The organism is Xenorhabdus sp. SGI246, assembly GCF_040838225.1.
GTDB lineage: Bacteria > Pseudomonadota > Gammaproteobacteria > Enterobacterales > Enterobacteriaceae > Xenorhabdus > Xenorhabdus indica.
The window spans coordinates 1-57,671 of record NZ_JBFPEZ010000047.1 but is presented as its reverse complement, the minus strand read 5'-3'; the positions used below and the strand labels follow the sequence as shown (position 1 = coordinate 57,671).

Annotated in this window: 19 protein-coding genes; 9 read left to right on the top strand and 10 right to left on the bottom strand. The window is 47.5% G+C overall.

Features of this window, described 5'->3' with window-relative positions; genetic code table 11:
* Positions 1–167: 167 nt before the first annotated feature.
* On the top strand, positions 168–647 hold the full coding sequence (locus ABLA85_RS11610) for an Hcp family type VI secretion system effector (RefSeq protein ID WP_367964260.1): 480 nt from the start codon (positions 168–170) through the stop codon (positions 645–647).
* A gap of 73 nt (positions 648–720) precedes the next feature.
* Here the strand turns inward: ABLA85_RS11610 and mgtE are convergent, their stop codons facing one another.
* From mgtE to purM, 6 genes are all read right to left on the bottom strand, one after another.
* Positions 721–2,184 (bottom strand): magnesium transporter, encoded by a 1,464-nt coding sequence (gene mgtE / locus ABLA85_RS11605; RefSeq protein WP_367964258.1) that lies wholly within the window; start codon positions 2,182–2,184, stop codon positions 721–723.
* Positions 2,185–2,259: 75 nt separating this feature from the next.
* The gene (gene ppx / locus ABLA85_RS11600; protein ID WP_367964255.1) at positions 2,260–3,864 is read right to left on the bottom strand and encodes an exopolyphosphatase; all 1,605 of its coding nucleotides are present in this window, start codon (positions 3,862–3,864) and stop codon (positions 2,260–2,262) included.
* Positions 3,865–3,867: 3 nt separating this feature from the next.
* Positions 3,868–5,937, bottom strand: a complete 2,070-nt coding sequence (gene ppk1, locus ABLA85_RS11595) for a polyphosphate kinase 1 (RefSeq protein ID WP_340622185.1) — start codon at positions 5,935–5,937, stop codon at positions 3,868–3,870.
* A gap of 28 nt (positions 5,938–5,965) precedes the next feature.
* Positions 5,966–6,529 (bottom strand): spermidine N1-acetyltransferase, encoded by a 564-nt coding sequence (speG, locus tag ABLA85_RS11590; RefSeq protein WP_367964253.1) that lies wholly within the window; start codon positions 6,527–6,529, stop codon positions 5,966–5,968.
* Positions 6,530–6,880: 351 nt separating this feature from the next.
* On the bottom strand, positions 6,881–7,519 hold the full coding sequence (gene purN / locus ABLA85_RS11585; RefSeq protein WP_367964251.1) for a phosphoribosylglycinamide formyltransferase: 639 nt from the start codon (positions 7,517–7,519) through the stop codon (positions 6,881–6,883).
* Positions 7,520–7,579: 60 nt separating this feature from the next.
* Positions 7,580–8,620: a phosphoribosylformylglycinamidine cyclo-ligase gene (gene purM, locus ABLA85_RS11580; protein WP_367964249.1), complete on the bottom strand. Its 1,041-nt coding sequence runs from the start codon at positions 8,618–8,620 to the stop codon at positions 7,580–7,582.
* 229 nt (positions 8,621–8,849) lie between these two features.
* Here purM and upp point away from each other — a divergent pair, with 229 nt between their 5' ends.
* From upp to hda, 3 genes are all read left to right on the top strand, one after another.
* Positions 8,850–9,476, top strand: coding sequence for a uracil phosphoribosyltransferase (gene upp, locus ABLA85_RS11575; RefSeq protein WP_367964246.1), 627 nt, complete (start codon positions 8,850–8,852; stop codon positions 9,474–9,476).
* A gap of 202 nt (positions 9,477–9,678) precedes the next feature.
* Positions 9,679–10,026: a hypothetical protein gene (locus ABLA85_RS11570; RefSeq protein WP_367964244.1), complete on the top strand. Its 348-nt coding sequence runs from the start codon at positions 9,679–9,681 to the stop codon at positions 10,024–10,026.
* A 523-nt stretch (positions 10,027–10,549) separates the two neighbouring features.
* A complete protein-coding gene (gene hda / locus ABLA85_RS11565) occupies positions 10,550–11,257 on the top strand; it encodes a DnaA inactivator Hda (RefSeq protein WP_187649573.1) in 708 nt (235 codons plus the stop codon).
* Between the two features lie 76 nt (positions 11,258–11,333).
* On the opposite strand, the gene arsC is transcribed toward hda, so the two are convergent.
* Together arsC and ABLA85_RS11555 are read right to left on the bottom strand one after the other, a co-directional pair.
* The gene (gene arsC / locus ABLA85_RS11560; RefSeq protein ID WP_367964241.1) at positions 11,334–11,693 is read right to left on the bottom strand and encodes an arsenate reductase (glutaredoxin); all 360 of its coding nucleotides are present in this window, start codon (positions 11,691–11,693) and stop codon (positions 11,334–11,336) included.
* An 11-nt stretch (positions 11,694–11,704) separates the two neighbouring features.
* Positions 11,705–13,171, bottom strand: a complete 1,467-nt coding sequence (locus ABLA85_RS11555) for a M48 family metalloprotease (protein ID WP_367964239.1) — start codon at positions 13,169–13,171, stop codon at positions 11,705–11,707.
* A gap of 158 nt (positions 13,172–13,329) precedes the next feature.
* Between ABLA85_RS11555 and ABLA85_RS11550 the strand changes: the two genes are divergently transcribed.
* Positions 13,330–14,394, top strand: coding sequence for an AI-2E family transporter (locus ABLA85_RS11550; protein WP_367964237.1), 1,065 nt, complete (start codon positions 13,330–13,332; stop codon positions 14,392–14,394).
* 88 nt (positions 14,395–14,482) lie between these two features.
* Here ABLA85_RS11550 and bcp read toward each other — a convergent pair whose 3' ends face one another.
* Positions 14,483–14,956 carry a thioredoxin-dependent thiol peroxidase gene (gene bcp, locus ABLA85_RS11545; RefSeq protein ID WP_367964234.1) on the bottom strand — a complete coding sequence of 158 codons (474 nt, stop codon included), beginning with the start codon at positions 14,954–14,956 and terminating at the stop codon, positions 14,483–14,485.
* Positions 14,957–15,458: 502 nt separating this feature from the next.
* Here bcp and ABLA85_RS11540 point away from each other — a divergent pair.
* The 3 genes from ABLA85_RS11540 (at position 15,459) to ABLA85_RS11530 (ending at position 47,232) form a co-directional block, all read left to right on the top strand.
* Positions 15,459–23,084 carry a TcdA/TcdB pore-forming domain-containing protein gene (locus ABLA85_RS11540; RefSeq protein WP_367964232.1) on the top strand — a complete coding sequence of 2,542 codons (7,626 nt, stop codon included), beginning with the start codon at positions 15,459–15,461 and terminating at the stop codon, positions 23,082–23,084.
* A gap of 32 nt (positions 23,085–23,116) precedes the next feature.
* Entirely contained in the window at positions 23,117–23,311 is a 195-nt protein-coding gene (locus ABLA85_RS11535; RefSeq protein WP_367964231.1) for a hypothetical protein, read from the top strand.
* A 629-nt stretch (positions 23,312–23,940) separates the two neighbouring features.
* Positions 23,941–47,232 (top strand): non-ribosomal peptide synthase/polyketide synthase, encoded by a 23,292-nt coding sequence (locus ABLA85_RS11530; RefSeq protein WP_367964229.1) that lies wholly within the window; start codon positions 23,941–23,943, stop codon positions 47,230–47,232.
* A gap of 158 nt (positions 47,233–47,390) precedes the next feature.
* On the opposite strand, the gene ABLA85_RS11525 is transcribed toward ABLA85_RS11530, so the two are convergent.
* Entirely contained in the window at positions 47,391–48,632 is a 1,242-nt protein-coding gene (locus tag ABLA85_RS11525) for an MFS transporter (RefSeq protein WP_367964227.1), read from the bottom strand.
* A gap of 483 nt (positions 48,633–49,115) precedes the next feature.
* On the opposite strand from ABLA85_RS11525, the gene ABLA85_RS11520 reads away from it, so the two are divergent.
* Positions 49,116–57,671, top strand: an 8,556-nt coding sequence (locus tag ABLA85_RS11520; protein WP_367964225.1) for an amino acid adenylation domain-containing protein, incomplete at its 3' end; no start/stop codon positions are given.

Sequence of the window (57,671 nt, the reverse complement as noted above, 5' to 3'; positions counted from 1 at the left end):
TTGCTGGTAAAATGAATGGTTAAAGTTAACAGCAATAAATATGGTCTGGCTGTAAACGTTATTGCTTGGTGACTTTAATCACGTTTTTTCTTGGAAAACAATAGCTTTTCAAATATGCTAGACGCGATTAATAGTACTTTCAAACTTAATCAAAACAGGAAGTTATTATGGCTAATATGATCTATTTAACCTTGCAAGGAGACAAACAAGGGTTGATTTCGCAAGGTTGTTCTTCGATTGAGTCCATTGGAAATAAATATCAGACTGGTCATGAAGATGAAATTTTTGTATTGAATCTGCATCATTCTATTCATAGAGAACAAAATGTTAACCATAGTCCAATTGTGTTTGTAAAGCCACAAGATAAATCATCGCCGTTATTAATGATGGCAATTTCAAATAATGAAAATTTGAATCTGAAATTTGATTTTTATCGCACTTCACAATTAGGATCTCAGGAGCTCTATTATTCAATTGAATGTCGTGATGCGACAATCATTGAATTGTCACCAAACTATCCGCATAGTATTAACCATGCGGAATCGCAACCGGAGGAAATTGTCTCTATTAAATATAAAGATATTATCTGTCGTCATCATATGGCAGGAACATCTGGATATAGTGTCTGGGACGAAAGAGTGTATTGAGAATTTGCAAATACGCCGATTAAATAATCGGCGTATTCCTGAATACAGTGTTTCTTCTATATTGTTGAACTCATTAAACCAAAAACAGTGTTGCCAGTCCCAAAAAGATAAAGAAGCCACCAGTATCAGTAATTGCAGTAATCATAACACTGGAACCAATCGCAGGATCTCTGCCTAACTTCATCATAATAAAAGGTATCAAGACCCCCATCAATGCAGCCATCAGCAGGTTTAGTATCATTGCCATTGTCATTACGCCACCCATTGCAAGGTCGCTATAGAGCACATAAGTGACAATACCCATAATACCTCCCCAAATAATACCGTTTATCAGAGCAACACCCAGTTCCCTTAATAAAAGATAAGGGAAACTCCCTGTTTGGATCTGGTGGAGAGCCAGTGCCCGTACGATCATGGTGATAGTCTGATTACCGGTATTGCCCCCGATGCCTGCCACAATAGGCATTAAAGTGGCAAGAGCCACGAGTTGGGAAATAGTATGTTCAAACAGGCCGATAACACGTGAAGCGACAAACGCTGTGCACAAATTAATAGCAAGCCAAGTCCAGCGGGTTTTTACTGCCTGCCCAACTGGTGCGAAGACATCCTCTTCACGGCTCAAACCACCCATACGTCGGATATTGGTATCCGTTTCTTCGCTTAAAGTATCAACGATATCTTCGACAGTCAGACGACCCATCAAACGCCCGTTACTGTCCACTACCGCAGCAGAAATCAGGTCATAACGTTCGAACGCACTGGCAGCATCTTCGCCTTTTTGTTCAGGCAGAAAAGTGACGGTATCTATATTCATCACCTCAGCTACAAGTTTATCCGGTGCATTGATTAGTAAAGTCGTCAGTAGAAGTTCTCCTTGAAGGCGATTTTTACGATCAATGACAAAGATTTTATCTGTTGTTTCCGGAATAGCGCCGCGGGAGCGCAGGAAACGCTGAACAGTACCGAGTGTGACATTACCTCGTACTGTCACAAATTCAAAATCCATCATCTGGCCTATACTGTCCTTATGGTACTGCAATACTTCCCGGATACGATTACGTTGGCTAGGTTCCAGATAGGTCAGTAAACGGCGTGTTGTATCCCTGGGAAGGTGCTCAGCAATATAAGCCTGTTCATCTACGTGCAGTGTTCCAATTGCCCTGAGCAGTTCCAGATCAGACATGTCTTTGATTAGGTTATCCCAGACTGGGATAGAGGCTTCCACCAATACCTCACCACGCTGGTTATTATCAATGAGCCGCCATAAAGCAAGGCGTTCATCATAAGGTAATGCTTCCAGAATATCGGCAATATCTGCTGCATGCAGATTGGTCAGAAGGGATTTGACTTCTTCAATCTTTTCTAATAATTGGTCATCGCTGATTTTTGCATGTGCATCAGCTTGCCCCAATAACGAATCAACGAATAGTTTATCGTCAATGAGCAGCGAAAACAGGTTCTGGCGAATGAGAGCCAGCTTTTGGGAATGTTGGCTGGTGACATTCCCATTATCAGGTTTAAAGGTTGGTTGTAACATAGTCTACCTTTAAATTTGTGCAAATAGTTTTGCACAAATTTGTACAAAGTTACCCAGTTTAGGGGGGATATGGTGCTATTTTGTCTTAGAATTACCCTTTTGTTCCATCATATTTTGCTGTTTTTGCTGATAATGTTCCAACCCTGCAATTGATGATTCCTCTTGAATATGTAAGTGCCAACCCGTCACATCACTCCAGTAAACTTGTTCTTTCTCTAAGTCTAACTGCATCAGTACATTCTGAATTAAATAGTTTTTGGGAAGATAAAGTGTCCAGTGACCATGATCTGTTTCCAGCCTTAAAGATTCAGGTGTCGTCGTGGACTGGCGTTGATTGTTCAGCAAGGTTGCTAATCTCAATATTTGAAGCATCGGAAGATACTGTTTTTTCTTGAACAGATAGAAACGGGGATGTTCATGAATTTTAACTGCTTTGCGGTGATAGCGAACCAATGTTGCCAACAATAATTGCTGTTCTTGATTAAAACCGGGTAAGTCCGTGTGTTGCAGGATATAGGCAGAATGTCGCTGTAATCCACTCAGATTGATGCTTAATCCAACTTCATGGAGCATCGCTGCCCAGAGCAGAATGGCTTCCAATTGTGGTTGTACTCGTTTCGGATTTTGCGCCGCCCATTGGTCATAAAGTGTTTTGGCCGTGTTCCAGACACGGCTGGCTTGTTCCCGGTCAATATTATAGTGATCAGCAAGACTTTTGGCTGTTCTTTGACGAATATCCTGATGGCGGAAGCGATCTTCCATTTCATAAAGAACACCTTCACGTAATGCGCCGTCAGACAAACGTAATTCTTGAATATGCAGGGCATCAAATATACCGCATAGAATAGCCAGACCCGGAACGAAAGTTTGTTTGCGATCTTCGGGTAAACCGGGTAAATCCAGTGAGTTGAAGTTTTTGTATTTTAATACCTGTTTCACCAGCATATGGAGGCGATCTGGTGTAATCAAACCATCTTTTTCACCAAATTCAACCAGTGATTCATGGACCGCTTTAATAGTCCCTGATGCTCCCAAAGCAAAATCCCAGCCTTTTGTGCGGAATTGCCAAATGAGATTTTCTAGTTTTTGTTCTGCCTGAAGCCTTGCTTTGTGGAAATTATGCTCATTTACTACACCACCAGGAAAGAACTGTCGGGAAAAACTCACACATCCCATACGACGGCTTTCAATTAATAGAGGTTCGAAGTCCTCACCAATGACCAACTCGGTGGAGCCACCACCAATATCAATCACCAGCTTGCGGCCCTTTTCTGGTTGAGTATGTTCTACCCCCATGAAGATCAAACGAGCTTCTTCATGACCGGAAATAATTTCAATGGGATAAGGAATAACCTCTTTGGCTCGTTTCAAAAACTCTTCCGCATTGGTTGCTTCCCGTAGACTATGAGTACCTACAAGGCAGACATTTTCCGCAGAGAAACCCTGCAACCGCTCAGCGAATAGCGACAGGCAGTCAAGACCGCGACTAATAGATTCTTCACTTAACTCATTTTTATCATTGAGTCCATCAGCAAGGTAAACCCGTTTTTTTAGGCGCCCAATAACTTGTAATGCACCATTTACAATACGGGCGATAACCATATGAAAACTGTTAGAACCAAGATCAATGGTTGCAATTTCCAGCGGCTTAGGCGTTGGTTTATCGTGTTTCAACGGCATAAATTAGGCTCTTGGTTCAGGTTGTTCCAGGTTTTTCAGATAATCATAAATGGCCGTTTGTGCGCGGATTTTACGTTTATTTCCCCGTGGCACATAGCGATTGCTCAATTCTTTATCAATATAGCGCGCCTTGACCGTATCGTTAAACTGGAGTTCTAAGATATCCAACACTCGTTGTTTTAACAGGGGGTCTAACAAACAAACGGCGACTTCAATACGATAATCAATATTCCGGGTCATCCAGTCTGCGGAAGAGAGGAAAATTTTTTCATCCCCTTTATTGGTGAAAACATAAACCCGATCATGCTCAAGGAAGCGATCTACAATACTGGTAACCTGAATATTCTCACTAAAACCGGGTTGATTGGGAACCAGAGAACACATACCCCGGATCAGAAGACGCACTTTGACACCCGCTTCGGAGGCATCATACAGGCGATCTACTAATTCTCTATCTACCAGGTTATTTATTTTTAAGGTAATGCCTGCCACTTCTCCTGCTTTGGCATTTTCGATTTCTTGAGTAATTAACTTATTGAGCATCGCACGTGAATTTTGGGGCGATACCATTAAATTCTCAAATGTTACGGGGCGATAAGGGTTTTCAATAAAGTTAAATACACGACGTACTTCATTGGTGACTTCTGGCTTGGCTGTCAGCAGGGAATAATCGGTATATAAGCGAGCCGTTTTTTCATTGAAATTTCCTGTACCAATATGGGCATAGCGGATAATTTCACTTCCTTCAAGGCGTGAAATGATAAACAACTTCGCGTGAATTTTCAGGCCCGGAGCAGAGAAAATCACATGCACGCCTGCTTCAGTCAGGCGTTTTGCCCAGTGAATATTAGCCTCTTCATCAAATCGTGCCTGTAACTCCACGACTACCGTTACTTTTTTACCGTTGTGAGCCGCATGGATCATAGAATCAATAATGCGTGAGTCTTTAGCTACACGATAGATGTTAATTTTTATCGATAATACACTCGGATCGAATGATGCCTGCCGCAGTAACTCCAGCACATGCTCGAAAGTGTGATAAGGGTAATAGAGCAAAACATCTTGTTCACGGATAGCGTCAAAACCGTTGCGGAAATGATCGAACCAGGTATGGCGTAAGCGTGGCATTGGTTTATTCAGAAGGGTTCGATTTCCTTCATTGGGAAACTTAATAAAATCTTTGAAGTTGTGATAACGGCCACCAGCAATAACAGAGTCATCATTAGACAACCCTAACTTACTGCGTAGTAGTTCTACCATTTCATCCGGCATATCTCGTTGATAAACAAAGCGGACAGGTTCGGCCGTTAACCGTTGCTTCAGGGTTGAAGACATCAATTCCAGCAAACTGGACTCCATTTCCGTTGCTAAATCGTATTCAGCATCACGGGTCATTTTCATGGAGTAAACGTTCAGTGTATCGTAATCAAAAAAACCTTTGAAAATTTCATCCAGTGTATATCGCAAAATATTATCAAGTAAAATCATTGACTTGCGTTTTTTTGGCATTTCTGGCGGCAGATTAACGAAACGGGGAACTTTGTCTGCTGGAATTTCCAGCAGGGCATATTTTGTCTCTTGTCCCCGAATAATTTCCACAGCCAAATAGGTGTAATCATCTTTCAAAAATTCAACCAGATTGGTCTCTGGATTGATAACGATAGGTGTAATATGCGGACGTAAATGTTGCCGGAAATATTGTCGCAACCAGATTTGTTGATTGGGAGATATCTGCCGTTCATTGATTAAGAAAATCTGGTTGCGTGCCATTTCTAAGAGTAAGTCGTTATAGAGTTCATCAAACTCCTGATCGATTTTGGCTACTTTCGACTGGATCTTTTTGAATAATTGCCGGGCGCTGGTTGCAGAACCCCGTTCTTCGCTAATAAGAATACGACGTTTTACATCAGCAAAACGAACTTTATAAAACTCATCCAGATTATTGGAGTAGATCCCTAGAAACCTCATTCTTTCAATAAGTGGATTGCTTTTGTCAGCCGCTTCCTGAAGTACGCGTTCATTGAAAGAGAGCCAACTGAGTTCTTTTTCTGTATAGAGGCGGTCGTGGGACATTACTACTCCGTTTGGTCCATTTATTGGGTTAACGATCTTGCTTTTTACTCTGAGAATGACGAATTTTGTTAGCAAAATAGTGATGTTGGAAGGTACACATCCGAATAGCAGTATGATAAGAGCCGTTTACGAAAAATTCATCGATTAATTCACCTTCTGTATAAAATCCTAATTTATTGTATATATGAATTGCTTTTTCGTTCTCTTTATCAACGATTAAATAGAGTTTGTAGAGATTGAGTACAGAAAATGCGTACTCCATCGCAAGTTTAACTGCCTCAGTTGCATAGCCTTGCCCTTGATAAGCCGGTGCAATGATGATTTGAAATTCGGCACGGCGGTGAACATAATCAATTTCCATTAACTCAACCAAGCCGACTTTAGCGTTCATGCTCTCTATAATAAAACGGCGTTCACTTTGGTCGTGGATATGTTTGTCATAGAGATCGCATAATTCAACAAAAGCCTCATAAGGCTCTTCAAACCAATAGCGCATGACACTGGCATTGTTATCGAGCTGATGGACGAAAGGGAGATCTTCCCGTTCGAGGGGACGTAAGTTTACAGGTGGATTTTCAGAGCCACTGGACATTAGATACCTCAGTGTTTTTACGGTAAAGGCCGATTTAGTTTTGGTCTATACGAAATGATATACGGATAGTTAATTATTACTAGATATCCCCGTTGCCTTTCAAGTTACAGTTTTGGGTTAGCACTATAATGTCTAGAAAAATATAAATTATAGAAAAAGAACGAAATATAAAAAAAGAGCTTTCCGAAAGAACAACTTACAGCAATGTGTCTGGTTAATTTTCGTTATATTAACATGATTCACTTTAATACATTAACCTTAAAACGTATTAATCTCAATGCATTAACTTTACACGCTAACCTGAACACATTAATTCTGGACACAATGCTGTAATCGGTCTAATGATATTGGTTATTCTGAAGCATAACCTTGTGGTGGCAATATCTTGCCATCCATAATGGCGGTATTGTTATCCATTCTCAGACGCTGATCCAAGAACCAGCCGATGACCAGCGGGTAAATATTATGCTCCTGAGTTTGAACACGTCTGATAACATCCTCTTCCTGATCGCCTGTAAAGATTGGTACTTTAGCCTGCAAGATAATGGGACCACCATCAAGCTCTTCAGTCACAAAATGGACAGAAGTACCGTGCTCCTGATCGCCATTTTCTATTGCTTTACGATGGGTATGCAGACCGGGGTATTTCGGCAGCAGGGAAGGGTGAATATTAATCAGGCGTCCGCGATAATGCTGGACAAAACCGGGTGACAATATTCTCATATAACCCGCTAAAACGACCAAATCGGGCTGATATCGATCAAGAGCGGTGAGTAGGGCAAAATCATAATCTGTACGATTTGAATACTCTTTCGGATTGAGATAATGCGTGGGAATACCCGCGCATTCCGCCCGTTGCAGGCCATAAGCATTGGCATTGTTGCTGAATACTGCACAAACCCGTCCATTAATCCGGTTTTGTTGGCAGGCATCAATAATGGATTGTAGGTTACTGCCATTACCAGAAATTAATACCACAATTTTTTTCATAGGATGACTTTCTATTTACGGGCTTTTTTTTACGAGCTTTTTATTAACTGAAGCTTTTTATTAACTGATAGTAACTTGCTGTCCGTTGTGACCAAGTTCAGTAATGCTGCCGATTTGCCACGCTTTTTCACCCGCGGTGTTTAGGTATTCAATTGCCTGTTTTGTCTGAGATTGTGGTAAAGCAATTATCATACCGACGCCACAGTTGAATGTGCGGTACATTTCGTGATCGCTGACATTACCTGCCTGTTGCAACCATTTGAAAATTGCAGGCCACTGCCAGCTAGTCCCCTCGATTCTTGCCTGCATATTTTCTGGCAGAACACGGGGAATATTTTCCCAGAAGCCGCCACCCGTCAGATGAGAAATCGCGTGGATCTCAACATTCTCAATTAATTCAAGTAATGGTTTGACATAAATACGGGTTGGGGCAAGTAAATGATCAGCTAATAGCTTATCATCCAGTTTGGTTGTCTCAGGATTGGTCTGGCTGACTTCAAGGATTTTGCGAATTAATGAATAACCATTAGAATGTGGCCCGCTGGAAGCTAATGCAATCAGTGCATCGCCGACCTGAACTTGGCTGCCATCAATGATTTCTGATTTTTCAACCACGCCGACACAGAAACCAGCAACGTCGTAATCTTCTCCATGATACATGCCGGGCATTTCGGCTGTTTCTCCACCGACCAGTGCACAACCCGCTTGTTTACAGCCTGCTGCAATGCCGGTGATGACACTGGATGCTGTCTCAACATCCAATTTACCTGTCGCATAATAATCAAGGAAAAACAGCGGTTCAGCACCTTGAACAACCAGATCATTAACACACATGGCGACCAAATCAATGCCAATAGTATCGTGTCGTTTCAGATCCATCGCCAGACGCAGTTTAGTACCAACGCCATCTGTGCCGGAAACTAAAATAGGTTCACGATATTTTTGTGGCAGGGCACATAAAGCGCCGAATCCTCCCAATCCCCCCATCACTTCAGGGCGTCGGGTCTGTTTCACTACGCCTTTGATACGATTGACTAAGGCATTACCTGCGTCAATATCGACACCGGCATCTTTATAGCTAAGAGAGGTTTTGTTGGTCACTGCGTAGCTCCCAGGCGATTACATTTGAATGAATAAAACGGAACGGAGGTCATTCTAGCAGTCTAGGCAAACGTTTGCGATAGCTTTCTGTAGGTTATTGCGGATAAAAAATAGAAGAAAACTACTGGTAGTTGCTAAAAATCAATAGATGGATAGTGGCGTGATATCAAAAAGGAGGTATAATCCGGCGATTTTTTTATCTACCGGCTATATACAGTAGGAGAAACCCATGAAGATCGTTGAGGTTAAACATCCACTCGTTAAACATAAACTGGGCCTGATGCGCGACCATGATATAAGCACTAAGCGTTTTCGTGAGCTGGCCTCAGAAGTGGGAAGCCTTCTGACATATGAAGCAACTGCTGATTTAGAAACTGAGAAAGTGACCATTGATGGATGGTGTGGTCCGGTAGAAGTCGATCAGATCAAAGGGAAAAAAATCACAGTAGTGCCTATTTTGCGGGCAGGTTTGGGAATGATGGATGGTGTTTTGGAAAATATTCCAAGTGCCCGTATCAGCGTTGTCGGTGTTTATCGTGATGAGAAAACATTTGAGCCTGTGCCTTATTTCCAAAAACTGGTTTCTGACATTAATGAGCGTATGGCGCTGGTTGTTGATCCAATGTTGGCAACAGGTGGTTCTATGATTGCTACGATTGATCTACTGAAAAGAGCAGGTTGCCCTGTTATTAAGGTATTGGTTTTGGTTGCTGCACCAGAAGGCGTTGCAGCACTGGAGAAAGCTCATCCTGATGTTGAGTTATATACCGCGTCTATTGATGAACGTCTTAATGAACATGGATATATTGTTCCTGGCCTGGGGGATGCAGGCGATAAGATATTTGGGACAAAATAATATTTATAGAATAATAAAGTTATAAACTAATCTATATCTGCCTTTTGTTTCTTATGAGAAAGGATTTTGTGAAAAATCCTTTCTCATATTTTAGGCTTTGTGCCATAAAAACTGACGTTGCTAAAGGTATTAAGATGTTTTTTCTATATGATTCAGTTTCACTTATTTATTTAGTATTGCTAAAGATAAAGTGGGGAATAAAATGAAAGATACCAATATTATTACTTTATATATAGATGAATGTTTGATCGAAGAGTTTTATACTGAACTTGTTAAATTTCATATAGAAGTTGATCCAGTAATATCTCGTTCAGAGACATTCAACATTATTAAACCTACTCTCACTTTTTTTAAAGATAATTTAAGCTATCTTGATAGTATAAGAAGAGCATTAATAGCAATTTTGGGTGGTCGTAACTTAAAAATATCTATAGTTAAAAGTAATGGCAGCTCTATATCTATTGAGGGTGATTTAGATAAAAACGAAGTCACTGAACTTTTGAAAGAGGCTAATGCCTTGATAATTTCTACATCCGATAAAGAAAAATAAATCATTAGAGAAAACAATTCAGTGTAACTCATATTCATTTAGGATATGTCCTAATAATAGGATAATCATAGGGAGGAATCGCGCAACTTAAAATAATATAAGTTGGGTTTTATCTATTAAGATTTATTCTAAACTTATTAATAGTATAATACTCATAGTAAGAGCGAATATCCTTTCTTCGAAGTTTGTTGCGTATTCTTGCAAAATTATCATTGAGTATGTCAATAATCTTATCTAACTCTACCATGTGAGGATTCTGTTTATCTTCTCTTTCATCAAGATCTTTTGTGTGGAAAGGAATATGGCTCAATGAGTTTTGTGCAAATGTAGTCTGTGCCCGTCTGGTGACTTGTCTTAAGATGTTTTCAATTGCTTATTTTTTATTATATTAGAAATCATTGGCCGAAAAATAAAACATGACCAGAATGTATTGTCAACTATGTTTGTTATCGCTTTTTGTAGTAGACTTGGTTTTTATGGTAAACTCAGTACTGTTCGTTATCCGTTATCCATTCGGTTTGAGGTGCTTCTGAATACACCGGCGCAGCTTTCATTGCCTTTATACTTGCCTGATGATGAAACATTTGCCAGTTTTTTTGCAGGTGAGAATACGTCTTTATTAGCAGCAATAAAATTGGCTATTAGTCAGTCACATGGCAGTTATATCTATTTTTGGTCTCGCGATGGTGGGGGCAAGAGCCATTTACTCCACGCAGCCTGTGCTGAATTGTCCCAACAAGGGGAGGCTGTAGGGTATGTACCATTAGATAAACGTGCTTATTTTGTTCCAGAAGTTCTTGATGGTATGGAACATTTATCATTGGTGTGTATTGATAATGTGGAATGTATTGCAGGTGATCAGGTATGGGAAATGGCTATTTTCAATCTTTATAACCGAATTGTAGAGATCGGCCGAACCTGTCTTTTGATTACCGGAGATCGCCCTCCCCGGCAAATTAACTTAACATTGCCAGATTTGGCATCTCGCTTGGATTGGGGGCAGATCTACAAATTGCAGCCCTTGTCTGATGATGAAAAAATTCAGGCATTACAATTGCGGGCGAAGTTACGAGGGTTTGAATTACCTGAAGATGTGGGTCGTTTTGTGTTAAAACGACTTGATAGGGAAATGCAAACACTATTCAGGACGTTGGATGAGCTTGACCGTGCTTCTATTGTGGCTCAACGTAAGCTGACAATCCCATTTGTAAAAGATATCCTTGATCTTTAATCGTTGGGTCAGGAAGCAAAGGGTAAAAAAGTGATAGAGGTATTTCCCTATCACTTTTTTGTATATGCCAAAATAATTAATTGCCTAAAATTTCTTTAACTTGCTCTGGCGGACGTCCTAAGCGTGCTTTATCTCCTGCCACAACAATTGGACGCTCTATGAGCTTAGGGTTCTCGGACATTGCCTGGAGTAAGGATTCCTGTGATAATTCACTATTATCAAGTCCCAATTCTTTATAGAGCGTTTCTTTTGTTCGTATTAACTGGCGGGCATCGTTGAAACCTAGCTTTTTTAATAAAACAGCAAGTTGTTTTGCTGTTGGAGGTGTATCGAGATAATGAATAATTTCTGGTGTAATCCCAAGATCTTCAACTAACTTAAGCGTTTCCCGACTTTTTGAACAACGGGGATTATGGTAAAAAATAATATCTTGCATGTAAAAAAACCTCATTTCTCATATTGGCTATAACGTTGTTGCAGTTGGCGTAATTGATCAATGCGGGCATCATAACGGGCTTGATCATAACTATTTAATTTTACCAATGCACTGGCCTGGCTGAGATAATTGATAGCCATATCGAACTGTCCTTTTAATGCCATAATTTCTGCATAAGCTGCCAGTTCAGTATTACGTTTTCCTTGTTTACCCGCCGCTTCTGCCATTAATGACCAACCCGTTAAATCATCAGGATGGTTGAAGGTATATTGGAATAGCTGCTGTGAAGCTTTTGGATATTGTTTAGCCTGAATATAGACGTTAGCAAGATTAATTTGTAGCACCGGATCATTTTTATGTTTTTGAAGGGCTTGTTGTAAGCGGGTAATAGCTTGTGCATACTGTGATTGCTCAATATCAATATCTGTCATGGCATCAATAAACCATATATTATCTGGTTGCTCATCCAGTAATGGAGTCAGTATTGTTCTGGCTTCAGTATATTTTTTATTTTGGGTCAGGAAGAGAACCCGCCCGTAAGAGGCGGCAGTTTTTTCTTTTGCGGTTCCTTGGCTGTATTTGTTCAGAAGCTCCTCTGTATAGGGAGATTGTGTAGTCGAATTTATTGTCAGAATACGCACGCGGGCAAGCAGATAATCCTGTGATTCTGAGATAGATTTTTTGGAGTATTGATTGGCCCTGTTGCGGGCATCAGCTAAGCGGCTGTCGGGTAATGGATGAGTATATAACATTTCTGGCAGTTTAGAGCTGTACCGGGATTGATCCCCCAGAGTTTGCATGAAATTAGGCATCCCATAAGGATCAAACCCGGCCTGGCTCAATATCCGCATACCTATACGGTCTGCTTCTTGTTCGTTTTCACGAGTAAAGCTGATTATGCCTTGTGTAAAACCAGCCAGAGTACCACTTAATGCTGCCATTCCTGCTTGTGGATTAGCCATTAACAATAAGACAGCACCTAAGGTGCCAGCCCATGCCAGCGGCGATTTTCGTTGGATATCTTCCATCCGGCGGGCTAAATGACGCTGAGTGACGTGGGCGATTTCATGGGCCATGACAGACGCTAGTTCGCTTTCATTTCGGCTATAACGGAACAGGGCTGAGTGTAGTACAACATTGCCACCGAAAATAGCATACGCATTAATGTTAGGGTTATTGACGATATAAAAATGAAAAGGCGTTTTGACTGCATCTGCGTGATTTACTAACCGTTGACCTAGCTTATTGATGTATTTAGTTAATAGCGGATCGTAAATCAGTGGGGTTGCAGCACGTATTTGACGGATATAGAAATCACCTAATTCTATTTCTTGATTGATACTGAGCGTAGATCCTGCTGTTGTACCAATGTCTGGTAATGAATCTGCAACAGGTGCGGAAAGGGCCGGAATATTGCCAAAGAGTGTCAGACTAACCAATATCGCTATCAGGGGTTTTTTAGTAGATGTTTTTTTCATAAAGCGACTCTCATAAAACAGTGCTTATAAAAACACTATGTCCAGTTAGCTATCATTTTCAGGATACGTGTATGATAGCAAAGGGTAACTTAAAATCAGTCAGTCGTAAGCAATTTCAGTAAAATAATTGTTAAGTATTGTTATCAGGGAGTTTTTTTATGTTGGATATGATCATGCAATGGTATCGTCGCCGTTTTGCTGATCCACAAATTGCTGCATTATCATTCATTTTGTTAGCAGGGTTTGGCATCATTTATTTTTTTAATGGTATTTTGGCACCGGTTCTTGCTGCAATTGTACTGGCGTATTTACTGGAATGGCCAACAGTAAAACTGGAGAAATTAGGCTGTAGTCGTTCACTTTCTGTGACAATTGTATTAACTATTTTTATGGGGATTAGTGCATTGATTATCCTAATTGTTGCCCCAACAGTATGGCAACAGGGGGTGAATCTGTTTTCTGACCTGCCAAATATGATTAACCATTTTAATGAGTATGCTCATACTTTGCCTTCCCGTTATCCCGCTCTGGTTGATGCTGGTATTATTGAAATGTTTGCAGAAAACCTGCGTGGCAAGCTTTCCTTAGCAGGTGAATCTGTGGTTAAGTTTTCCGTGGCATCCTTGATTGGGCTGTTAACTTTTTCTATTTACCTGATTATTGTTCCTTTTATGGTGTTTTTCCTGCTGAAAGATAAAAATAAGATGGTTGCAGCATTACAAAGTATATTGCCACGTAACCACGGCTTAGCCGGGAAAGTATGGCATGAAATGAATCAACAGATTACCAATTATATCCGTGGAAAAGTGATGGAAATGGTTATCCTGACCATTTGTACTTACGCGGTATTTGCTTTCTTTAAATTGCATTATTCGATGCTACTTGCTGTACTTGTTGGCTTGTCCGTGTTAATTCCCTATGTAGGTACGGTGATTGTCACTCTTCCTGTCATTATCGTTGCATTATTCCAATGGGGTTTCGGAACAGATTTTTGGACACTATTTATCGCTTACTTAGTTGTACAAGGATTAGACGGAAACCTGCTTGTACCTATTCTGTTTTCAGAAGCAGTAAATCTGCATCCACTGGTTATTATTCTTTCTGTTATTATTTTTGGTGGATTATGGGGATTCTGGGGCGTTTTTTTTGCTATTCCATTGGCGACTTTGATCAAAGCAGTCATTAATGTCTGGCCAGAAGAAAAAGCAGAAGAGTGGTCATAGCGAACTTCGATAGTGTTGACAGTGCAGAAGTCCGCAAAAAATCCCCCATCTGGTTGGTGGGGGATTGTGTTATTAGCCCGTGAGTTTATCAAGATGAATGCTGTTTTAGATAATCCAGAACAATTTGGTGGTGGTCACTGGTTTTGAATTTATCAAAAACGTGTTCAATATTACCTTCTGGATCAATTAAAAAACTGATGCGATGAATACCATCATAGGTTTTTCCCATAAACTGCTTTTTACCCCAAACACCAAATTGCCCGGCAACCTGATGATCAACATCAGAAAGCAGAGTGAAATTCAGCATCTCTTTCTCGACAAAGCGGGATAATTTTTCGGGAGTATCTGTACTGATGCCTAATACTGTGACATTAATTTTTTCCAGCTCGCCCATCGTGTCGCGTAAGCCACACGCCTGAACAGTACAGCCTGGGGTCATTGCTTTGGGATAGAAATAAACTAAAACACGCTGACCGTTGAAGTCAGATAAGTTAATGTTTTCACCATCTTGGTCAGGAAGGCTGAATTGGGGGGCCTTATCTCCGGCTTTCAATGGACTCATCACGCATTCTCCGTTTAATCGTTTTTATTCAAATGGATTTTATACACTAATACTACTATATGTTCACTCATTAATACGTACTCTGCATCTTTCGAATAGCTGGCAACTGCTCCAATGGCTGGTACTGTGCATGGACCCATGAGAAATCGTTCTCTGCATCCTGTCAAGGACGAATAAAACATGCCCGCTTTGACCCCAGCACAAAGTGGATTTAGCAGATTAAAATTCATGGCAGAACGCAGACCGTATGAACCTTGCCAACTCTAATGTTAATAATGCTATTTTATTTTCAAGATATACCTGTCGTCTTTCAAGTTGCCTCTTTGTTGTCTTCACAAATAATCCAATTAATTTATATATGCAATTATTTGCTTAAATCGCAATTGATAATGGTTATTATTATTGATAATAATTATCAACACGGTTAGATATCTTTAGATATTTTGACTCACTTTCGCGATGCAAAGAGCTTCGCCCAAAAAACAGATAAAGGATTACTGTAATGGTTTATATGTCCAAAAACTTCAAAAAATTGCTCAATACTCTGATCGATCGGCAGATCAAGGCGGCGGGTCGCCAGACCGAATGGTTTAACATGAATGCCAACGAACGTGATGACTACATCAGGCAAGTAGGTGAGAAATTGCAAGAAATGCAGCAGAGCACCTTGAGTGTATTGGCTGCACAGTATTTTCAGATGCAGGATAACCCCGTTTCGATCGACGACCAGTTGCAGACGCTGCAACAAAGACGGCAGCAGATGAACAGCAAACCTGACACGCCGGCGATCAATGCCTACAAGCAACAACTAGATCGTGACATCCTGTTATACAGTCGCCAACAGACAGCCATGACGCACTTTGACAGCACTTGGGGCAAGGCTTTAGCCATCCTCAGTCCCGGTGGTGCCAAGACCCTGAATGCAGAGGCCTTGAAGGAGGATGCAGCGGGCAAGCAGGCCAGGTTGAATACCGAGATCAAGCGCCTGGAACAGAAACTGACCACACAGGTGGCCGACTCTACATTCAGCCAAAAATACGTGACGCTATTTTCCGAGCTGCAAGCTTACAAGGACGTCAATTCCCGCTACAACACCTTACTCAAGGCATCTTTTAAGGAAGAGGCTGCGGCCCTCGATGCGCTGACCAAGGTGCCCCAAGCTTCCGATGATCTGCCGGTAAATATTTCACTACTGATGATGGAGGAACGTCCTGGCTACATCCGCATGAACGTCGCTTTGGTCAATGCCAGTACTGATGGCCGCTTCAAGGACTTCTTTCTGGAGAACGGTAGGTTGGTCATTCCGACGAATGGGGTACTCAATTTCTCCTTCGGTACGGCCGCCCGCTCCCTGGCCTGGCAACAACAATACCGGCTTAAGAGTGAACCGCCATCTTTTCGCTCGCCGACCTATGCACCAATTCGTTCGGTGCTGGTCAAAACTGCATTCGTCGAGAAGTACTTCTCCAACTACCTGGTTTCGGAAAGTACCTTGCGCGAAGGTTTCAAGGCGCAGTTGCTGGATAATGGCCGCAAGATATTGCTGACCAACGTTGACCGTAAGGTGCCGAACCAGATTGGAATTCAGGTGTCTGGCCAGGCTTTGAATACCACGATCACCCGTGAGGTGCCATTGCCAGGCGCCTTGAGTGACCTGATTAACCAGAATGCTGATATCTCCAGCTTCCAGACTATCGGCCTGGAGGGGTTTCGCCAAAACAGTTACCATCCGGATCGTGACGGGCTTTTAGTCAATATCCATGAGCTGGAACGCTCGGTCGGTTTTGGCAATCGCCAGTACTTGCTGGAAATGCCACAGGGCAAAACCCCAAGCGAAACCTACCTGTCCGCAACGCCCTTTGTAGTGATGAGCGTTGACGGCGACAAGATCAGCAGTAGCCACTTGAGTAAGGCTCAGACCGCCGAATTGTATCAATACAACGCCGAATTTTTCAAAAAGCTGGATCAATTGCAAGACGATAGTGTGAAGGCCAGTCGTTTGTTTAAAGGCAGCAGCGAACGCACAGCGTTCGAGCAGCAACTGGTGCGTTTGCTCGAACGCAACCACATCACCCCAGCAGGGGTGTTGGAGTCGGAGTACACCTATGACAGAATGCGTGATATCAAGGGCAATAACTTGAACAAGGTGCTGTGGGAACAGGCGTTCGCTGCTTCGGTCTGGCAGAACGTCAATAACGACCCTCTGTTGTTCAGGTTGGCGGCGAGTTTGGTGAAGAACCCGGCTGTGATCAAGGTCCTGCAAAGTGGCTATGTGCAAAGTGACATTGCCCAGGCCAAGAAGCTGTTGGCGCCATTGTACGAACAGTGGCGCATTCAGGCTATCGAAGAGGAAACTCAGAGGGTCGCCAGCGCCAATGCAGCACAGCATCCAAGCAACCCGAAAATACAGGTTTTCGATCAGGTTGCGGTTGAGCGCCTGCTAGATGGCAAATTGCTCACCCTGTTATTGTCTGGTCCCAAAGGCCTTGAGAGCAGTGATATGCAACTGCGTCTGACGGTTAAAGAGGCACTGTTGAGTAATGAAGGTAGGAGCCTGCGCAAACAGGTCTTATTCCATGTTTTGCGTCCGGTAGCTGATGGCCTTTCCAAAGCCGCAGTCCCGTTCAATCGCCACGCCGAACTAGGTGCTGACAAGGTTATGATCAATAACCGATTGAATCAGCCTGACCCGTATCTGATCCTCAATACCAACCTTGAAGAGCTGGCGTATCACGATGGTTCGTACCTGATCAAGGACGATAAGTACCGCAGCTACAACCAGTTCCGTCCTGATCCTAATAATGACGCCACCCGTTACATGAATGATCTGGACACCCCGTTTGTAGGCGGGATTTCCGGGACCACCCAGACCGTCAGCAATGCCTTGCCGGAATTGTTCGGTGGCGCATTGAGTACCAAGGAATATTGGCAGTTCCAGATGGTCAACGCGGCCTTCATGATCCGTAATGGCTATCATTCGTTCTTTGAAACCTTTTATGTCGCTGCGCGTTACGAGCCGAAGAGTGCGGACAGTATCGGCAACGACATGTTACAGATGTTCGACAAGTACCGCGCTGAAGGTAAAAAAAAGGCGTTGCAGGGTGAACTGTATGACGGAGTGATGGCACGAGTCTTGCCGATCATCAATCAGGGTTTGCCAGAGGCTAATCAGTTCCATTCCCCGCGTTTTACCCGCTTTGGTCCAATGCTGGTGCCACTGGAACAAGAGGAAGGTCGCTACCATCATAAATCAGAGGGCATTGCTCCGTTCGATGAAAAACCTGTCAGTAATTGGGAAAAGCCTGTAGTTGAGCCTCTCCATGAGGGGGGAATGTCCCGCTTTGATGGTCAGCTAATTATTCAACTTGAAAACGATCCTGTAGTCAGAGAAGCGGCAGCAAAATTGGTGGGAAAACACCCTGATTCAGTACTGGTGCAGTTGGATGCTCAGGGCCAATACCAAGTGGTTCATGGTGATCTGGCTATCCTGAAGGATAAAGAAAAAATCCGCTGGCAACTGGTTGGTCATAGCCGCGATGGTGGGGATAAACTTAATCACCAGACGTTGGCCAAACGCACTCCGGCAGCGCTGGCGTCACAACTTAGCCAGTTCTGTACAGACTCCGGCGTTAAAATGCCCCCTGAACATATCAGTATGGTGAGTTGTTCACTGGCTGGTGAAGACCAGCAGAAAAGTTATGCGCTAAAGTTTGCTCAGTCACTTGATCAGCGTATTCGTCCACTTTCTGTTAAGGCTTATACCACTCAAATTACTGTTAGTCCTAAAGGCCGGAAACAACTCGTGGAAAACGGTAATAAAGTCACGCTTGTTTTTAATCAGGAGAATGGTGTATGGACGAAAACAGTAACGCCAGGTAAATCAGTCCTTACAGAGAATATGGTTAATCCGCCACTGGGAAACAAAACGGCTCCGCTTCCAGACAATGTGCAGATTGACATCCGGCTGCTGGAAATGCTTAACCGTGCAGAGGATTTTCAGCAGGCCACGCAGCATCTATATAGCAAAAATGCACTGTCCGCAGAAGAGTGGTTGCCAATACTGGGCAGTCTCAGGGAGAGTGAATCCCTGTCGGGAAGTTATTCTTTACAGTTTATTAATAGAGCACGGCCTGGGCTTCCTCCCCAGACATTCACGACGGATGACCGACGTATTATTGATTTTATTCATTCTTATGATAAAGATCTCGATACAGTCAGCAAAACTCACGAGTATACCAAAGGGAAACTAACCCTGCGCCCAGGTATCCCGGAAGCAGACGCTGTTCACGGACTGAATGCCGCTTTTATGATTAAGACTCTGATCCCTTGGTTTGCCGATAGAAACCGCACCACCGTAGCCAGTGATAAGGTGCCTAATGCGATGCCCAATACGTTAGAGAGCGCACTGCGGGTGCACACTTACGTTAACCTGACGCAGATGGCTCATGGTCTACTGGAGGACGGTGCTAAACTCGCCAATTTGTACAGGGCAGTGGTCAGTGAAGGCCGGGGAGTGACCAGCAGCCTGTTTTCATCGCTCTCCCATGTCAGCACTGGTGTCGGGGTGGGGTTAAATATCTTCAGTGTGGTACTGGATGGCATAGAACTGGCGCATGCGCAGAATGAATCCCAGAAGGCGGTTTATGGTACACAACTGGCATTTGACAGTGCTGGCCTGGTTACAACCGGCGTAGGTATTGGTGCCGGGATCTTCGGTGCCCCCATTGTTGCTGGTTTTGCCTCCTCGCTGGCAGTACCACTGGCTGGTTTAGGTATTGGTTTTACGGCTCTGGCCGAGGCGTTCGGCAGGGTAGCCAGTGATGCACAGGCGGTAGGCAATTATTTTGCCGATCTGGAAGCAGCTTATCAGCAGGGTGGATACCGACAGGCGGAAAAAGTGGCAAAAGATGGCAGCCGTTATAAGGTAATGGAGCCGATCCCCGGAGCAGTGATCCGTCAGCTCGATTTACGCCACGGTCACCTGACTTTTGACAGTCAATATCTCTATCGCAACGACCCGAAATATTCATGGGGCTCGGGTAGGAGTAATTACTTTTTCTGGTGGCCCGGCAGAGCGGCTGATACTAATAAAAATCATGCAATTAATATCCGCGAAGGCATCGGTCATAAACAGGCGCAGGTCAGCTTCCATCCTGGAAGCAGCGATATCCTGATTCTGCCATTTACCATAAAGTCCTACATTAATTACGAATATATGATCCTGCCCTTCGTCACTGCCCGCAACGATCGGGGATTTGATGTTCTGCGACGACTGGAAGAAGATGGACGATTTGATTTTGATTTTTATGCTTTTCCCGGAGAGCGCGTAGTACGCCGTATAAAGCCAGAATTTGTTGCGACGCCGGTTGACATCATTCTGGATGATGAAGACCGGGATATTGTCATTCAGCAGTTGCCGGAGGATGTTCACGGGTTCTTGTCCTACCGTCTGACCGGCGGGAAAGGCAAATACCGTATCAGCTTGCAGGAGGGGGTTTCTCTGTCCTTACAGGGAAATACTGATACCCACTGGATACTGGATGCCCGTCATATCGGCTCTAATGTTAACCCCCGTCTCAGCAAAGAAGATAACAGACAACGACTGCATATCGGCAATATAAAGATAACCCTGTCTGAAGAATCGGATAATATATCCCTGATAAATAATGCAGGGATATTTTCTGTCGAGCAGAATAAAAAGAATCAGTGGCAGATAACAGAGAGCGTAACGAATGCGGTGCAGTTTAACAGCCTGCAAGCGTTGCATGATCATCTCAGGCAGTTAAGCAATCATGAACATCACAACAGGCCATATTTAGTGGTGGAACACTACCGGCACTCACCGCAAAGCCGTCCTGTTGGCCGCGCATTCTATGAGACCGGTCGTGATCGTATGATTTACACCAACGTCCCTGACGCCGCCGATTTTCTCAGCGATGCCGAGCTGGCGAAAGTTGAGGGTAATAAGGCGTGGTTTTACCGGGATGCCACGCTCTGGCAAGTGGATATTGCCAGTGGCGAAGTTCTGCGACAGTATCTGCCGATAAAATTTCCGGGGAATGATCAGGAGAAAATCAGCAGTCATGTGATGCAGGGCAATGACCAGCTCTGGTTTGTGGTGGAACGGCAGCTAGATGAAGGCCGTATTTCGTATACTTATAAGGTGGCAGAGGAAACGTTGAAACTGGTAGCTGTTGACGGAAATACAGCCATGCTGGCTGGTCTGGATAAAATCAGTGAAAAAAACCTCGTCTCGCTGCCCGTTCTTCTCGATTCCAGTGACGGAGAGTTTAATGGCCTTCTGTCACCATTGGCGGCGAATCAGTGGTTCACCGGCGATCTCTGTGTGCCGGAACGTCAGGTTAAAGGCAGCCCGGCGGAGGTGATCAGCCTTTCTGGGCGAGTAGCTGGTATAGATAAACATTACTGGTTACAGACTGATGGAAAACAGCCGCAAAATGTGGTCAGAATGAATCGGATAAATCCGGATCAGGAGGATGCCAGCATCCTGGCTGAACTAAAAAAGAAAAATTCGGATTTACAGGCCCTGACGGCTGATTTCACCCTCGTTTTCACTACGACTGGTGATAAACCGGGTTATTATTTTTACAGCCATCAGAGACATAGTCTTTATTTTCAGCAGGATAATGGCTTGTCCGGCACTCCGGCCAGCAAGGTGGCTGTTGACGATATCAGATCCGTATCCATAGCGAACAAGCAGTTGGTTGTACTTTCCAGTGAGGGGATGCTGTGGCTGGCAGATGATCAGGGCAGTATCCGTCTGATCGGGGTGACGGCAGACTGGCTACAGTTTCAATCTCACCAGAAGGCTGATAAGGAGAGTCTGACAGCCGCACTGAGTCAGTTGGTGCGGGATAATCCAGATCGGTTAAGTACCCTGCTGCTGTTGGGGTTGCAGGATAGCAACGGAAAACCAATCAGTGCCTGGTATGACAGTACGGCAGGTCGGGTAGTGCAAGGTGGAGTTGGTCTCATTACAGAACACACTCTGACTTATCTTGGTTTAGCGGAGGATGGCAGTCAGGCATGGATTTTTGACACCGATAACCATCAGTTATATCGTCAACCACTGTCGGCGGAATCTGACCTTAAATTGAGTGAAAAGCGGGTGCTCTCTGAGGAACCTGCCGCAGCGGAACCCTGGCTCCGGGCCAGCCATCAATACCGCAGTGTGGTTCGTCAGGGCAATACACTCCGGCTGGAAACCCCGGACGGCGCGGTCTTACTGTTATCAGCGGATGCCAAGATGACAGACCGGCCAGTGCTGATTGCCTGGCATGTACAGGGTCGCCCGGACAGTCAAATTGCCTCAGCCATTATGGCGCTCAGGAATGAGGTTGAATTACCACAAGCCGTTAGACTATTTTCTGAACGTGGTTATCCTGCGTGGTTCTTACCAGAAGAAGGGAAACTGCTTCGTTCCAGTATACTTAACTCGAATCATATTCTGCATTACTTGGGGCAAGTCGCCGGGCAGGAGGCCAGTTATGTCCATGACCAGACTACCGGAGAATTGTGGCAAGTGAGCCAAGTCAGCGAAGGAAAGTCTACCCTGGTGGGGAATTACCGTTTTGTTAACCGAACACCGGAGAGTCTGGTGTTGCAGGTGGGGCAGGTTCCTTTGGAGGGAAAAATCCGGCTGCCGCAACTGGCAGGCACCGATCGGCTGCCGCAACTGGCAGGCACCGATCGGCTGGCTATCACTGGACGTTCAAAAGAATCGTATTACTGGCTGTCCCCTTCCGAGGCGCTGACTCATTACCGGCATATCACGATAGATGATCGGGGTCAGAGTTCAGCTATCCGGTTTTCTGATACTTGTATAGCCAACCTGTCACTCTGGCGCAGTGACGAAAATCTTGTGCTGCTTCATCAGGCATCAGAAGATACCAGTATATGCATTGTCAGTATTGAACAGGCAGCACAGCGCTACATGAGGCTTGAAAGCACCGGAGCTATGACGCTGAAGAAGATGAAGATAATTAACTTACTGAAAAGAATGTCCAAACTGACGGTATTAAACCCCGATGTTAGCTGTTTCGGATTGGTATCAGAGGAAGGTGAGCTCAGGATAAAACCCGCTGAGTGTACAGAGATGCTAGAGTAGTTTTCACATCTATTCCAGCGCATTCAGTACTTATGCCCCGGATGTCGTGCTCTACCGCAGTTACGATAGAACTGGAGTTGGTGAAAAAGGCTCTGGGGCGCAGTGTTAAGCAACTGGTCGATCTAATCGGCCAGTTGCCTAAATTGTTTTTGGAAGCAATCTATTTGTCAGTGATTGTTTTATTCATCTATCACATGATGCAGGTGGATCTTGGCAAACATCGATGACAGGATTGAACTTTGCAGACACCCTCGCACATTGCTGAATATCTTTTTACCCATTATGACCTTTGTCTCAGGCTGTAAGATATTTCTGAGCGTTTGAAATATTGCATCAAAGAATAAACTAACTGTAATACATCTTATTGTATTGATTGTTACTTTTTTCATGTTTTTATAATTAAATAACAAGAGGTGAAATTAATTTTTATTGATGATTTTTAATCATCACTATAAATGCAATTGTATTTATAAAATAATTTCAAATGGAATTATTCTTAAGATAAGATATTTTTTATTTATTAGGTTGTTAATTGTAGTCAATAAAAAATGAATAAGTTCATCTAAAAAAATAAAAGTGAAGACAGAATATTTCATTCTGATTTACCAAGTTAATTATTTATTCCATTGTTAGATAAATTGTTATGGCATTAATGTTTATTAATCAGAAATTAAACTATGGAATTTAAAAACCTGATAGAAAATACCAACTAAATATCCTGAACAACGTTTTATGCATGAGTTATATTTCTCTCCAGTCAAATGAATAAAACAAAAAGCAAGAAAAAATATTTTTGATGATCCAACAGATTGATCATTTTCAAACAACTAACAGATTCGTTGAGATGAGGTAATAAATGAAAGATAACATGGCTACAACGGGAAATAGTCTTAATGGTGAAGCACTTTCTGGAATAAATACCCTGCAATTACTCACACCCAGTGAATTATTTTGGTATCAGCGTCTTATCGCTTTACACCCCCTCCAGTTACCTTTCGACATTCCCCATAAGATTGTAGAACCCCGTTGGGCAATCAGCCATTGGCAGTCCCCGTCTCTCCAAAAGGGTCAAGAGGCACCATGGCGAATAGTGTTGCAGGCATTTGTTATCTATCTTGCGCGCCTGTCTCAGCAATCTGCATGCCAAATCGGCTGGAGTGCTGTATTAAATGATAACCGGACAAATCTGGCTTCAGTGGTGCCCATGAACATTGAAGTAGCACGGGATAAGCCATGGCGAAGGATAGCTGACGCGGTTGATGATGAACTTGCCCGACTGGCGCAACATCAGACATTCAGTCGTGACCACCTTTCCCATTTACTTTCACTGCATGCCATTCCTGAATTAAACACTTATTATCCGTGGCCTGTCACTGTTTCGGTAATACAGGATGGCAGACCGTGTGATCAACAGGCGTCGGGGGAATTGCTGACATTTCAGATAAATGAGCAAGGTGGTTTCCGTTGGATTTATGATGAAAATCGCCTGAGCGGGGAAGTGATTGCGCGCATGGATGATCATTTACAAATGTTGCTGTTATCAAAAGGAAGAAGTGATGATATCCCCCTTGGGCAGCTTAATTTGTTGCCGGAGGCGGAACGGACATTGTTATTAGAAACCTGGAACGCCACAGAAACTACCTATCCGGATCAGTCATGTATTCATCAGGTATTTGAGCAACAAGCGGAGAAGACTCCACAGGCAACAGCTCTGATAGTGGGTGATAAACACCTGAGTTATCAAGCGCTGAATACACGAGCGAATCAACTGGCTCACCAGCTTATCAAACAAGGCGTTTGTCCCGGCGATCATGTTGTGCTTCTGTTCGAACGCTCTATCATGCTGGTGGTGGCTCAACTGGCGGTGCTTAAAGCTGGTGCGGTTTACGTTCCCCTTGATCCTACTGTACCGGATAAACGGAAAAATTGGCTGATCAATGACTGTGCCGCCAAATTGTTACTCACTGATACACAGACAGCGATCCCGACTGACTTAGTTGTACCGCTGCTTCGTCTTTCCGATGGGAGCAATACAAGCAGTGAGCAACAGAGCGTTAATCCTGATTTGCCGCGTGCCAGCACCGAATTAGCCTATATCATGTACACCTCCGGCTCGACGGGCACCCCGAAAGGAGTACTGGTGCCACACCGTGCTGTGGTCCGGTTGGTTATCAATAATGGCTATGCGGCCATTGAACCGGATGATCGTGTGGCTTTTACCGCGAACCCGGCTTTTGATGCCAGCACCTTTGAAGTCTGGGCACCGTTGCTTAACGGAGGGGCGTTGGTAGTGATTGATCACACCACCTTATTGACGCCGGTAGAGTTAGTCCGGGTTTTACAGACCCACCATATCACAGTTCTTTGGTTGACCATCGGGCTGTTTAACCGGCTGGCGCTAGAGTTGTCCGTGGTGCTGCCGCAGATAAAAACAGTGATTTTCGGCGGTGATATCCCCGATTTATCGGTAATTGCTCAGGTTCTGAAACATCGTCCGCCGCAACAACTTTTGCAGGCTTATGGCCCGACGGAAGGCACTACCTTTACAACAATATATCCTATTGAGGTGCTGGAAGAAGGTATGATCCGGCTTCCCATTGGCCGGCCCATCGCCAATACACGGATTTACCTGCTGGATAGTGATGGTCAGCCCGTACCGTTGGGGGCGATTGGTGAGATTTATGTGGGGGGGGACGGGGTAGCCTGTGGCTATCTGAACCGACCTGAATTAACAGCGCAACGTTTCCTCATCGACCCGTTCAGTGATAACCCTGATGCGCGTTTGTACCGCACCGGGGATTTAGCGCGTTACCGCCCAGACGGTAATCTGGAGTTTCTGGGCCGTAACGACCAGCAGGTGAAAATTCGTGGTTTCCGTATTGAGCCGGGGGAAATTGAGGCCCGGTTGGCTGAGTATCCGGCAGTGCGTGAGGCGGCCGTACAGGCGCTGGGTGATGGAATGGACAAACGGCTGGTGGCCTATGTCGTGGCAGATATGGATGAAGAATTGGTTAACAGCCTGCGTACCCATCTGAGTGCGGTTTTACCGGATTATATGGTGCCGGTGGCCTTCGTGCGTCTGGACGCGTTTCCGTTGACGCCGAACGGTAAACTGGATCGTCGGGCACTGCCAGTACCGGACAGTGAGGCATTTGCCCGGCAGATCTATGAAACCCCGCAGGGGGAAACTGAAATAGCACTGGCAGCGATTTGGGGTGAATTACTGGGCATGGAACAGATCAGCCGCCATGACAACTTCTTCGCGTTGGGGGGGGATTCATTACTCGCTGTACATATGATTGGTCATCTGCATCAGCAGGGATTGGCACTGACAGCGAGTGATTTATTCCAGTCGCCGGTGTTATCCGAACTGGCGAAAAGGTTGGGGCAGCATCAGACCATCGAAATCCCGCCCAATGTGATTACTCCCGCAACACAGCAACTGACACCAGCCATGTTGCCGTTAGTGGATTTAACCCAGGCAGATATTGACCATATTGTTGAACAAGTACCGGGCGGCGTGGCGAATATTCAGGATATCTACGCCTTATCACCTTTGCAGGATGGTATTTTGTTCCACCATTTATTGGCACGGAAAGGCGATCCGTATCTGTTGACCGTCCAGATGATTTTTGCTGATCGGTCTTTATTGGATCGTTATCTGACAGCGATGCAACGGATCATTGAGCGACACGATATCTTACGTACCGCCTTTATCTGGCAAAACATATCCGTGCCAGTACAGGTCGTCTGGCGTCATGCTGCCTTATCAGTGACCGAGTTGACGCTGGATCCGGCTGATGGCCCAGTCATTGATCAGTTAAACCGGCATTTTGATCTGCGCCACTATCGTCTCGACTTGGGGCAAGCTCCGCTCCTGCATTTTGTCGTAGCGCAGGAAACGGATGGTCGCTGGTTCTTACTGGAATTGCACCATCACCTGATTGGTGACCATGAAGCACTGGAAATGATGCACCGTGAAGTACAGTTATACCTGACAGGGCAAGAGGAAAATCTGCCTGTACCGATGCCGTTTCGCAATCTGGTGGCCCAGTCATGGTTGAGAGAAAACCAGGCAGTCCATACCCGTTTCTTTTCTGAGATGTTAGCCGAGGTGAAAGAGCCGACACTGCCGTTTGGTTTGACAGAGGTACATCGCGATGGTTCACAGGTAACGGAATCTCACCAAATGTTAACGCCTGAACTGAATGACCGCCTGCGTAGTCAGGCCCGGCAATTAGGCGTCAGTCTGGCGGCCTTGTGTCATCTGGCGTGGGCTCAGGTGTTATCACGCACCAGCGGACAAGAAAAAGTGGTATTCGGCACGGTACTGTTTGGGCGCATGGCTGCGGGAGAAGGGGCAGACAGTGGGATGGGACTGTTTATCAATACCCTGCCGTTGCGGCTGGATATGGATAACACCCCGGTACGGGACAGTGTGCAAACCACCCATCACCGGCTGGCGGGATTATTAGCCCATGAGCATGCGTCACTGGTGCTGGCTCAACAGTGCAGCGGTGTTGACCGTGGTACGCCCCTCTTTAGTGCTTTGCTGAATTACCGCCATAATGTTTTATTGGGTATGTCTGGTGAACTGGTCAGCGGGATTGAGTTTGTTGGTGAACAGGAACGGACCAACTACCCTTTTGCACTGTCAGTGGAAGATTTTGGTGACGCTCTGGGCTTGACGGCGCAGGTCGTGCAACCGTTTGAGCCGGCGCGGATATGCGGCTATATGCAGCAGGCACTGGAAAGTCTGGTGGACGCGTTGGAACAGGCGCCGGAAACCCAGGTACGGCAGTTGGACATCTTACCGAAAACAGAACGCACGCTGTTATTAAAAACCTGGAACAGGACGGAAACCGCTTATCCTGCGGCGTTGTGTATCCACCAGTTGTTTGAACAGCAGGCGGCGAAAACGCCACAGGCCACCGCGCTGCTCTATGAAAACCAGACACTTAGTTATGCGGAATTAAATGCCCGGGCTAATCGGCTGGCGCATCAGTTAATGACATTAGGCGTAGCGCCTGAGCAACGGGTTGCCATTTGCGTGTCACGCTCATCAGCCATGGTGGTCGCATTGTTGGCTGTCTTAAAAGCCGGTGGAGCTTATGTACCGTTGGACCCGGCTTATCCGGGAGAGCGTCTGGCCCATATTCTGAAGGATGCGTCGCCGGTTCTTGTGCTGGCGGATAATACTGGCCGGACAGCATTGGGTGAGCCCGCACTGGCAGAACGGACAGTACTTGACCCGAATACTAGGTTTGACCAGCCGGATAGTAATCCGCAAATACCGGCATTGACTTCACATCATCTGGCCTATGTGATTTATACTTCCGGTTCGACCGGCACCCCAAAAGGGGTCATGGTAGAGCATAGGGGAGTAGTCAATCTGGCTTTGGCTCAAATCGCCCGATTTAAAGTTAATGGATCTAGCCGGATATTGCAGTTTGCTTCATTGGGTTTTGATGCCAGTGTTTGGGAAATAATGATAGCGCTGAGTAGTGGCGCCAGTCTGGCTCTTCCTGCCGACACGATTCGTCAGGATCTGCGTCGTCTCTGGTATTATCTGGAAGAGCAGGCGGTGACGCACGCCTGCCTCCCACCCGCCCTGCTAAGAGAAGGAACCGACTTACCGGAGATAGCAATAAGGCCAACATTGGTACTGGCTGGTGAAGCGCCTAATGCGGCTTTGCTCCAGGCACTCAGCAGCCGGACAATACTGTTCAATGCTTATGGCCCAACAGAAATCACAATATGTGCCACAGTCTGGCGTTGTCCGTCAGATTATACAGAGACAGTGGTTTCTATTGGGCGCCCTATTGCTAATACTTGCCTTTATCTCCTGGATATTCATGGTCAACCGGTCCCATTGGGAGCAGTGGGGGAGTTATACATCGGTGGTGCGGGTGTCGCGCGGGGTTACCTTAATCGCCCGGAACTGTCGGTTGAACGCTTCTTAGCTGATCCGTTCAGTGATAGCCCGGATGCACGCATGTACCGCACCGGGGATTTGGCGCGTTACCGACCGGACGGTCATCTGGAATTCCTCGGCCGTAATGACCAGCAGGTGAAAATTCGCGGCTTCCGCATTGAACCGGGGGAAATAGAAGCCCGGCTGGCTGGTCACCCCATGGTGCGTGAATCGGTGGTGTTGGTGCAGGGAGAAGGGCAGGATAAGCGCCTGGTGGCCTATGTTGTCACAGAAACGGGGGGCACAGAAACGAAGGCAGCGGGAACGGATGAGGGGCTGGCAAACAGCCTGAGAACGCATCTGAGCGCAGCTTTACCGGATTATATGGTGCCGGCGGCTTTTGTGCGTCTGGAGGCGTTTCCTTTGACACCCAACGGTAAGCTGGATCGCCGGGCGCTGCCGGCCCCGGACAGAGAGGCCTTTGCCCGGCAAATCTATGAAGCTCCGCAGGGAGAAACAGAAAACACGCTGGCAGCGATTTGGCGGGAAATCTTAGGCATTGAATCGATCAGCCGGCATGATAATTTCTTTGCCCTGGGCGGTCATTCACTGCTGGTGGTGCGGATGATGAACCGAATAGCGGTGCTAGGGGTCGAATTGCCGTTGCCTGTGCTGTTTAGCACGCCTTCTTTGGCGGCCCTGGCTGAGACGGTGCAGGCGCGAATTGATAAACAAGATCATGTCGTGCCGGCCATTATGCCCGTCTCCCGTGAGGGGATATTGCCATTGCCATTGTCATTTGCACAACAGCGTTTGTGGTTCCTGACTCAGTTTGAAGGCGTCAGTGAAACGTATCATATCCCCATGGCGTTACGTTTACGGGGTGAACTGAATATCGCAGTTTGGCAGCAGGCCCTGAATGCATTATTTGCCCGCCATGAAGCGCTGCGCTCGGTCTTTGTTTCCGTTGATGGTCAGCCTCAAATCCGCCTGCTGGCAGCGGATCACGGGTTACCCTGGGTTCAGCATGATCTGCGTGGACACCCGGATGCCGAAGCCGCACTGGAACGGCTGTGCGCGGAAGCAATGTCAGCACCCTTTGAGCTCAATCGGGGGCCGCTTATCCGGGCGATGCTTATCCAGCTTACCGATAGCGACTATCAGTTTTTGCTGACTCAACATCATATTGTATCCGATGGCTGGTCGGTCAATGTGTTGGTACATGAATTGAACACACTCTATACGGCTTTTCTGGCCGGGCAGCCGGATCCTTTGCCGCCACTGGCAATCCAGTATCCTGATTATGCGGTCTGGCAAGGGCAGTGGCTCTCCGCTGAGCGTATTCAGACGCAGTCTGACTATTGGCGTACAGTATTGGCTGACGCCCCGGTGCTGCTGGAGTTACCCACAGATCGTCCCCGTCCGCCTGAGCAGTCGTTTGCCGGGCAGGCTTTGCCCATCAATTTAGATGCGGAATTAACGGTGGCCCTGAAACGCCTGAGTGCGCAGCACGGTGTCACCTTATTTATGACGCTATTGTCCGCCTGGACGGTAGTCTTATCACGGTTATCCGGCCAAACGGATATTGTGATTGGGATCCCCAGTGCCGGCCGTAATCGTCAGGAAGTGGAACCCTTGATTGGCTTTTTTGTCAATACGCTGGCGTTGCGCATGGGCGTTTCGGGTGAGTTGACGGTAGCGGAATTACTGGCACAAGTCCGGCAAACTGCGTTAGCGGCACAGGCGCATCAGGATTTGCCGTTTGAGCAGGTGGTGGAAATTGTGCAACCGCCGCGTCAGTTGGCCCATACGCCGCTGTTTCAGGTCATGTTTGCCTGGCAGAACAATGAGTACACAGACTGGACATTGCCGGGGCTGGTCGTGTCACCGGCTGAGCAAGCATTCGATATTGTCAAATTTGATCTCGAACTGAACTTGTCAGAGGAAGCCGGCAGGATTGTGGGTTATCTCGGTTATTCAACCGTACTGTTTAATCAGCCGACTGTTGAACGACACATTGGTTACCTGCACGCGGTGCTGCAAGCGATGGTGACTGATTATCAACAACAGATCGGGAAAATTGAAATGCTGTCGCCGGCAGAGCGCCGATTATTGCTGGAAACCTGGAACGCGACGGAAATGCCATATCCTGACACCTTGTGTATTCATCAATGCTTTGAACAGCAGGTAGAGAAAACGCCACAGGCGACAGCCCTGATAGCGGGCGATAAGACCCTGAACTACAGTGAACTGAATACATGGGCAAATCAATTGGCTCATCAGCTAATCGAACGGGGTGTTTGCCCCGGCGATCCGATTGGGCTGATGTTCGAGCGTTCCATCATGCTGGTGGTGGCGCAACTGGCCGTGCTTAAAGCGGGGGCCGTTTACGTCCCTCTGGATCCCAGTGTGCCGGATGAGCGGAAAAACGGGTTGATCAATGACTGTGCCGCCAAATTGTTACTCACCGATACACAGGCAGATATTCCGGCTGATCTGGCGGTGCCGCTGCTGCGTCTTGCTGATGAGAGCAATACAAACAGTGAGCAACAGCGCGTTAACCCTGATTTGCCGCGTATCAGTACGGATTTAGCCTATATCATGTACACCTCTGGTTCGACCGGGATACCAAAAGGCGTGCTGGTGTCACACCGTGCCGTGGTTCGGCTGGTCATCAATAATGGTTATGCGGCCATCGAACCGGCTGACCGGGTGGCCTTTACCGCGAACCCGGCGTTTGATGCCAGCACCTTTGAAGTCTGGGCGCCGTTACTTAACGGCGGCGCGCTGGTGGTGATTGATCACACCACTTTATTGACGCCGGCAGAGTTAGTCCGGGTTTTACAGACCCACCGTATTACGATCTTGTGGCTGACCATCGGGCTGTTTAACCGGCTGGCGGCAGAGCTATCCCCGGCGCTGCCGCAGATAAAAACATTGATTTTTGGCGGCGATATCCCCGATTTATCAGTGATTGCCCAAATGCTGAAACATCGTCCACCGCAACAACTGTTGCAGGCCTATGGTCCGACGGAAGGCACCACCTTTACCACGATATATCCTATTGAGGTGCTGGAAGAAGGTATGATCCGGCTCCCCATTGGCCGGCCCATCGCCAATACGCGGGTTTATTTGCTGGATAGTCATGGTCAGCCCGTACCGTTGGGGGCGGTCGGTGAGATTTATGTGGGGGGAGACGGGGTAGCCTGTGGCTATCTGAACCGGCCTGAATTAACGGCAGAACGGTTCCTTATCGATCCGTTTAATGATACCCCGGATGCGCGCCTGTACCGGACCGGGGATTTGGCGCGTTACCGCCCGGACGGCAATCTGGAATTCCTCGGCCGTAACGACCAGCAGGTGAAAATTCGCGGTTTCCGTATTGAACCGGGGGAAATTGAAACCCGGCTGGCCGAGTATCCGGCAGTGCGTGAGGCGGCCGTACTGACACTGGGTGATGGCGCCGAAAAATGGCTGGTGGCTTATGTGATTGCGCAAGAGGAGAAGGAACTGGCAAACAGCCTGAGAACGCATTTGAGCGCGGTATTACCGGATTATATGGTGCCGGCCGCTTTTGTGCGTCTGGAGGCGTTTCCTTTGACACCCAACGGTAAGCTGGATCGCCGGGCATTGCCGGCCCCGGATGGAGAGGCCTTTGTCCGGCAGGCGTATGCAGCCCCGCAGGGAGAAACCGAAATGATACTGGCGGCGATTTGGGGTGAATTACTGGATATGCAGCGGGTCAGCCGCCATGACAGCTTCTTTGCGTTGGGGGGGCACTCTCTGCTGGCGGTGCGCATGATTGAGCGCCTGCGTCAGCAGGGATTGGCCCTGACTGCGCGAGAGTTGTTCCGGTCGCCGGTATTGTCCGATCTGGCACAAACAGTGGGGCAGCATCAGGCCATCGACATTCCGCCGAATGTCATTACCCCCGATACGCAACAACTGACCCCGGACATGTTGCCGCTGGCAGAGTTAACCCAGGCGGATATTGACCACATTGTCGGACAAGTGCCGGGCGGCGTGGCGAATATTCAGGATATTTATGCCTTATCGCCGTTACAGGATGGAATTTTGTTCCATCATTTACTGGCACACGAAGGGGATACGTACCTGTTGAATAGCCAGATGGCATTTGCTGACCGGACCTTGCTGGATTGTTATCTGGCGGCAATGCAACGAGTGGTTGACCGCCACGATATTTTACGTACCGCCTTTATCTGGCAAAACATATCCGCGCCCGTGCAGGTCGTCTGGCGTCATGCTGCCTTATCAGTCACTGAACTCACACTGGACCCGGCAGAGGGACCAGTGAGCCGCCAATTGGCGGCCCGTTTTAACATCAGTCATTATCGTCTTGACCTGAGCGGCGCGCCGTTATTGCGCTTTGTGGTGGCGCAGGAAGCGGATGGCCGTTGGATTGCCCTGCAACTACTGCATCACCTGATTGGCGACCATGAAACACTGGAAGTGATGCACCGTGAAGTGCAGGCTTACCTGACGGGGCAGGAAGAAAACCTGGCTGCCCCAGTGCCGTTCCGCAATCTGGTGGCGCAGGTTCGGTTGGGCGTCAGTCAGGCAGCCCATACGCGTTTTTTTACCGAGATGTTAGCCGAGGTAGAAGAGCCGACGCTGCCGTTTGGGCTGGCGGAGGTCCATCGTGATGGCACACAGGTGACGCAGTCCCACCGGCTGCTGACGCCGGAACTGAATGACCGCTTGCGTCATCAGGCCCGGCAGCAAGGGGTGAGTCTGGCGGCGTTGTGTCATCTGGCCTGGGCCCAGGTATTGTCGCGCACCAGTGGACAGGAAAAGGTGGTGTTCGGCACCGTGCTGTTTGGGCGCATGGCCGGCAGCGAAGGGACAGAGGGAGGAATGGGTTTGTTTATCAATACCCTGCCGTTACGGCTGGATATGGATGACACACCGGTACAAGACAGTGTACAGGCCACCCATCGCCGGCTGGCGGGATTGTTAATCCATGAACATGCGTCACTGGCGCTGGCGCAGCAGTGTAGCGGTGTTGAACGCGGTACGCCCCTTTTTAGTGCCCTGTTAAATTATCGGCACAATGATCAATCGAACCAGTTGGATAATACGCTGAAGGGGATTGAGTTATTAGATGGACAAGAGCGGACCAACTACCCCGTTGTGCTGTCAGTGGAGGATTTTGGCGAAGCTCTGGGCCTGACAGCACAAATAGTGCAGCCATTTGAGCCAGAACGGATATGCAGTTATATGCAGCAGGCACTGGAAAGTCTGGTGGAGGCGCTGGAACAGGCGCCGGAAACCCCGGTACGGGCATTGGATATCTTGCCACAAGCGGAGCGGACTTTATTATTAACTACCTGGAACACAACGGAAACGCCTTATCCTGCGGCCTTGTGTATTCATCAATTGTTTGAACAGCAGGTGGTAAAAACGCCGCAAGCGACAGCCCTGATAGCGGGCGATAAGGTCCTGAACTACAGTGAGCTGAATACACAGGCGAATCAGTTGGCTCATCAGTTAATCGAACGGGGCGTTTGCTCCGGCGATCATATTGTGCTGCTGTTTGAGCGCTCCATCATGCTGGTCGTGGCGCAACTGGCCGTGCTTAAAGCCGGGGCCGTTTACGTCCCTCTGGATCCCAGGATGCCAGATGAGCGCAAAAACTGGCTGATCAATGACTGTACTGCCAAATTGTTACTTACCGATAAACAGACAGCGATCCCGGCTAACCTGATTGTACCGCTGCTTCGTTTTTCCGATGAAGATAAGACGGTCAGTGAGCAAAATAGTATTAACCCTGATTTACCGTGTGCCAGCACCGAATTAGCCTATATCATGTACACCTCTGGCTCCACCGGCACACCCAAAGGGGTGCTGGTGCCACACCGTGCTGTGGTTCGGCTGGTCATCAATAATGGTTATGCGGCCATTGAGCAAGATGATCGGGTGGCTTTTACGGCGAACCCGGCGTTTGATGCCAGTACTTTTGAGGTCTGGGCGCCGTTGCTCAACGGAGGGGCATTAGTAGTCATTGATCACACTACTTTATTGACGTCGGCGGAGTTAGTCCGGGCTTTACAGACCCACCGTATTACGATCTTATGGCTGACTATCGGGCTGTTTAACCGGCTGGTAGTAGAGTTGTCTCCAGTGCTGCCGCAGATAAAGACGCTGATTTTTGGCGGTGATATCCCCGACTTACCGCTGATTGCTCAAGTGCTGAAATATCGTCCGCCGCAACAACTTTTGCAGGCTTATGGCCCGACAGAAGGCACCACCTTTACAACAATGTATCCTATTGAGTCTCTGGAAGAGGGTATGATCCGGCTCCCCATTGGCCGGCCCATCGCCAATACCCGTGTTTATCTGCTGGATAGTGAGGGCCGGCCCGTACCGTTAGGGGCGGTCGGTGAGATTTATGTGGGGGGAGACGGGGTAGCCTGTGGCTATCTGAACCGGCCTGAGTTAACGGCGGAACGGTTCCTTATCGATCCGTTTAATGATACCCCGGATGCGCGCCTGTACCGCACCGGGGATTTGGCGCGTTACCGCCCGGACGGCAATCTGGAATTCCTCGGCCGTAACGACCAGCAGATGAAAATTCGCGGTTTCCGCATTGAACCGGGGGAAATAGAAACCCGGCTGACAGAGCATCCGGCGGTGCGTGAGGCGGCCGTACTGGCACTGGGTGATGGCGACGAAAAATGGCTGGTGGCTTATGTGGTCGCGCAAGAGGAGAAGGAACTGGCAAACAGCCTGAGAACGCATCTGAGCGCGGTATTACCGGATTATATGGTGCCGGCGGCTTTTGTGCGTCTGGAGGCGTTTCCTTTAACGCTAAACGGTAAACTGGATCATCGGGCATTACCGATACCGGATGCAGACGCCTTTGCCCGGCAGGCGTATGCAGCCCCGCAGGGAGAAACCGAAATGACGCTGGCAGTGATTTGGCGTGAATTACTGGGCATTGAGCAGGTCAGCCGCCATGACAGCTTCTTTGCGTTGGGGGGGCATTCGTTGCTTGCGGTGCGCATGATTGAGCGCCTGCGTCAGCAGGAGTTGGCACTGACGGTACGGGAGTTGTTCCGGTCGCCGGTATTGTCCGAGCTGGCACAAACAGTGGGGCAGCATCAGGCCATCGAAATTCCGCCGAATGTGATTACCCCCGATACGCAGCAACTGACTCCGGCCATGTTACCACTGGTGGATTTAACCCAGGCGGATATTGACCACATTATCGGACAAGTGCCGGGCGGCGTGGCGAATATTCAGGATATTTATGCCTTATCGCCATTGCAGGACGGTATTTTGTTCCACCATTTACTGGCACATGAAGGGGATCCGTACCTGTTGAGTGGCCAGATGGCGTTTGCTGACCGGACCTTGCTGGATCGTTATCTGGCGGCGATGCAACGGATCGTCGACCGGCACGATATTTTACGCACCGCCTTTATCTGGCAAGGGGTGTCCGTGCCCGTGCAGGTCGTCTGGCGTCATGCTGCTTTATCAGTCACTGAACTCACACTGGACCCGGCAGAGGGGCCTGTCAGCAGTCAACTGGCGGCCCGTTTTAACGCCAGTCATTATCGTTTTGACTTGAGTGACGCGCCGTTATTGCGCTTTGTGGTGGCGCAGGAAATAGATGGCCGTTGGATTGTCCTGCAATTACTGCATCACCTGATTGGCGACCATGAAACGCTGGAAGTGATGTACCGTGAAGTGCAGGCCTGTCTGACGGGGCAAGAGGCGAGTCTGGCTGCGCCCGTGCCATTCCGTAATCTGGTGGCGCAGGTCCGGTTGGGCGTCAGTCAGGCAGCCCATACGCGTTTCTTTACCGAGATGTTAGCCGAGGTGGAAGAGCCGACACTGCCGTTTGGGCTGGCGGAGGTGTATCGTGATGGCACACAGGTGACGCAGTCCCACCGGCTGCTGACGCCGGAACTGAATGACCGCTTGCGTCATCAGGCCCGGCAGCAAGGGGTGAGTCTGGCGGCGTTGTGTCATCTGGCCTGGGCTCAGGTGTTGTCACGCACCAGTGGACAGGAAAAAGTGGTGTTCGGCACCGTGCTGTTTGGGCGCATGACCGGCGGTGAAGGAGCAGACAGTGGGATGGGGTTATTTATCAATACCCTGCCGTTGCGGCTGGATATGGATAACACTTCGGTACAGGACAGTGTACAGGCCACCCATCGCCGGCTGGCGGGATTGTTAACCCATGAGCACGCGTCACTGGCGCTGGCGCAGCAGTGTAGCGGTGTTGAGCGCGGTACGCCCCTTTTTAGTGCTCTGTTAAATTATCGGCACAATGATCAATCGAACCAGTTGGATAATACGCTGGAGGGGATTGAGTTATTAGACGGTCAGGAGCGGACCAACTACCCGTTAACATTATCAGTGGAGGATTTTGGCGAAGCATTGGGCCTGACAGCACAAATAGTGCAGCCATTTGAGCCAGAACGGATATGCAGTTATATGCAGCAGGCGCTGGAAAGTCTGATGGACGCCCTGGAACAAGCCCCGGAAACCCCGGTACGACAGTTGGACATCTTGCCACGAGCGGAACGTACACGGTTATTAAAAACCTGGAACAAGACGGAAACCGCTTATCCTGAGACATTGTGTATCCACCAGTTGTTTGAACAGCAGGCGGCGAAAACGCCACAAGCCATTGCTCTGGTCTATGAAAACCAGACGCTCAGTTATGCGGAATTAAATACCCAGGCTAACCGGCTGGCGCATCAGTTAATGGCTCTGGGTGTGGAGCCGGGGCAACGGGTTGCTATTTGCGTGGCACGTTCACCGGCCATGGTGGTTGGGTTGCTGGCTGTCTTAAAAACAGGAAGCGCTTATGTGCCGCTGGACCCGGCTTATCCGGGAGAACGCCTGGCTGATAATCTGAGGGATGCTGAGCCGGCGATAGTGCTGACCGATAATACTGGCCGGACAGCCTTGGGTGAGCAAGCATTGGCAGGACGAAGGGTACTTGATCCCAATATCTTATTTGAACAGCCAGATAGTAACCCACAGATACCGGTATTGTCTTCACGCTGTCTGGCGTATGTGATGTATACGTCCGGCTCGACGGGTCGGCCAAAAGGGGTGATGGTAGAACATGGTTCTTTGGTGAATTTATATGCAGCACTGACAAAGCGTGTTTTTACCAATTCATCTGCACCTTACCGGGTTAGTCTGAACGCCAGTATTTCATTTGATGCATCACTGCAAAATTTATTAAGTCTCTTGAATGGCTATACACTGGTCATTGTGCCACTAGACGTGCGAGTTGATGGAGCAGCCTTATTACAATTTCTCATTAAGGCTGACCTTGACGTATTGGATTGTACGCCAATGCAATTAGAGATGTTATTGGCTGCGGGCATATGTCAGCATAAAAAAGCTTTAGTACTACTGGTTGGTGGTGAAGCCATATCAACACAAACCTGGCAGACTGTAATCGGTATCCCACAACTGACTGCCTATAATGTCTATGGTCCAACGGAATGCACAGTGGATGCAACACTGGCACATATAGGCCCAGAGCATCCTTACCCAATAATTGGTCGCCCATTAGATAATACCCGGCTTTATTTACTGGATAATTTTGGTCAGCCTGTGCCATTAGGCGTCGTGGGAGAACTGTATATTGGTGGGGCAGGAGTAGCAAAGGGTTATCTGAACCGCCCTGAGTTAACCGCCGAACGTTTTCTGGCTGATCCGTTCAGTGATTCCCCGGATGCGCGGATGTACCGCACCGGCGATTTAGCGCGTTACCGGCTGGACGGCAATCTGGAATTTCTGGGCCGTAATGACCAGCAGGTGAAAATCCGCGGCTTCCGCATTGAACCGGGGGAAATTGAAGCTCGATTGGCAGAGCACCCGGCAGTGCTTGAATCAATCGTGTTGGCGCAGGGAGAAGGGCAGGATAAACGGCTGGTAGCTTATGTAGTTACAGAAACGGAAACGGATGCAGGGCTGGCAAACAGCCTGCGTACCCACCTGAGTGCAGTTTTACCGGATTACATGGTGCCGGCCGCCTTTGTGCGTCTGGACAGCATTCCACAAACCCCGAATGGTAAGTTAGATCGCCGCGCCCTGCCGGCCCCGGAGGAAGATGCTTTTGCCCGGCAAGCGTATGAAGCCCCGCAGGGGCCAATGGAAATCACATTGGCGGTAATTTGGGCAGAATTACTGGGTATTGAGCAAGTCAGCCGGCACGACAGTTTCTTTGCGTTGGGCGGGCATTCGTTGCTTGCGGTGCGTATGATTGAGCGCCTGCGTCAGCAGGGATTAACACTGACAGCAAGGGATTTATTCCGGGCGCCGGTGTTGTCTGATCTGGTGCAAATGTTGGGACGGCATCGGGCCGTCGCAGTCCCGCCGAATGTGATTACCTCCGATACGCAGCAACTGACTCCGGCGATGTTACCGCTGGCAGATTTAACCCAGGCGGATATTGACCACATTGTCGGACAGGTGCCGGGCGGAGTAGCGAATATTCAGGATATCTACGCCTTATCCCCGTTGCAGGATGGGATTTTATTCCACCATTTACTGGCACGGGAAGGGGATACCTACCTGTTGAGTGGCCAGATGGTGTTTGCTGATCGCGCGTTGCTGGATCGTTATCTGGCAGCGATACAACGTGTGGTTGATCGCCACGATATTTTACGCACCGCCTTTATCTGGCAAGGTGTATCCGCACCCGTGCAGGTCGTCTGGCGTCATGCCCCCTTGTCAGTGACGGAGCTTACACTGGACCCGGCCGATGGGCCTGTTGGCAGGCAACTGGATGAACGTTTTAACATTAATCAATATCGCCTTGATCTGAGTCATGCACCGTTATTGCGCTTTGTAGTGGTGCAGGAAGCGGATGACCGTTGGATTGTTCTGCAATTACAGCATCATCTGATTGGTGACCATGAAACACTGGAAGTGATGCACCGTGAAGTGCAGGCTTACCTGATGGGGCAGGAAGAGAGCCTGGCTGCCCCAGTGCCGTTCCGCAATCTGGTGGCGCAGGTCCGGTTGGGCGTGAGTCAGACAGCCCACACCCGTTTCTTTACTGAAATGTTAGCGGAAGTGACAGAACCGACCCTGCCATTTGGGCTGGCGGAGGTCCATCTTGATGGATCGCAGGAAAGGAAGTGTTACCGATTGCTAACGCCGGAACTGAATGACCGCTTGCGCCATCAGGCCCGACAGCATGGAGTGAGTCTGGCCGCCTTATGTCATCTGGCCTGGGCTCAGGTATTGTCGCGCACCAGTGGACAGGAAAAAGTGGTGTTCGGCACCGTGCTGTTTGGGCGTATGAGCGCGGGAGAAGGGGCAGACAATGGGATGGGCTTGTTTATTAATACCTTACCGTTGCGGCTGGATATGGATGATACCCCGGTTCGGAACAGCGTACAGGCCGCCCATCGCCGGCTGGCAGGATTATTAGCTCATGAACATGCGTCACTGGTGTTGGCACAACAGTGCAGTGGCATTGAACGCGGTACGCCCCTCTTTAGTGCTCTGCTCAATTACCGGCACAATAGTCCCTCAGCACCGTCAGATAATACATTGGCAGGCATTGAATTTTTAGATGGCAAAGAACGCACCAACTATCCCTTTGTATTGTCAGTGGAGGATTTTGGTGATGCACTGGGATTGACGGCGAGTGTGGTGCAACCGTTTGAGCCGGCGCGGGTATGCGGCTATATGCAGCAGGCACTGGAAAGTCTGGCAGACGCGCTGGAGCACACCCCGGATAGGCCAGTACGGACATTGGACATCCTGCCGCAAGCGGAACGTACACAGTTGTTAAGCACCTGGAACGCAACGGAAACGCCATATCCTGACACATTGTGTATTCATCAGTGGTTTGAACAGCAGGTGGCGAAAAACCCGGATGCTACTGCCCTAGTGTGTGAAGCTCAGACCCTCAGTTACGCTGAATTAAACGCCAAAGCCAACCAATTAGCCCATCAGTTAATTGAACTGGGTGTTAAACCGGAACAACGGGTCGCGATTTGTATGTCAAGGTCACCCGCAATGGTGATTGGGTTATTAGCTATACTGAAAGCAGGTGGGGCCTACGTTCCTCTGGATCCCGCTTATCCGACCGATCGGCTGGTGTATATGCTTGAAGATGCCGCCCCCATTGTAGTACTAACCCAAACCGAATGGGTTGACCGGCTAGCCAACATGGTGCCCACGGTGGTACTTGATGCTCAGACAGCATTCTTGATGTCACATTCCACCGATAACCCAGATGCTCAGGCGTTGGGACTGACATCACATCATCTGGCCTATGTGATCTACACCTCCGGCTCTACGGGCCTGCCCAAAGGCGTAATGAACAGTCATCGCGCCTTGTGTAACCGCTTATTATGGTTCGTTCGCGATATCGTAACGGTGCCATTGGTGGGGGCACTGAAAACCAACATCAGCTTTGTTGATTCCGTCACCGAGATGCTGAGCGTATTGTTGTCCGGTGGCAAACTGGTCATTTTCAGTGATCAGGTAGTGAAAGATCTCGATTATTTCTGTGATGGTTTACGCCGTTTTGACGTCAATTATCTGGTGCTGGTGCCCTCGTTACTAAAACACTTAATTCAAGTCCATGGCGATAAGTTAAAATCCATCAGGACGCTGGTTTGCAGCGGAGAACGGCTGGCGCCTGAACTGGCCCGACAAGTTGTGGCAGATTACCCCTGGCTGCGTCTGTTAAATTTTTATGGTTCATCCGAAATTAATGGTGATGCTACCTGGTATGAATACAAGGCTCAGACCGGGATACCGGAAGTATCAGTAATTGGCCGGCCAATCGCCAATACCCGCATCTATCTTCTCGATCCTGCTGGACAGCCTGTCCCTCTTGGCGTAATCGGAGAAATTTATATTGCCGGTGCCGGCGTGGCTCAGGGTTACCTAAATCGCCCTGAATTAACGGCTGAATGTTTCCTTCATGATCCATTTAGTGGTAGCCCGGATGCGAAGATGTACCGCACCGGGGACTTAGCCCGTTACCGGCTGGATGGTAATCTGGAGTTTCTGGGCCGTAATGACCAACAGGTGAAAATCCGCGGCTTTCGGATTGAACCGGGGGAAATTGAAGCCCGGTTGACAGAGTATCCGGCAGTGCGTGAGGCGGCAGTACTGGCGCTGGGAGATGGAACAGAGAAATGGTTAGTGGCTTATGTGGTTGCACAAGAAGAGGAGGGGTTGGCGAACAGCCTGAGAATACATCTGAGCGCGGTTTTACCGGATTATATGGTGCCGGCGGCCTTTGTACGTTTGGATGCGTTTCCACTGACGCCGAACGGTAAGCTGGATCGCCGGGCGCTGCCAGCCCCGGACGGTGACGCCTTTGCCCGGCAAACCTATGCAGCCCCGCAGGGAAAAACCGAAATGACGCTGGCAGCGATTTGGGGTGAATTACTGGGCATTGAGCCAATCAGCCGTCATGACGGCTTCTTTGCACTGGGCGGGCATTCGTTGCTTGCGGTACGTATGATTGAGCGCCTGCGTCAGCAGGGGTTAACATTGACAGCGCGGGAATTGTTCCGGTCGCCGGTGTTGTCCGAACTGGCGCAAACATTGGGGCAGCATCAGACCCTGGAAATCCCACCGAATATGATTACCCTCGAAACGCAGCAACTGACTCCGGCCATGTTGCCGCTGGCAGATTTAACCCAGATGGATATTGACCACATTGTCAGGCAAGTCCCAGGGGGGATAGCAAATATTCAGGATATCTACGCCTTATCGCCGTTGCAGGACGGTATTTTGTTCCATCATTTACTGGCACACGAAGGGGATCCGTACCTGTTAAGTGTCCAGATGGCATTTGCGAACCGCGCGTTGCTGGACCGTTATCTGGCGGCAACGCAACAGATAGTTGAGCGGCATGATATCTTACGCACCGCGTTTATCTGGCAAGGGATATCAGTTCCGGTGCAGGTCGTCTGGCGTCATGCCTCGTTGTCAGTGACAGAGCTGACGCTGGATCCGGCTGATGGCTCGGCGATTGACCAGTTAAGCCGTCGTTTTGATCCCAGCTATTATCGTCTTGATCTAGGCCAAGCCCCGTTATTGCACTTTGTAGTAGCGCAGGAAGCCGATGGTCGTTGGATTGTTCTGCAATTACTGCATCATTTGATTGGTGACCATGAAACGCTGGAGGTGATGCACCGTGAAGTGCAGACCTGCCTGACAGGACAGGAGCAGAGTCTGGCGGCGCCCGTACCGTTCCGCAATCTGGTAGCACAGGCCCGCTTGGGCGTGAGTCAGGCAACCCATACCCGTTTCTTTACCGACATGCTGGCTGACGTGGAAGAACCAACACTGCCGTTCGGGCTGGCGGCGGTCCATCTGGATGGATCGCAGGAAAGGGAATTTTACCGCTTGCTAACGCCGGAATTGAATGACCGTTTGCGTCGTCAGGCCCGGCAGCAGGGAGTGAGTCTGGCGGCGTTGTGTCATCTGGCCTGGGCCCAGGTATTGTCGCGCACCAGTGGACAGGAAAAAGTGGTATTCGGCACCGTATTGTTTGGGCGTATGACCGGAAGCGAAGGGACAGAAGGAGGAATGGGGTTATTTATCAATACATTGCCATTGCGGTTGGATATGGATGATACTCCAGTTCGGGACTGCGTACAGACCGCCCATCGCCGGCTGGCGGGATTATTAGTCCATGAACATGCGTCATTGGCGCTGGCGCAGCAATGTAGCGGGGTTGAACGTGGTACGCCGCTCTTTAGCGCACTGCTCAATTACCGGCACATCAATTATCAGCACATCAATTACCAACATAATAGTCTCTCAGCGCTGTCGGATGACACACTGGCAGGCATTGAATTTTTAGATGGCAAGGAACGCACCAATTACCCCTTTGGGCTGTCGGTGGAGGATTTTGGTGACGCATTGGGATTGACGGCAAGTGTGGTGCTGCCATTTGAGCCGGAGCGGATATGGGGCTATATGCGGCAGGCGCTGGAAAATCTGGCGGATGCGCTGGAGAACTCACCAACTAAGCCAGTGCGCGCATTGGATATTCTGCCGCAAGCCGAGCGGACTTTATTGTTAGGTAACTGGAACGCGGCAGAAACCACTTATCCTGAAATATTGTGTATCCACCAACTGTTTGAACAACAGGTAGCGAAAACCCCGCAGGCCACGGCACTGGAGTATCAGGGACAACGCTTGAGTTACGCTGAATTAAATGCCGGGGCTAACCGGCTGGCGCATCAGTTGATTGAGTTAGGGGTAGAGCCAGAGCAACGGGTCGCCATTTGTGTGTCACGCTCACCGGCCATGGTGGTGTCCCTCTTGGCCGTACTGAAAGCCGGTGGGGCTTATGTGCCACTGGATATCACCTATCCGGCAGAGCGTCTGGTTTATATTCTGAGTGACAGTACACCATCGGTAATATTAGCGGATAAGGCCGGGCAGTCCATATTGGGTGACAAGGTACTGGCTACCATTCTTGACCCGACAGTGCCACCGGATCAACCGGACTGCAACCCACAGGTTCCGGTGTTAACGCCGCAGCATCTGGCTTATGTGATTTATACATCGGGTTCTACCGGCAAGCCGAAAGGGGTGATGGTGGAGCATCAGGCGATTTATCAGCGTACTTTGGCAGTGAATGAATTGTATGGTGTGACGGAACAGGATCGGGTATTGCAGTTTGCGGCATTTGCCTTTGATGTCGCTGTCGAGGAATGTTTCTCGTCACTGTGTCACGGTGCCACGCTGGTGGTCCGCGATGATAGCTGGCTGGCTTCTATGCCGGAATTTATTGCATTAGTCCGGGAAAACCGTATCACGGTGCTGTTCTTGCCCACGTTATTCTGGTCTGAACTGGCGGGCAGGGACAAAGGATTACCACTGCCAGACGTGCTCAGGCTGATGATTATTGGTAGCGAGGCTGTCCAGAAAAAAGCCCTTCAGGATTGGTTTGCCCAGGCGGCTCACCGTCCCCGGTTATTAAATGCTTATGGTCCGACAGAAAATACCGTGACCGCCACCTGTCAAGAAATCTTCTCCCCCGACGATGACCGGGCTATCGGCTGGCCGCTCAGCAATACTCGTATTTACTTGCTGGACAGCCACGGACAACCAGTGCCATTAGGTGGTGTGGGGGAAATCTATATTGGAGGTGAGGGAGTGGCGCGGGGGTATCTGAATCAACCTGCCTTAAGTGAAGCCCGCTTTATTCCCGATCCCTTTAGCCCCGCACCGAAGGCACGGATGTACCGCACCGGTGATATGGCCCGTTACCGGCCAGACGGCAGCCTGGAATTCCTCGGCCGTAATGACCAGCAGGTAAAAATTCGCGGTTTCCGTATTGAACCGGGGGAAATTGAAACCCGCTTGCTGGAACACCCGGCGGTGCAAGAGGCGGTCGTGCTGGCACGGGATGACGGGCAGGGTAAACGGCTGGTAGCTTATATCGTGGCGGAAACGGGGATAGCAGAAGCCGATAAAACGCTGGTTAACAATCTGCGTACCCACCTGAGCACGGTGTTACCGGATTATATGGTGCCGGCGGCCTTTGTCTGTCTGGACAGTTTCCCGCAGACTCCGAATGGCAAACTGGATCGCCGGGCTTTGCCTGCCCCGGATGGCGACGCCTTTGTCCGGCAGATTTATGCAGCCCCACAGGGGGAAATGGAAATTGCGTTGGCAGCGATTTGGCGGGAAGTCTTAGGGATTGAACAGATCAGCCGACATGATAATTTCATTGCGTTGGGCGGCCATTCATTGCTGGTAATGCAGGTAATGAACCGAATAGCAGCTTTAGGGATAGCATTGCCACTGAGTGAACTGTTTAGCTCTCCTTCTTTGGCGGCTCTGGCTGAAAAACTTCATAGCCGGTTTGAACAACAAAACACATTGCCCCCCATTCTGCCTCTCTCCCGTGAAGGGGTGCTGCCACTGTCATTCGTTCAAGAGCGCTTGTGGCTCCTGACTCAATTTAAAGGTGTCAGTGAACGCTACCATATGCCGCTCGTGTGGCATTTGCGTGGGCAACTGGATATCGCAGCCTGGCAACAGGCACTGAATGTGTTATTTGCCCGTCATGAAGCCTTGCGCTCGATCTTTGTTTCTGTTGACGGTCAGCCTCAGGTCCGCCTGCTGGCGGCAGACCGCGGACTGCCGTTGGTTCATCATGACCTGCGTGAGTGCCCGGATGCCGAAACAGCATTGGAACGCTTGCGTATTGAGGAGGTATCTGCGCCATTTGATCTCAGCCGAGGCCCGCTTGTTCGAACGATGCTTATCCGGCTGGCGGATGACGATTATCAGTTTTTGCTGACACAGCACCATATTATTTCCGATGGCTGGTCAGTGAAAGAGGTGCTGATAGCTGAACTGAATACGCTCTATACGGCTTTTCTGTCCGGGCAACCGGATCCTTTACCCGCGCTGGCGATCCAGTACCCTGATTATGCAGCCTGGCAGCGGCAGTGGTTTTCCGCTGAACGTATGCAGGCACAAGCTGACTATTGGCGCACAGCGTTGGCTGATGCACCGGCTCTGCTGAATCTGCCGACAGATCGGCCACGCCCGTCTGAGCAGTCGTTTGTCGGGCAGGTTTTACCCATCAATTTAGATGCGCAATTAATAGCCGCCCTGAAACGCTTGAGTGCGCAGCACAATGTCACGTTATTTATGACATTATTGTCTGCCTGGACAGTGGTCTTATCGCGTTTGTCCGGTCAGGAAGATATTATTGTTGGCACTCCCAGTTCTGGCCGCAGTCGTCAGGAAGTGGAGCCATTAATTGGATTCTTCGTGAATATACTGGCGTTACGCACGAGGGTTTCGGGTGATTTGACGGTAGCGGAGTTGCTGGCACAAGTCCGGCAAACCACGTTAGCGGCACAGGCGCATCAGGATTTGCCGTTTGAGCAGGTGATGGAAAGTGTGCAGCCGCCACGCCGGCCAGACCATACATCGTTGTGCCAGGTGATGTTTGCCTGGCAGGATTATGAAGATCCCCACTGGACACTGCCGGGGCTGACAGTGTCATCGGTTATTCATGATTTAAATATTATTAACTGTGATCTCGAAATAGCGTTTTTTGAGGAGAATGGCGTGGTTGCCGGGGCGATCAATTATGCCACGGCCCTGTTTGATCAATCGACCATAGAACGGCACATTGACTATTTTCTTATTGTGCTGCAAGCCATGGTGAATAACCCTCAACAACAGATTGGAGAAATGGATACTCTGAAAATGACAAAGCAATAGTATTAATTTAACTTGATGATAAAAATCCGGTATCGATGGTTAATACCGGATTTTTTTAGATACCTCTTTAATATGTCATTTTTTATTTCAATGCGTTGTAATTTATTTTTAAGTACACGTATTTTAATTTGTTCAGGCATCATGGGTGCCATTCTAAGTCATTTTGTAACTTTATTTTGTTGAATTGAATTTTGTTGAATTGAAAAAAGCCAGCATGTTATTCCAGCCACTAAAGAAACAATGATGATTAAACTCCAGGTACTCACATATCCTTCTGATTGAATATAAGCACCGATTAAAATATAGGTAGGCATAAGAAGAACGTGTCTGATTGTTGTCAATATCCCGCTTATACGCCCACGATGGCTGCTTGGAGAGTGATTAGCCAAATATACACTTTCTTTGGTTAAAAGTAGAATTTCTCCAATAGCAAGGAAAAACCACGCGATAAACTGCATACTGACTGAACTATAAAATAGTATCAAACTATACCCTAGTGCAAAAATAAAACCGGAGATGGAAAGACTTTTAATGTCGCATAAATTTGACGTTAATCTGATTATTGCCGGTGTAATAATAACTACTAAGATGCTTACAAATGTCATTAATTGTCCGTATAAGATCGGACCTTGCTTGTCAAATATATGGCTTAAATAGAGGGGAGTGGTTATTGTCATTTGATTTAAGGCAAACCAAAGAAAGGTACACAAGACCCCGAAAATAAGTAATCTGGGTCGCTCCTTAAACACCTTCCATACTGAACCGTCAGTCGCTTTTTCAAGTTCTGAAAGTTCTATTTCACTGGTTTTATGATCGCGAATATGATTGCTTACACCGAATAAAACGATGAGAACAGCGATTAAGCTCGCAATCCCATTTCCCCAAAAAACCCAGGCCGTAAAGTTCCAAAAAAGGTAGCCAGCCAATATAGGTCCAATGCCGGAGCCTAAGCTGTATGCAAGGTAACTTAATGACATGACAGCACTGCGATTATTTGGAGACGATATACCTGCAACAAGTGCATTACTGGCAGGAATAGACACGCCATATAAGGAATAGCTTAGAAAAAGTAAAACAGGAAGCATCACAGGCCAGTCTGAAAAAAAACCGCTAACGATTAGAACCAATGAACCGGCAATTTCTCCATATACCATCACTCTTTTATGCCCGAAAGAATCAGCTATTTTACCGCCAATAAGACTACCTATAAGAAAAAGCGCAGTTATTCCCATAGCTAACCCGCCGGCTATTGTTGTTGAGTACCCCAGTTTTTGTGTTAGCAAAAGAATAATGAATGGTATAATAAAATTTCCAAGACCAAGAACAAATTTTGCTAATGCAATAAAATATATATCTTTAGGTAATCCTCGGTACATCAATAATGGCGTAAAAAGCTTCATGGGTATTTACATTTCCCTATTGTTTGAAAAAATTGTTTTATTGGAAAAGGAAGGGCTCAACGTTAAGAATTTTATGCGAAAAGGTAATGATAACATATATGTTAAATGTATCATGCTAAATATCATATGATTTCAATTCAGGAAAACAAACAAAAATATCAACAAGTATAATGAATTTCATGATGCTGATTGATTATATGACATCTCAATATTTAAAATTAAAAAACATTCACTAACAATAAACTAACCATCTATTATTAAATGTATAATATAATTAATTTGGTGTTTATTAAAATATATCTATTGTGAATTTAAATTTAAGACTTTTAATGATGAAATAGTGATATAAACCTCAAATAAATCAATATCAAACATGTGATAAAGTTAAAGTGGTCGCAAGAAAAAACGAATTAATGATTGCTTCGGTTTTTAAATCTTAGGTATTTTGTGTTCTTTTTGATATTATTAACAGAGGAATTATAAATGAAAAATGACAAGGTGATGACTTCGGAAAACAGACGTGATAATAAATATTTATCGACATCAAAAAAACACATGCGGCCAGATCATCATACTTCTGTAAACAACCATATATCAGTATATTATAATCTAAGCGGTATTTTAAATATTGAGCTATTTCACCAGGCCTTAAATGTTTTATTGATTCGGTATGATGCATTATTATCAACATTAGTTGAAGATGATCATGAATCAGTGATTAATACTCTGAGTAATAATATTGAATGCCTTTTTTTAATTTCTGATATTCGCACCTCTGATGACAAAGAAAATAAGGTTGCTCAGATTATTGATAACACACTTAACACTTCTTTTAATCTTGCTAAGGGACCCTTGTTAAGGGTGTTATTAGTATTATTGAAAGATGATGAATATATCTTTCTGTTAAATATTCATCCTATTATTGTTGATAATTTATCTGTTAAAAACATAATTAATGAATTATGTGTCATTTATAATGACCTGCTGAATCATCGAACGCTTTCTTTACCTCTTATTGCTCAACACGAAGCTAATGAAATTAGCTGGACTGAAGAACGGATATCAATACAACGTGAATATTGGCAGCAACAACTTGCTGATGCCCCTCCTTTACTCACCTTACCGACAATATCTCCCAGACTTAATCAGTTATCCTCAAAAGGAGATACCTGTTCGTTTACTCTCGATAAAGAATTCACAAATCAGCTTAAACAAATTAGCCAAGAACACGGAATAACACTGTTAGAGACAATCATGACGGCTTGGGCGATTGTGCTTCATCGCCTTTCAGGGCAGGGCAGTATCATCATAGGAACCTCCTTTACGGATAGAAATATAACAGGAACAGAAAAAACGGTGAGGCCCTTAGCCAATATTTTACCAATACGGATTGATATTGATGATGATGCCACCGTTGCAGAACTGTTTGCACAGGTAAATCAGACTGTTATTGATGCGCAAAATAATCAGGATATTCCGTTTAAGCACCTTATTGAAATCATCAATCCGGGATCTCATGTCGCTGATTCACCTATTTTTCAGGCTATCATGACCTGGCCAGATTTTTATGATGGGGAGTTTGAACTGGAGGGAATCAAAACGTCACTCATGGGTTACAGATCTAATTGTATAAAATCAGATATTGAGCTGTTTATATTCCACCGAGATGATGAGCTTATCGGGGGAATAACCTATGCTACAACACTGTTTGAAAAACAAGCTATAGAACGCCAGATAAGTTACTGTCTTACTGTGTTACACACTATTACAAACAATGTGACTCAGTGCCTTAAAGATCTCGATATTCTGTCAGCAACTGAGAAAGAACTATTATTAAATCAATGGAATGACACCGCGGGTTATTATCCTTCAGAATATTGTATCCATGAATTATTTGAGCAACAGGTGACAAAAACACCAAATGCACCTGCATTGGTATTTGATGATCGTATTCTGAGTTACGCTGAATTGAATCAACAGGCTAATCGTTTAGCCCATCGGTTGATTGTTGAAGGGGTAGTGCCGGATAGTTGCGTAGCTATCTGCGTTGACCGAACACCCCTGATGGTTATTGGTTTGCTGGCAATACTCAAAGCGGGCGGGGCTTATGTGCCGCTTGATCCCAGTTATCCATCAGTACGTCTGCATTATATTCTTGATGATGCTGCTCCTGTTTTGCTATTACATGATGGTATCGGTGCAGATAAGTTGTATGACATCTCTGCGACAAAAAAACAGTTGGATATTGGTACTGTTCTGTCGGAGGACGTTGAATTTTCGGCAGAGAATCCCTGTGTTATGGGACTCAGTTCACGTAATCTGGCCTATGTTATCTATACCTCAGGCTCAACCGGCAACCCGAAAGGTGTACAGAATGAGCATCGCAGTGTGATAAATCGGTTGTATTGGATACAGCAAACTTATCAACTCACTCCTGATGACGTGGTTTTGCAAAAGACCACGTTTAGCTTTGATGTTTCTGTTTGGGAGCTGTTTTGTAGCTTCATAAGTGGTGGCAAAATGGTATTGGCCACTACAGCACAACAGAAAAACCTCTCTCAGTTAATTGAACTCATCAGTCAGGAGAAGGTAACCACTCTGCATTTTGTGCCTTCGGTGTTGACCGCATTCTTAAAAGAACCGGACGTGGCCCGTTGCTTAACGCTAAAACACCTGTTTTGCAGCGGCGAAGCGTTACATCCGATTACAGTGAAGCAGTGCCAGGCATTGATGCCTTGGGTCAGGATATACAATTTATATGGCCCGACTGAAGCTGCGATCGATGTGACATACTGGCATTGTCCCGATCATTTTGAGGGCCAGGTGGTGCCGATAGGCAAGCCCATTACCAATTCCCGTATTTATTTATTAGATAACCAACATCGGTCGGTCCCTTTGGGGGCGATTGGTGAATTATATATTGGTGGTATCGGTGTTGCCCGCGGTTATCTGAATCGACCAGAGCTAACAGCAGAACGGTTTCTGACAGATCCTTTTCATTCAGAACCGGATGCCCGCATGTACCGTACTGGCGATTTAGCACGTTATGATAATGACGGCAATATTGAATATCTTGGGCGTAATGATCATCAGGTCAAAATTCGTGGTTTTCGTATTGAGTTAGGTGAAATTGAAACTTGCCTTGAAATCCATCCGTCTGTGCAGCAAGCGGTTGTTGTTGCCTATGCAGAGAATGGGGAGGATAAACGGCTGGTGGCTTATATCGTCTTGGTGCAAGGTAATGAATCTGATCAGATTACGGCAGAATTACGTCAATATCTGTTGTCTGTACTACCCGAATATATGGTGCCGGCTGCGTTTATGGTGATGACACATTTCCCACTGACGCCTAATGGTAAACTTAATCGAAAGGCACTACCGGCACCAGATACCACCGCTTATCAGCGTCAGTATTATCAGCCCCCCCAAAGCGAAACAGAAAACCTGTTGGCAGAGATGTGGAGCCAATTACTGAGTATCAATAAAATCAGTCGATTTGATAACTTCTTCGCACTAGGTGGTCATTCGTTGTTAATAGTACAACTAATGGGATTGTTGCGGGAGAAAGGCTATACCACACAACCTGGTGCGCTGTTTTCCAGCCCGGTATTGGCAGAACAGGCCGCTTTGCTGACAAAAATGGATGATACCTTTGCTATTCCGCCAAATCTGATAAGCCATGAGTGTGAACGGATCACGCCGGAAATGTTACCGTTGATTGATATAGAACAGGCAGACATTGATAGGCTGGTCAGTCAGGTGCCAGGGGGAATCGCCAATATTCAAGATATTTATGCCCTGTCACCATTACAGGATGGCATTTTATTCCACCATCTGTTGAGGGAAAAAGGCGACCCGTATCTGCTAACCAATCGAATAATTTTTGATAGTCGATCGTTGCTGGATCGCTATCTGGCCGCAGCTCAAAAAGTGGTTGATCGACATGATATCTTGCGCACCGCTTTTGTTTGGCAAGGGTTATCAATCCCGGCTCAGGTGGTTTGGCGTCAGGCGCTTTTGTCCGTGATTGAGCTGAAATTAGACCCTGCTGATGGGGCCGTCCATGACCAGCTTATTCAACGTTTTGATCCGCTTCATTATCGTCTTGACTTGGGGCAGGCACCGCTGCTGCGTTTTGTGGTAGCCCAGGAAGCTGATGGCCGTTGGGTCGCATTACAATTGCTGCATCATCTGGTTGGCGATCATGTAACGATGGAGGTGATGAACCATGAAGTTCAGGTCTGTTTTGCTGAACAGGAAGATAGCCTGTCTGCTCCAACGCCTTTCCGCAATCTGGTTGCCCAAGCCCGATTGGGGGCCAGCCAGACAGAGCATACCCGTTTCTTTACCGACATGTTGGCGGAGGTGGAGGAACCAACGTTGTCATTTGGGGTAACGGAAGTACACAGTGATGGCTCTCAAATGATGGAATATCACCAGATGCTGGCGGCCGCATTGAATGACCGTTTGCGTACTCAGGCCAGACGGTTGGGAGTGAGTTTGGCTGCCTTGTGCCACCTTGCCTGGGCGCAAGTGTTATCGCGTACCAGCGGGCAGGAAAAAGTGGTATTCGGTACTGTGTTGTTTGGACGTATGCAGACGGGGGAAGGGGCCGGCAGCGGGATGGGATTATTTATCAATACCTTGCCACTGCGTTTAGATATCAATGAGACTCCGGTACGGGATAGTATCCGGGCAGTTCATAACCGTCTGGCCGGATTGCTGGCACACGAACATGCTTCGCTGGCGTTGGCTCAGCGTTGCAGCGGAGTTGCCAGTGGCATGCCATTATTCAATACTTTGTTGAACTATCGGTATAACTTACTGCCAGAGGGTTCGGATAAGACTTTGGTTGGCGTTAAATTTCTGGGTGAACAGGAACGTACTAACTATCCGTTTGCCTTGTCAGTGGACGAGTTTGGTGACGCATTGGGTCTGACTGCTCATGTTGTACAGCCGTTTGACCCGGCAAGAATATGCAGCTATATGCAGCAGGCACTGGAAAGTTTGGTGGAGGCACTTGAACAGGCCCCGGAGACACCAGTACGGACATTAGAAATTCTGCCTGAAACTGAACGGACGTTGTTGTTGAAAACCTGGAATGCGACGGAGACAGCGTATCCCGATTCGTTGTGTATTCATCAATTATTTGAACAGCAAGTGGAGAGAACTCCGAATGCAACAGCGTTGGTATATAAAGAACAGACGCTCAGTTATGCGGAACTGAATGCTTGTGCTAACCGATTAGCCCATCAACTGGTCGCGTTAGGTGTTGTACCAGAGCAACGAGTAGGCCTTTGTGTCACACGGTCACTGGCTATGGTGGTGGGATTGCTGGCGGTGCTGAAAGCGGGTGGGGCATATGTACCACTGGATCCTGCCTATCCAAGTGAACGTTTAGTGCATATCTTAAATGATGCAGCCCCGTTAGTGCTGTTGGCTGATAGGGCAGGACAAACGGTGTTGGGGAAGAAAGTACTTGCCGACTTTATGGTTCTTGACCCCAATATTCTGCCTGACCAGTTGGACGATAATCCATTAGTTGTGACATTAATGCCATATCATCTGGCATATGTGATTTATACTTCCGGCTCTACGGGGATACCTAAAGGGGTGATGGTAGAACATCAGGCGGTTTACCAGCGTATCCTGAGCCTTAGTGAGATCTATACAGTCACGCCCCAAGACCGGATACTGCAATTCTCATCGTTTTCATTTGATGGGTCTGTCGAAGAGTTTTTCTCGTCATTATGTAATGGCGCCACGTTGGTGATTCGTGAGGATAACTGGTTGTCTTCTATGCAAGAATTTATTGCCTTGACCCAACAGTACCGTATTACGGTCATGCCTTTGCCAACCCTGTTTTGGTCTGAATTAGCCACCAGAGATATTACATTGCGGCTGCCGGATTGCCTCAGATTAATAATTATTGGAGGTGAAACGGTAAGAAAGAAAGCTATTCAGGATTGGTTTACACGTGGAACTCATCATCCACTGTTATTGAATACTTATGGCCCGACTGAAAATACCGTAGTTGCAACTTATCAAGAAATATTATCCCCGAAAGATGTTTGTTCAATTGGCCGGCCAGTAAGCCACTCTTGTATTTATTTACTGAACAGAAACGGACAGATCGTGCCATTAGGTTGCATTGGAGAAATGTATATTGGTGGTGCGGGTGTAGCCAGAGGTTATTTGAACCAGCCAGTACTGACGTCTGAACGTTTCTTGTCTGACCCGTTCAGTGATAGCCCCAATGCGCGGATGTATCGAACAGGGGATTTGGCGCGTTACTTACCGGATGGCAATCTGGAATTCCTGGGCCGCAATGACTATCAAATCAAAATCCGGGGCTTTAGGGTAGAACCCGGAGATATTGAGGCACGATTGACTGAGCATCCGGCTGTGAGTGAAGCGGTGGTGCTGGCATTGGGAGAAGGGCAGGAGCAGCGTTTGGTTGCCTATGTTGTGGCTGAGCCTGATGACGGATTGGCTAAGCGTCTGCGTGATTACCTAAGTGCTCTTTTGCCTGATTATATGGTGCCGGCGGCCTTTGTCCGTTTAGAATCACTGCCGTTAACACCAAATGGCAAGCTGGACCGTCGCGCATTACCGGCTCCAGATGATAAGGCTTTTGCCCGTCAGATCTATGAAGCGCCACAAGGAGAAATGGAAATTGCTCTGGCCGCTATCTGGCAAGAATTGTTGAAAGTGGAGCCGGTAGGGCGACATGATAATTTCTTTGCCTTAGGGGGGCATTCGCTGCTGGCAGTACGGATGATGAGCCGGATAGTGGCCTTGGGTGTTGAATTACCGTTGACCACATTATTTAAGTCCCCGACTTTGGCTGCTTTTACTGAGGAGATAAAGGGGCGATTTGGGGATCAGAAAGTCAGACTCCCCTCTATCCTGCCGGTCTCTCGTGGAGATCAATTACCGTTATCATTTGCTCAACAGCGTCTATGGTTTTTAGCCCAGTTTGAGGGGATCAGTGAAATCTATCATATCCCGATAGCTCTGCGTTTGCATGGTCAGCTTGATGTTACTGCCTGGCAGCAGGCACTTGATGCTCTGCTTGCCCGCCATGAGGCTTTGCGTTCGGTCTTTATCACGATTGATGGTCAACCTCAGGTTAAATTATTACCGGCAGAATCGGGCTTGCCGATGAAAAGATATGATCTGCGTAAAGTTGCTGATATGCATGAACAGCTTGAGCATTTATGTGTACAGGAAACAGAAGCATCATTTGATCTTACCGAGGGGCCCTTAATCCGCGCTAATCTGATACAACTGACTGATAACGATTACGTCTTTTTGCTGATTCAACACCATATCGTGTCAGATGGCTGGTCTGTTGGGGTGCAGATGCGTGAGTTAAGCGCCCTCTATGCCGCTTTTCTGACAGGGCAACCCAATCCCTTGTCACCGTTGTCAATTCAATATCCTGATTATGTGGCATGGCAGCGCCAGTGGTTATCGGCAGAACGGATACAAATTCAGTCCGATTATTGGAAGATGAAGCTGGCCGATACGCCCATCTTGCTGGATTTACCGACTGACCGGACCCGCCCATCTGAACAATCGTTTTCCGGGAATGCTGTCTCTATCAATCTGGGTACAGAATTAACGACATCTCTCAAACGTTTGGGGGAGCAACACGGTGTCACACTATTTATGATTCTGTTATCGGCCTGGGCCATGGTTTTGTCACGTTTGTCGGGTCAGGATGATGTTGTGATAGGCACCCCAAGTGCAGGCAGAAATCGTCAGGAAACAGAATCGCTAATCGGGTTTTTTGTTAACACGCTGGCCTTACGTATCGATTTATCGGGGGCGCCAGGTGTAACCGAATTGCTTATGCGTGTCCGGCAAACTGCACTGGCAGCACAAGAACATCAGGACCTGCCGTTTGAACAGGTGGTGGAAATTGTGCAACCACCGCGTAGATTAGCCCATACGCCGCTGTTTCAGGTGATGTTTGCCTGGCAAAATTTTACCGGACAAAGCCTTACCGGGCAAAACAATGAGTCTCAGGATTGGGAATTGCCGGGACTGGCTGTCACCCCCATGAATCAGGTCGTTAATAAAGTTAAATTTGATCTCGAACTGAACTTATTTGAGGAGAATAAGCAGATAGTTGGAGCACTGCATTATGCTACGGCTTTGTTTGATCAGCCAACCATAGAGCGGCATATCGGGTACTTACATACAGTCTTGCAAGCGATGGTGGCTGATCATCAACAACGGATCACGGAAATCAATATCCTGTCGCCAGTGGAGCGCAGGTTATTGCTGGAAACGTGGAATACAACTGAAACCTCATATTCTGACACATTGTATGTTCATCAGTTGTTTGAACAACAGGCAGAGAAAACCCCGGATGCAACAGCGCTCGTGTATGAAGAACAAAAATTCAGTTACGCGGAACTGAATGCCTGGGCTAATCAGCTAGTACATCAATTGATCACGTTAGGTATAACCCCTGATCAGCGGGTAGCGGTTTGTGTAACGCGTTCACCAGCGATGGTGGCAGGATTGTTGGCTGTGTTGAAATCGGGCGGAGCTTATGTACCTCTGGATACTGATTATCCGCGTGAACGCCTGGCGCATATTCTGACGGAGGCAGAGCCTGCTATCCTGTTGGCGGATAAGGCCGGACGTCTCGCTTTGGGTGAGAAAGCCATCGCTGATTTAACGGTACTCGATCCTAATGTGTTGCCAAACCAGCCGGAGAACAATCTACAGGTACTCAATTCACAGATACACCATCCACAGGTATCTAATCCACAGGTACTTGCCCTGACTCCCCAGCATCTGGCGTATGTGATTTATACCTCCGGTTCTACCGGTACGCCAAAAGGCGTGATGGTTGAACATCAGCAACTGGTCCATCAAATTACCGCACTGAGCAGGAAATGGTCGTTTAGTGCGTCTGATCGGATATTGCAGTTCTGCAATCCTTCTTTTGATGTCTGTGCATCAGAAATATTTTGTGCACTAACCCAGGGTGCAGAACTCGTATTGCGGACAAATCAGTGG

Coding starts and splice junctions, on each gene's coding strand:
- ppk1 (WP_340622185.1), bottom strand. CDS start 5,937: ATGTCCCACGACCGCCTCTATACAGAAAAAGAACTCAGTTGGCTCTCT.
- ABLA85_RS11540 (WP_367964232.1), top strand. CDS start 15,459: ATGGTTTATATGTCCAAAAACTTCAAAAAATTGCTCAATACTCTGATC.
- speG (WP_367964253.1), bottom strand. CDS start 6,529: ATGTCCAGTGGCTCTGAAAATCCACCTGTAAACTTACGTCCCCTCGAA.
- ABLA85_RS11535 (WP_367964231.1), top strand. CDS start 23,117: ATGCCCCGGATGTCGTGCTCTACCGCAGTTACGATAGAACTGGAGTTG.
- ABLA85_RS11525 (WP_367964227.1), bottom strand. CDS start 48,632: ATGAAGCTTTTTACGCCATTATTGATGTACCGAGGATTACCTAAAGAT.
- arsC (WP_367964241.1), bottom strand. CDS start 11,693: ATGCAAGATATTATTTTTTACCATAATCCCCGTTGTTCAAAAAGTCGG.
- ppx (WP_367964255.1), bottom strand. CDS start 3,864: ATGCCGTTGAAACACGATAAACCAACGCCTAAGCCGCTGGAAATTGCA.
- mgtE (WP_367964258.1), bottom strand. CDS start 2,184: ATGTTACAACCAACCTTTAAACCTGATAATGGGAATGTCACCAGCCAA.
- ABLA85_RS11610 (WP_367964260.1), top strand. CDS start 168: ATGGCTAATATGATCTATTTAACCTTGCAAGGAGACAAACAAGGGTTG.
- ABLA85_RS11550 (WP_367964237.1), top strand. CDS start 13,330: ATGTTGGATATGATCATGCAATGGTATCGTCGCCGTTTTGCTGATCCA.
- purN (WP_367964251.1), bottom strand. CDS start 7,519: ATGAAAAAAATTGTGGTATTAATTTCTGGTAATGGCAGTAACCTACAA.
- ABLA85_RS11570 (WP_367964244.1), top strand. CDS start 9,679: ATGAAAGATACCAATATTATTACTTTATATATAGATGAATGTTTGATC.
- ABLA85_RS11555 (WP_367964239.1), bottom strand. CDS start 13,171: ATGAAAAAAACATCTACTAAAAAACCCCTGATAGCGATATTGGTTAGT.
- upp (WP_367964246.1), top strand. CDS start 8,850: ATGAAGATCGTTGAGGTTAAACATCCACTCGTTAAACATAAACTGGGC.
- bcp (WP_367964234.1), bottom strand. CDS start 14,956: ATGAGTCCATTGAAAGCCGGAGATAAGGCCCCCCAATTCAGCCTTCCT.
- ABLA85_RS11530 (WP_367964229.1), top strand. CDS start 23,941: ATGAAAGATAACATGGCTACAACGGGAAATAGTCTTAATGGTGAAGCA.